This window comes from Marinobacter sp., from assembly GCF_039977835.1.
Lineage (GTDB): Bacteria > Pseudomonadota > Gammaproteobacteria > Pseudomonadales > Oleiphilaceae > Marinobacter.
The window spans coordinates 57672-113908 of the sequence record NZ_JBDWCL010000060.1; the positions used below are offsets into that span (position 1 = coordinate 57672).

Annotated in this window: 57 protein-coding genes and 1 pseudogene (2 of these 58 cut by a window edge); 21 read left to right on the plus strand and 37 right to left on the minus strand. The window is 57.8% G+C overall.

Going from position 1 to position 56237, the window contains the following annotated elements; translation table 11 throughout:
• Positions 1-370, plus strand: partial view of a sodium:proton antiporter gene (locus tag ABJM11_RS16950; protein WP_348293732.1) — the end only. Its footprint begins 1478 nt before the window's first position; the window shows 370 of its 1848 coding nt (coding positions 1479-1848); its start codon lies off the left edge, out of view; it ends in the stop codon at positions 368-370.
• A gap of 5 nt (positions 371-375) precedes the next feature.
• Here the strand turns inward: ABJM11_RS16950 and ABJM11_RS16955 are convergent, their stop codons facing one another.
• The 4 genes from ABJM11_RS16955 to ABJM11_RS16970 form a co-directional block, all read right to left on the minus strand.
• Positions 376-1365 carry an NADP-dependent oxidoreductase gene (locus ABJM11_RS16955; protein ID WP_348293734.1) on the minus strand — a complete coding sequence of 330 codons (990 nt, stop codon included), beginning with the start codon at positions 1363-1365 and terminating at the stop codon, positions 376-378.
• A gap of 60 nt (positions 1366-1425) precedes the next feature.
• Positions 1426-1914, minus strand: coding sequence for a thioesterase family protein (locus tag ABJM11_RS16960; protein ID WP_348293735.1), 489 nt, complete (start codon positions 1912-1914; stop codon positions 1426-1428).
• The gene (locus ABJM11_RS16965) at positions 1907-2998 is read right to left on the minus strand and encodes an SMP-30/gluconolactonase/LRE family protein (protein WP_348293737.1); all 1092 of its coding nucleotides are present in this window, start codon (positions 2996-2998) and stop codon (positions 1907-1909) included. Before ABJM11_RS16965 ends, ABJM11_RS16960 begins: the two co-directional genes overlap by 8 nt.
• 105 nt (positions 2999-3103) lie before the next feature.
• Entirely contained in the window at positions 3104-3898 is a 795-nt protein-coding gene (locus ABJM11_RS16970; RefSeq protein ID WP_348293738.1) for an alpha/beta fold hydrolase, read from the minus strand.
• Between the two features lie 416 nt (positions 3899-4314).
• Between ABJM11_RS16970 and ABJM11_RS16975 the strand changes: the two genes are divergently transcribed.
• The 3 genes from ABJM11_RS16975 to ABJM11_RS16985 all read left to right on the plus strand — a co-directional run bounded on the left by ABJM11_RS16975 (position 4315) and on the right by ABJM11_RS16985 (position 7595).
• Positions 4315-5379 (plus strand): AraC family transcriptional regulator, encoded by a 1065-nt coding sequence (locus tag ABJM11_RS16975; RefSeq protein WP_407070010.1) that lies wholly within the window; start codon positions 4315-4317, stop codon positions 5377-5379.
• Positions 5376-6812, plus strand: a complete 1437-nt coding sequence (cls, locus tag ABJM11_RS16980; RefSeq protein ID WP_348293741.1) for a cardiolipin synthase — start codon at positions 5376-5378, stop codon at positions 6810-6812. The genes ABJM11_RS16975 and cls overlap by 4 nt, the downstream gene beginning before the upstream one ends.
• A 108-nt stretch (positions 6813-6920) precedes the next feature.
• Positions 6921-7595, plus strand: coding sequence for a GntR family transcriptional regulator (locus ABJM11_RS16985; protein ID WP_348293743.1), 675 nt, complete (start codon positions 6921-6923; stop codon positions 7593-7595).
• Between the two features lie 12 nt (positions 7596-7607).
• On the opposite strand, the gene ABJM11_RS16990 is transcribed toward ABJM11_RS16985, so the two are convergent.
• A complete protein-coding gene (locus ABJM11_RS16990) occupies positions 7608-9761 on the minus strand; it encodes a patatin-like phospholipase family protein (RefSeq protein WP_407070011.1) in 2154 nt (717 codons plus the stop codon).
• Positions 9762-9824: 63 nt separating this feature from the next.
• On the minus strand, positions 9825-10442 hold the full coding sequence (locus tag ABJM11_RS16995; protein ID WP_348293746.1) for a hypothetical protein: 618 nt from the start codon (positions 10440-10442) through the stop codon (positions 9825-9827).
• Positions 10443-10660: 218 nt separating this feature from the next.
• Between ABJM11_RS16995 and ABJM11_RS17000 the strand changes: the two genes are divergently transcribed.
• Positions 10661-11023, plus strand: a complete 363-nt coding sequence (locus ABJM11_RS17000; RefSeq protein ID WP_348293747.1) for a hypothetical protein — start codon at positions 10661-10663, stop codon at positions 11021-11023.
• Between the two features lie 7 nt (positions 11024-11030).
• Here the strand turns inward: ABJM11_RS17000 and ABJM11_RS17005 are convergent, their stop codons facing one another.
• Positions 11031-13775, minus strand: a complete 2745-nt coding sequence (locus ABJM11_RS17005; RefSeq protein ID WP_348293810.1) for an ATP-binding protein — start codon at positions 13773-13775, stop codon at positions 11031-11033.
• Between the two features lie 195 nt (positions 13776-13970).
• On the opposite strand from ABJM11_RS17005, the gene ABJM11_RS17010 reads away from it, so the two are divergent.
• Positions 13971-14204, plus strand: a complete 234-nt coding sequence (locus tag ABJM11_RS17010; protein ID WP_348293748.1) for a DUF2789 domain-containing protein — start codon at positions 13971-13973, stop codon at positions 14202-14204.
• Here the strand turns inward: ABJM11_RS17010 and ABJM11_RS17015 are convergent.
• From ABJM11_RS17015 to ABJM11_RS17045, 7 genes are all read right to left on the minus strand, one after another.
• Positions 14170-15861 carry a diguanylate cyclase gene (locus ABJM11_RS17015; protein ID WP_348293750.1) on the minus strand — a complete coding sequence of 564 codons (1692 nt, stop codon included), beginning with the start codon at positions 15859-15861 and terminating at the stop codon, positions 14170-14172. The genes ABJM11_RS17010 and ABJM11_RS17015 overlap by 35 nt on opposite strands.
• Positions 15862-16806: a tyrosine recombinase XerC gene (xerC, locus tag ABJM11_RS17020; RefSeq protein ID WP_348293752.1), complete on the minus strand. Its 945-nt coding sequence runs from the start codon at positions 16804-16806 to the stop codon at positions 15862-15864. It lies immediately after the preceding gene.
• A 2-nt stretch (positions 16807-16808) separates the two neighbouring features.
• Positions 16809-17555, minus strand: coding sequence for a DUF484 family protein (locus tag ABJM11_RS17025; RefSeq protein ID WP_348293753.1), 747 nt, complete (start codon positions 17553-17555; stop codon positions 16809-16811).
• A gap of 16 nt (positions 17556-17571) precedes the next feature.
• The gene (dapF, locus tag ABJM11_RS17030) at positions 17572-18537 is read right to left on the minus strand and encodes a diaminopimelate epimerase (RefSeq protein ID WP_348293755.1); all 966 of its coding nucleotides are present in this window, start codon (positions 18535-18537) and stop codon (positions 17572-17574) included.
• Positions 18538-18551: 14 nt separating this feature from the next.
• Positions 18552-19802: a diaminopimelate decarboxylase gene (gene lysA / locus ABJM11_RS17035; protein WP_348293756.1), complete on the minus strand. Its 1251-nt coding sequence runs from the start codon at positions 19800-19802 to the stop codon at positions 18552-18554.
• 38 nt (positions 19803-19840) lie between these two features.
• Entirely contained in the window at positions 19841-20008 is a 168-nt protein-coding gene (locus ABJM11_RS17040) for an LPS translocon maturation chaperone LptM (RefSeq protein ID WP_348293757.1), read from the minus strand.
• Between the two features lie 85 nt (positions 20009-20093).
• A complete protein-coding gene (locus ABJM11_RS17045; RefSeq protein WP_348293758.1) occupies positions 20094-22946 on the minus strand; it encodes a class I adenylate cyclase in 2853 nt (950 codons plus the stop codon).
• A 146-nt stretch (positions 22947-23092) separates the two neighbouring features.
• Here ABJM11_RS17045 and ABJM11_RS17050 point away from each other — a divergent pair, with 146 nt between their 5' ends.
• Positions 23093-25537 carry an EAL domain-containing protein gene (locus ABJM11_RS17050; protein WP_348293759.1) on the plus strand — a complete coding sequence of 815 codons (2445 nt, stop codon included), beginning with the start codon at positions 23093-23095 and terminating at the stop codon, positions 25535-25537.
• A gap of 8 nt (positions 25538-25545) precedes the next feature.
• On the opposite strand, the gene argH is transcribed toward ABJM11_RS17050, so the two are convergent.
• Positions 25546-26937 (minus strand): argininosuccinate lyase, encoded by a 1392-nt coding sequence (argH, locus tag ABJM11_RS17055; RefSeq protein ID WP_348293760.1) that lies wholly within the window; start codon positions 26935-26937, stop codon positions 25546-25548.
• A 217-nt stretch (positions 26938-27154) separates the two neighbouring features.
• Between argH and ABJM11_RS17060 the strand changes: the two are divergent.
• Positions 27155-27867 (plus strand): annotated as a pseudogene (locus ABJM11_RS17060) (IS3 family transposase); the annotation flags it as partial.
• 461 nt (positions 27868-28328) lie between these two features.
• Here the strand turns inward: ABJM11_RS17060 and ABJM11_RS17065 are convergent.
• The 9 genes from ABJM11_RS17065 to ABJM11_RS17105 all read right to left on the minus strand — a co-directional run bounded on the left by ABJM11_RS17065 (position 28329) and on the right by ABJM11_RS17105 (position 35824).
• Positions 28329-28790: a MerR family transcriptional regulator gene (locus ABJM11_RS17065; RefSeq protein WP_348293762.1), complete on the minus strand. Its 462-nt coding sequence runs from the start codon at positions 28788-28790 to the stop codon at positions 28329-28331.
• A 50-nt stretch (positions 28791-28840) separates the two neighbouring features.
• Positions 28841-29644 (minus strand): prolipoprotein diacylglyceryl transferase, encoded by an 804-nt coding sequence (gene lgt / locus ABJM11_RS17070; protein WP_348293763.1) that lies wholly within the window; start codon positions 29642-29644, stop codon positions 28841-28843.
• Positions 29645-29683: 39 nt separating this feature from the next.
• Positions 29684-30574, minus strand: a complete 891-nt coding sequence (gene ccmI / locus ABJM11_RS17075; protein WP_011784904.1) for a c-type cytochrome biogenesis protein CcmI — start codon at positions 30572-30574, stop codon at positions 29684-29686.
• On the minus strand, positions 30571-31059 hold the full coding sequence (locus ABJM11_RS17080) for a cytochrome c-type biogenesis protein (protein WP_011784903.1): 489 nt from the start codon (positions 31057-31059) through the stop codon (positions 30571-30573). Before ABJM11_RS17080 ends, ccmI begins: the two co-directional genes overlap by 4 nt.
• Positions 31050-31571, minus strand: coding sequence for a DsbE family thiol:disulfide interchange protein (locus tag ABJM11_RS17085; RefSeq protein ID WP_407070012.1), 522 nt, complete (start codon positions 31569-31571; stop codon positions 31050-31052). Before ABJM11_RS17085 ends, ABJM11_RS17080 begins: the two co-directional genes overlap by 10 nt.
• A complete protein-coding gene (locus ABJM11_RS17090) occupies positions 31571-33565 on the minus strand; it encodes a heme lyase CcmF/NrfE family subunit (RefSeq protein ID WP_348293766.1) in 1995 nt (664 codons plus the stop codon). The genes ABJM11_RS17085 and ABJM11_RS17090 overlap by 1 nt, the downstream gene beginning before the upstream one ends.
• 108 nt (positions 33566-33673) lie before the next feature.
• Positions 33674-34312, minus strand: a complete 639-nt coding sequence (locus ABJM11_RS17095; RefSeq protein WP_348293768.1) for a peroxiredoxin — start codon at positions 34310-34312, stop codon at positions 33674-33676.
• Positions 34313-34411: 99 nt separating this feature from the next.
• Positions 34412-34924 (minus strand): signal peptidase II, encoded by a 513-nt coding sequence (gene lspA, locus ABJM11_RS17100; protein WP_348293769.1) that lies wholly within the window; start codon positions 34922-34924, stop codon positions 34412-34414.
• Between the two features lie 3 nt (positions 34925-34927).
• A complete protein-coding gene (locus ABJM11_RS17105; protein ID WP_348293770.1) occupies positions 34928-35824 on the minus strand; it encodes a cation transporter in 897 nt (298 codons plus the stop codon).
• 97 nt (positions 35825-35921) lie between these two features.
• Between ABJM11_RS17105 and cadR the strand changes: the two genes are divergently transcribed.
• Entirely contained in the window at positions 35922-36323 is a 402-nt protein-coding gene (gene cadR, locus ABJM11_RS17110) for a Cd(II)/Pb(II)-responsive transcriptional regulator (protein WP_008173755.1), read from the plus strand.
• Positions 36324-36369: 46 nt separating this feature from the next.
• Here cadR and ABJM11_RS17115 read toward each other — a convergent pair whose 3' ends face one another.
• From ABJM11_RS17115 to merR, 6 genes are all read right to left on the minus strand, one after another.
• Positions 36370-36945, minus strand: a complete 576-nt coding sequence (locus ABJM11_RS17115) for a TlpA disulfide reductase family protein (protein WP_348293771.1) — start codon at positions 36943-36945, stop codon at positions 36370-36372.
• Between the two features lie 56 nt (positions 36946-37001).
• Positions 37002-37706, minus strand: a complete 705-nt coding sequence (locus ABJM11_RS17120; protein ID WP_348293772.1) for an SCO family protein — start codon at positions 37704-37706, stop codon at positions 37002-37004.
• A 42-nt stretch (positions 37707-37748) separates the two neighbouring features.
• Positions 37749-38339: a protein-disulfide reductase DsbD domain-containing protein gene (locus tag ABJM11_RS17125; RefSeq protein ID WP_348293773.1), complete on the minus strand. Its 591-nt coding sequence runs from the start codon at positions 38337-38339 to the stop codon at positions 37749-37751.
• A 16-nt stretch (positions 38340-38355) separates the two neighbouring features.
• Entirely contained in the window at positions 38356-39546 is a 1191-nt protein-coding gene (locus ABJM11_RS17130) for a protein-disulfide reductase DsbD (RefSeq protein WP_011784889.1), read from the minus strand.
• Positions 39546-40364 carry a thiol:disulfide interchange protein DsbG gene (gene dsbG, locus ABJM11_RS17135; RefSeq protein WP_348293774.1) on the minus strand — a complete coding sequence of 273 codons (819 nt, stop codon included), beginning with the start codon at positions 40362-40364 and terminating at the stop codon, positions 39546-39548. The genes ABJM11_RS17130 and dsbG overlap by 1 nt, the downstream gene beginning before the upstream one ends.
• A 693-nt stretch (positions 40365-41057) precedes the next feature.
• On the minus strand, positions 41058-41498 hold the full coding sequence (gene merR, locus ABJM11_RS17140) for an Hg(II)-responsive transcriptional regulator (RefSeq protein WP_348293775.1): 441 nt from the start codon (positions 41496-41498) through the stop codon (positions 41058-41060).
• Between the two features lie 73 nt (positions 41499-41571).
• Between merR and merT the strand changes: the two genes are divergently transcribed.
• The 3 genes from merT to merA all read left to right on the plus strand — a co-directional run bounded on the left by merT (position 41572) and on the right by merA (position 43726).
• Positions 41572-41922: a mercuric ion transporter MerT gene (gene merT, locus ABJM11_RS17145; RefSeq protein WP_348293777.1), complete on the plus strand. Its 351-nt coding sequence runs from the start codon at positions 41572-41574 to the stop codon at positions 41920-41922.
• 14 nt (positions 41923-41936) lie between these two features.
• Positions 41937-42233, plus strand: coding sequence for a mercury resistance system periplasmic binding protein MerP (gene merP, locus ABJM11_RS17150; RefSeq protein ID WP_348293779.1), 297 nt, complete (start codon positions 41937-41939; stop codon positions 42231-42233).
• Between the two features lie 86 nt (positions 42234-42319).
• Complete coding sequence (gene merA / locus ABJM11_RS17155; protein WP_348293781.1) at positions 42320-43726, plus strand: mercury(II) reductase; 1407 nt, start codon at positions 42320-42322, stop codon at positions 43724-43726.
• Positions 43727-43777: 51 nt separating this feature from the next.
• Here the strand turns inward: merA and ABJM11_RS17160 are convergent, their stop codons facing one another.
• The 4 genes from ABJM11_RS17160 to ABJM11_RS17175 form a co-directional block, all read right to left on the minus strand.
• The gene (locus ABJM11_RS17160; RefSeq protein ID WP_348293782.1) at positions 43778-44521 is read right to left on the minus strand and encodes a TVP38/TMEM64 family protein; all 744 of its coding nucleotides are present in this window, start codon (positions 44519-44521) and stop codon (positions 43778-43780) included.
• Complete coding sequence (locus tag ABJM11_RS17165) at positions 44502-44684, minus strand: hypothetical protein (protein ID WP_348293784.1); 183 nt, start codon at positions 44682-44684, stop codon at positions 44502-44504. The genes ABJM11_RS17160 and ABJM11_RS17165 overlap by 20 nt, the downstream gene beginning before the upstream one ends.
• Before the next feature lie 31 nt (positions 44685-44715).
• Positions 44716-47202: a heavy metal translocating P-type ATPase gene (locus ABJM11_RS17170; RefSeq protein ID WP_348293785.1), complete on the minus strand. Its 2487-nt coding sequence runs from the start codon at positions 47200-47202 to the stop codon at positions 44716-44718.
• Between the two features lie 70 nt (positions 47203-47272).
• The gene (locus ABJM11_RS17175) at positions 47273-47674 is read right to left on the minus strand and encodes a MerR family transcriptional regulator (protein ID WP_348293787.1); all 402 of its coding nucleotides are present in this window, start codon (positions 47672-47674) and stop codon (positions 47273-47275) included.
• A gap of 165 nt (positions 47675-47839) precedes the next feature.
• Between ABJM11_RS17175 and ABJM11_RS17180 the strand changes: the two genes are divergently transcribed.
• Both ABJM11_RS17180 and ABJM11_RS17185 read left to right on the plus strand, forming a co-directional pair.
• Entirely contained in the window at positions 47840-48061 is a 222-nt protein-coding gene (locus tag ABJM11_RS17180; protein WP_348293788.1) for a hypothetical protein, read from the plus strand.
• Complete coding sequence (locus ABJM11_RS17185; RefSeq protein ID WP_348293789.1) at positions 48061-49620, plus strand: multicopper oxidase domain-containing protein; 1560 nt, start codon at positions 48061-48063, stop codon at positions 49618-49620. The genes ABJM11_RS17180 and ABJM11_RS17185 overlap by 1 nt, the downstream gene beginning before the upstream one ends.
• On the opposite strand, the gene ABJM11_RS17190 is transcribed toward ABJM11_RS17185, so the two are convergent.
• Positions 49617-49847: a hypothetical protein gene (locus ABJM11_RS17190; RefSeq protein ID WP_339806384.1), complete on the minus strand. Its 231-nt coding sequence runs from the start codon at positions 49845-49847 to the stop codon at positions 49617-49619. The genes ABJM11_RS17185 and ABJM11_RS17190 overlap by 4 nt on opposite strands.
• Positions 49848-50191: 344 nt before the next feature.
• On the opposite strand from ABJM11_RS17190, the gene ABJM11_RS17195 reads away from it, so the two are divergent.
• The 7 genes from ABJM11_RS17195 to ABJM11_RS17225 all read left to right on the plus strand — a co-directional run bounded on the left by ABJM11_RS17195 (position 50192) and on the right by ABJM11_RS17225 (position 53811).
• Entirely contained in the window at positions 50192-50575 is a 384-nt protein-coding gene (locus ABJM11_RS17195) for a hypothetical protein (protein WP_199453991.1), read from the plus strand.
• Between the two features lie 111 nt (positions 50576-50686).
• Positions 50687-50980, plus strand: coding sequence for a hypothetical protein (locus ABJM11_RS17200; protein WP_094625679.1), 294 nt, complete (start codon positions 50687-50689; stop codon positions 50978-50980).
• Positions 50981-51079: 99 nt separating this feature from the next.
• A complete protein-coding gene (locus ABJM11_RS17205) occupies positions 51080-51589 on the plus strand; it encodes a DUF411 domain-containing protein (protein WP_094625678.1) in 510 nt (169 codons plus the stop codon).
• A gap of 10 nt (positions 51590-51599) precedes the next feature.
• On the plus strand, positions 51600-52454 hold the full coding sequence (locus ABJM11_RS17210) for a hypothetical protein (protein ID WP_348293790.1): 855 nt from the start codon (positions 51600-51602) through the stop codon (positions 52452-52454).
• Positions 52447-52902, plus strand: a complete 456-nt coding sequence (locus ABJM11_RS17215) for a cytochrome c (protein WP_011784882.1) — start codon at positions 52447-52449, stop codon at positions 52900-52902. Before ABJM11_RS17210 ends, ABJM11_RS17215 begins: the two co-directional genes overlap by 8 nt.
• 49 nt (positions 52903-52951) lie before the next feature.
• Positions 52952-53428 (plus strand): hypothetical protein, encoded by a 477-nt coding sequence (locus ABJM11_RS17220; RefSeq protein ID WP_011784881.1) that lies wholly within the window; start codon positions 52952-52954, stop codon positions 53426-53428.
• A 26-nt stretch (positions 53429-53454) separates the two neighbouring features.
• Positions 53455-53811, plus strand: coding sequence for a cytochrome c biogenesis protein CcdA (locus ABJM11_RS17225; protein WP_348293811.1), 357 nt, complete (start codon positions 53455-53457; stop codon positions 53809-53811).
• 243 nt (positions 53812-54054) lie between these two features.
• Here the strand turns inward: ABJM11_RS17225 and ABJM11_RS17230 are convergent, their stop codons facing one another.
• Positions 54055-54465, minus strand: a complete 411-nt coding sequence (locus ABJM11_RS17230; protein ID WP_290653234.1) for a DUF6262 family protein — start codon at positions 54463-54465, stop codon at positions 54055-54057.
• Positions 54449-56237 carry the 3' portion of a hypothetical protein gene (locus ABJM11_RS17235; protein WP_348293792.1) on the minus strand. It continues 65 nt past the right edge of the window, so the window shows 1789 of its 1854 coding nt (coding positions 66-1854); its start codon lies off the right edge, out of view — the gene reads right to left on this strand; it ends in the stop codon at positions 54449-54451. Before ABJM11_RS17235 ends, ABJM11_RS17230 begins: the two co-directional genes overlap by 17 nt.

The window sequence follows — 56237 nt, forward strand, 5'->3', positions numbered from 1 at the left end:
ACTGACCCTGGCGGAAGGAGATCAGGACCAGAAAGCCAGACACCAGACTGCCGAGAAAATTCAGATGACCCGGGGGCTGTTTGGCGGGGTGAGCTATGCCAAGCTTGCCAGCCTGGCCAGCCAGGGGTACGCCGTGAAAACCACCCAGCTCAGTGATGAATTTACGTTTGGCGACTTTCTGGAAAAGTACGACCGCCAGGCGATGGTGCTGTTTGTACTGGACACCCGCGAGCACATCACGCCGGTCAGAAGTATGGATGACATCAAGCCCGAAAAAGACTGGACCCTTGTCAGTCTGGTGCCGCCCCAGGCCAGGAAGGAACGCAAGGAGCGGGATACCGGCGAAGCGCCTGAACCCACCCCTGCCTGATCACATCAACGGGTACGGCAGTCAAGCACCAGTTTGCCTCTGACGTGCCCGCCTTCGAGCAGCCGGTGAGCCTCTGCCACCTGATCCAGCGTAAACGTCTCGTCAATGTGGACCCGCACATCGCCGTCCTCGATCAGTTCGGCAATCTCGTCAAGATGGAACACGTCGGGGCGTACGGTCATGCCGTGGGCCCTCAGCCCCAGCGCTTCCGCTGCAGTAATGATTTCGTCTGCGGTAACCGTGGGAATCGTCACCAGCACACCATGCTCACTGAGGGTGTGCAGGGAACGCTTGCCGGCCTCGCCACCCACCAGGTCCAGAACCACGTCCAGGCCGTAGCATTCGTCCACCACATCGGTCGTGTGATAATCAATGACTTCGTGAACGCCGAAAGCCGCCAGAAAATCACGGTTGCTTGCCGAGGCCGTGGCGATGACATGGGCGCCTCGCTCCAGAGCGAACTGCACCGCAAAATGGCCTACACCACCGGCGCCGGCATGAATCAGCACCTTCTGGCCCGCTTCCAGTTCCGCCACCTCGAACAGTGCCTGCCACGCCGTCAGTGCTGCCAGGGGCAACGCACCGGCCGTTACCAGGTCCAGCTCCTCTGGCACAATGGCCAGCTCGTCGGCACGGGCAACGGCATATTCTGAATAACCTCCACCCGTGGCAGGAAAACCTACCATGCCCATTACCCGGTCACCAGGCACCAGGGTGGTTACGTCACTCCCGACGGTAAGCACTTCGCCGGCGGCATCAAAGCCCGGAGTCCATGGCAGACGACCCTCAATCTGCCGCGCAACGAAGCCCAGCCCCTTCCGGGTTTTCCAGTCAATGGGATTCAGCCCGGCGCCGGCCACCCTGAACAGCACCTCCTCGGCACCGGGCTGCGGTATTGCGGAAGATTCAATCCGAAGCACGTCAGCATCGCCAAATCGGTCATAGACCACGCGGCGCATGGCATTGCCTGCATTGGACTCAGTGGTGTTTTCCATGATGTTCTCCAGACAGCTTCAGGGACAGGACAGAATCATTTGTTCAGACTAGCAGAAACTTCACAGTGTGGTATCAACGGCTGCCTCAAAGCCGCAACCGCCCTCCACCATCGCACCACCGAGGATTTCAGCGTACTCAGGAGGCATCCGCGAGGGCCGCTGGCTTTTCAGGCTGACACACGCATGGGTGGACACCGCCCTTACCAGTGTCTTGCCGTCGGATTCCCGCACCAGCTGAAACTGGCGTGCCGAACGGAAACGGCCGTCAAACCCGGTCAGCCAGGTGCCCAGCAGAAGCCGGTCGCCGGCATTGGCAGCGGCCAGGTAGTCGATTTCCGTACGGGTAATGGCCATGGCCTTACCGGTTTTTTCATGCAGTTCCCAGGTCATCCCCAGGCTGTCGATATGCTGCCAGCTGATTTCCTCGAGCCAGCGCACATACACCACGTTATTGGCGTGGCCGAGCCTGTCGGTATCCTCGTCACGCACCTCAATGGCCATGGTGAATGGCCGGGGAAGGTCCCAGCCCACAGGATTGCCGTTACTCATTATCGTCTTCTCCCAGACCCGGAATGGCCGATAACGCTAACCGGCCGATACGGTCGTTGTGAAGTGAACCAAAGTAGAGATAACCTTCATGGGGGTTAACCGACGTAATCTCCTGCAAATGGCTACCACGGGTATCGTGCAGGCTGGTAATGACCTCGCCATTCTCGTCCATTGCCACCACCAGCCCGTACTCCTGAGGCTCTGGCAGGAAGTAGTCCGGCAGTTTGGCCAGCAGATCCTTTAGCCAGGGCTGTCGGTGCAGGGCATCAACCTGGGGATTTCTCAGAGTGGGAAAAGCCACCCAGTAACGGCCTTCATTGTCGACCGCCAGGTTATCGGGAAACCCCGGCAGATTGTCAGCAAAGACCTCCGCCTGGCCGGGATTACGGCCGCCGATCCAGTACCTGAGGATCCGGTACTTCCAGGTCTCGTTGACCAGCACATACTCACCATCCGGCGAGACCGCTACCCCATTGGCAAAATGCAGGTTGCTCAGCAGAACCTCGGTTCGTTTCGTAGCCGGGTCGTAGCTCAACAGGCGGCCGTGGGGGCGCATTTCCAGTAAATCCAGCTGGTAGTCCGGCAGACGAAAGCGGGAGCTGGCGTCGGTAAAATAAATAACGCCGTCCGGGGCAATGTCCACATCGTCGGCAAACCGGAAGGGCAGCCCCTCCGCCTCGCGGGTCAGCAGGGTTATGGTTTTATCGGGTGCAATGGACAACAACCCCTTGATGGCATCCGCGACGATCAGGTTGCCCTGGTGGTCAAACACCATGCCCAGAGGCCGACCCCCGGTCTTCAGCCACTTCTCGACCCGCCCGTCGGGCCAGACCCGGACAATCCAGCCGTCCTGAGTACCGGCATAGAGCACGCCGTCGTCATCCACCGTGGTGTCTTCGGGACCGTAAACCTCTCCCCTGGCCAGAAGATCGGCCAGCCGCAAGCGCTCGTTAGGAGCCAGCTTGCCGGTCAGTGGCTGAGGTGACGGAGCTTTCCAGGACTGGCTGTTGATAGGCGAAGGCGACAACAGAAAACTGCCCAACACCAGAAAAACGATCAGCAAAGCTCCGAGAAGCCACTTCATAGATGATGCCTGTTCCTGTCAGATACAATGTGGTCACCTTATCAGACCCCCGCCCCGGGCTGAACTGGCGAGTGTTACCGCCCCCAAAGGTGCCCGCGGAAGGCCTTACTGATCCGCCAGGAAACGGCGACACAGCGCAGCGAAGCTGTCCGGCTTTTCCGCATGCAGCCAGTGCCCCGTGCCGGCAATGATACGCAGATCGGCGTTGGGAAAACGTCGACGGATATCCTCGCGATGCTTCTCCTGAATGTAGGCGGAATCGGCACCCTTGATAAATAACACCGGCCCCTCAAACGGGACATCGCCCTCGGGCGCCTGGGCAAGTTTCGGATAACACTGTTCAATCACTGGCAGATTCAGCCGCCAGCGATAGGGCCCAGGATGTTCGTTACGCTCGTCGTTCGTCACCCGCACCAGGTTTTTCAGCAGAAACTGCCGGACACCGGGCTCTTCAACATAGTCAGCCAGCACCCTGTCAGCATCCTGACGCGACCGTATCGAGCCCAGGTCCACGGAGTTAAGGCCCTCCAGAACAACATCGTGGCGGGGGTGATAGGTTACCGGCGCGATATCCGCGACAATAATACGATCAACTCGCTCCGGAGCCTGGAGCGCCACCTGCATTGCGGTCTTGCCCCCCATGGAATGGCCCAGGATCGAAGCCTTGTCCAGACCCCGGGCATCCATGTAGGCCAGCACATCGCCCGCCATGGCGGGGTAATCCATGGTATCCGTATGCGGCGAACTGCCATGGTTGCGTTGGTCCAGAGCATGGACCTGCCACTGGTCCTGCACCCGGCGGCTGATACCACCCAGGTTATCGAGTGAGCCGAACAGGCCATGCAGAAGGATCAGCGGGGGGCCATCGCCGGTAATACGGTAGTTGAGCTCAACACTCATGAACAGGATCTCCTGTGACACCGGTAAACCGTCTACATTACCATCGGTGGATACAGGCACAAGAGGAAAGAGGGCCGGGGAACAACAGGAACGGTTGTTGGGACAAAAAAGCCGGAGTTTCCTCCGGCATCAGGTCATAAAACTTGATGGGTTCCGACCACAACAGCCGGAAGCATCAGCAGTAGTACATGCTGTTCAGATATTCAGCCAGTGCAGCGATGTTGGAACGTTCCAGCTCGTTATGGGGTACAAAGATTTCCAGATCCATGAAAACACCTCCTGTCGCAATCTGTTTGGTGAGAATCCTCAGTAACTTAATGCTATCGTTGTTACAGTGATTACCCATTGACAGGCTGTTCCACAGGCTTGACATTTTGTATCAGCATGGATGAATTCCCGTTAACCATTAACCAAAGGTGACCGTGAACGCTCCCCACACAGAAGCCACCACATCGCCACTGGTTGCAGCTTCAAGTACGCTGGCACTGGTTCACTACCTGGACCGGCAAGGAGTATTGGATATTCCTACTGTGGAGCGAATTACCGGCTTCCATAGCAATGAACTGACCGATCCGGATCTCCGGATTCCCGCTGAATACCATTACCGTCTTTGGGAATATGCCGAACAGGCCACCGGTGACCCGGCGGTCGGGCTCCATGCCGGCCAGGTAATCGACCCTGATCGTATGGGGCTGGTGGGCCACGTGTTCTTCAATTGCGATACCCTTGGCGAGGCCGTTACCCAGTATGTTCGCCTGCACCGGCTGATCAATGAATCCGTCACACTGAGTTTCGAGCAGTCCGGTGACCTGGCCATTCTCACCTGGCAAGCAGATTCCCCCGCACACTATTGTCGCCAGGATATGGACCGGACACTGGCAGCCGCGCTGTGCCGCACCCGGCACTTCATTCATCCGTCCATTGTCGCCGAATGGGCCCACATCGCGCACCCGGAACCATCCTACGGGAAGGAATACCAGCGCCTTCTGGGAGGGAGAACCTATTTTGGCTCCGGCACCACCCGCCTTGCTTTCAACAGCCGGCACCTGAGCCATCCGATTCCACACCGCAATCCCTATGTGTATTCAGCGGAGCTCAAACAGGTCAACACGCTGCTGGCCCGTCTACAGAGCAGACGTACGTTTGGCCGCAAGATCCGGCGACTGATTTCCCGCCAGATGGCCACCGAACGTATTGATGCCGACACCCTCGCCAGACAGTGCCACATGAGCCGCCAGACGCTTTACCGGCGGCTGAAAAAGGAAGGACTGGGGTTTCACGAACTGGTAGAGGAGGTTCGCAAGGATAAGGCCATGCGCTATGTGGCAGCGGACCATTACGCGCTAGGCGAGATCGCTTTCCTGCTGGGTTTTTCCGAGCTCAGCGCCTTCAGCCGGGCTTTCAAACGCTGGACAGGGATGGCACCGGCCCAGTATCGGGCCCGCCACCAATCCGGCGAAGCCAGGGAAGCACCAGAATGACACTCCCCGAGATCTCCTGGCTCGCCGCCATCATCGGGTTGCTCTATCTGGCTGCAGCCACCTGCATTTACCGGATACTGATGACATACCGGACGGCCCAGGGCGCGCTGGCCTGGGTTCTGGCGCTTATCGGCCTGCCCTACATTGCCGTGCCCATGTTTCTGCTGTTCGGGCGCAACCGGTTCGGAGGTTATCTGAGTGCCCGGCGAATCGGCGACGCCCCACTGACCGAGCTGCTGAATCACTTTGAGCAACAGGCCGCGTCCATCAATCAGCAGGGTCACGAGCATTTTCACGATGAACTCCGGGTGCTCTGCAAGCTGGGGAGGCAGCCCTTCACCAAAGGCAACCAGTGTGACCTGCTGAAGGACGGCGAAGCCACCTTCGATGCATTGTTCGATGCCATGGAAAGCGCTCGCCGTTATATTCTTCTGGAGTTCTATATCATCCGCTCCGACAAGATCGGCCAGCGCATCAAGTCGATTCTGAAACGCAAACTCGCCCAGGGCGTGGAAGTGTGGTTTCTATACGACGACATTGGCAGTGTCTGGCTACCACGAAAATATCTCCGGGAACTGGCCGCTGCCGGGGCGAATGTTGCGTCCTTCGGCGACGGCAATCTTCGCCGCATGCGGCTGCAGGTGAATTTCCGCAATCACCGCAAACTGCTGGTTTGCGACGGAGAAGTGGGGTTTGTCGGGGGCATTAACCTTGGCGATGAGTATCTGGGCACAGCCATGGATGAGGAGCCCTGGCGCGACAGCCACTGCCGTATTACAGGGCCGGCAGTAACCGGTCTGCAACTGGCATGGCTGGAAGACTGGAACTGGGCCAGCGAGGAGTTCCCGACCCTCAACTGGTCGTCCTCCATGCCCCCGCGCGGTGATCAGGAAGTGCTTATTCTGCCCACCGGGCCGGCAGACACCTATGAAACCTGCACGCTGTTCTTCCTGAACTGCATCAATAATGCCCGCGAACGGATCTGGATTGCTTCGCCCTATTTCGTGCCGGACTTCCAGATCATGAATGCCCTGCAGCTGGCGGCGCTCCGGGGTGTGGATGTGCGCATCATCATCCCGGAAAAGTCCGACAGCCAGTTGATCAGACTTGCTGCCTACTCATACCTGGTACAGGCATCCCAGGCCGGCATCGCCATCTATCAGTATCAACCCGGGTTCATGCACCAGAAGATGGTACTGGTGGACAACCGCTACGCTGCGCTCGGTACAGCCAACCTGGACAACCGGTCCATGCGGCTGAATTTCGAGATCACCGCTATCAGCACCGCCAGCGACTTTGTTGACGGTGTCGAACGCATGCTGGAGGAAGACCTTGCCAGCTGCCGTTTGATGACCGAGCGCGACTACCGGGACCGTTCCATCCTTTTCCGCCTGGCCTGCAGAACCGTTCGGCTGGCAGCCCCACTGCTGTGAAACAGGCCCATGCCACGACATCGGTTTCGAAGTGACCATTTTCCGGACGTGAAGAATGTGAGAGTATTCCAGAACCACTGAGCCAGCACGCTGTAACGAAGCAGGACCATGACCACATTCAAGCCCCGCGAAACCCTGACCGAGCAGGTCGCACGCCACATTGAAAATCTCATCGCATTTGGCCAGCTTCGCTCCGGCGAGCGCATTTACGAAAGCGCCATGGCAAAACAGATGGACGTCAGCCACGGCTCGATCCGGGAAGGCCTGTTGTTACTGGAAAAACGCCACCTGGTGCAGAACGTGCCTCGCAAAGGAGCATTTGTCACGCCGCTGGATGAGTTTTTTGTGCGCAGTCTATATGAGGTTCTGCAGCTGTATCTGACCCATACCGGTCGCAAGCTGGTACGGCAGCGGCAACCCGCTGACATGGACAAGCTCGAATCCCTGTATCAGCGAATGAAAGCCTGCCACGACAATAATAATCTGCTCGCATTTCTGGAACTCGGCATTGAGTACACTCAGGCGTCCCTGGCCTACGCTGACAACTACTTCATTGTTTCGGCGATTGAAGACCTCTGGCCCTCCGCTAAGCGTTGTGCCTTTGTCGCATTTCAGCGTGGGGGAAATCGCGTGCTGGAGGACAACCTGGAGCACGTGCGTGAATCCATCGACGCCATACGAGCACACGATGAGGAACGTCTGGCAGGGATTCTGGCGAAATACGCCGAACAGCAATGCCAGCAGGTTCTGGAAGCCATTGGCAACAAAACAGCCAGTGCCTGACGCCCTGACTGATCAGTCAAACAGACGGGTAAAGGAAAACCCGAGGCTCAGGTAAGCGCTCCAGTCGTCTTCATTGTTATAGGCCGTGGCAATCTGAAGCGGCCCCAGAAATGATTCAACGCCGGCAAACACACTGGCTGAGTGCAGCAGATTGTTCCAGCGGGCATCTCCCAGCGACGACCAGGCGTTACCGGATTCAAAACCCACTCCGGCAAACCAGGGCACAAAGGGTCCACCGAATTCCTGCCTGGCAAAGACACTGGCAAGGGCCGCATCTTCACCGGCCACCTCGCCCTGACTATAGGCTGACAACCGGCGAAAGCCTCCCAGCAACACCGAATTCTCGATACCTGCAACACCGCGGGTCACGGTATTTGCAAATAGAAGACCGGTAATGCTTGTTTTGTCCCAGCTTGCTGTACCCAAAAGCATGACCCGGACCGAATCAAAGTGGCGGTCAGACCCAAGACCCGGGCGTTCGATTCGGCCCCGGATACCCGCATAGCCGCCAGATTCAGGAAGGAAGGTGTCGTCCAGGGAATCATGGACCAGCCGCAGGCTGACACTGCCACTCTGGATTGAGCCAGAGGGGGCCACCGGTTCGCCCACCTGCTCGTCGACGGTGGCATACCCGCGCTCATAGACAAGACGGATCTCGCCATTGACCCCAAGCTCGGTTCCCACGGAGAGGTCTACCTGGCGGTTGGTGATATCCACCTCGGTGATACGCTCGCCGTCACCATCGAACGCACTCAGATTCTCGCGGGTATACTCTCCTCCTACCGTCAGGAAACGTTTGAAGCCGTAGTCCAGGGGTTGGAACCACTCGGTCCGGACCCATGGCTGGGTTCCCAGCTGGAGCCCGGTTGCCCACTCACCACCAAGGGCATTGAGGCCGGTCATACGCAATGACGTTGCCAGATTGAAGCGGGTTTCATTCTCGAAATTGTCTTCGTAGTTCAGGCCGAAAGAGAGGTAGTTCGGCCCCCAGCTCTTCTCCTGAACCCGGATAACAAGATCGGTACCGCCGGACTCCGATGGCACCAGGGAATAGGAAACGGTTTCGTAGTAACCGAGGCCATATATGCGTTTGAGATCTTCCTCAAGTGCAGTCATATCCAACGGTTCGCCGACTTTCTGGCGTATGCGCTCACGGAGAAAGTCACCGGCCAGACGGGAGTCATCATCAATGCGGACCGCGGTAATTCGCCCAGGACTGAATGAGTGTGCCTGCACCTGGCTGCGGAAGCGCTGCCACTGATCGTCACTCACGCTCAGGTGGCGAAGCTCGCCCGCATGCTTGCGGGCGCCGCTGGCACCGAGCTCAAACAGCGCAGGCGCCTCGTAGAAATCCGCCGAGGACAGTCCTTCCAGGTCCGGCCGGATGAGTATGTCCTGATCCGACAGAAGCTCCAGCTGCTGTTCGGTATTCTGCCGTGTCATCATGGTGGTGAGCTGACCGACCACCGAAAAGGCCTCCCGGATTTCCTCCCCTTCCAGCAGTGGGTCAGTGATGTCCACCGCGATGATGATCTCGGCACCGCGATCCCGGGCCACACTGACCGGCAGGTTATTGGCCACGCCGCCATCGACCAGCAACCGACCGTCCAGGCTGACCGGGGCATAGACACCGGGGATACTCATGCTGGCTCGAATCGCCTCGGAAAGATTGCCTTTGCCGATGACGACCTGCTCCCCGGTTTCCAGATCCGTGGCGACCGCACGAAAGGGAATCGCCAGCTGGTCAAAATCCTCTACCAGTGAGGCACTGCGGGTAAGTTCGTTGAGAATAAAACCGAGGTTCTGGCCGGCAATAATGCCTCCCCCCAGATGAAGCCCATCCAGGCGTACCCCAAGACCTGGCGCCACCGGAAATCGCCAGTCCTGGCGCTTTCGCCTGACGGGCTTGTAGGCGCGGCCGGGATCGTCACGAAAACTCGAGACCCAGTCCATCTCGATAAAACGTTCTTCGATTTCGTGAACGTCCATGCCCGAGGCATAGAGGGCGCCGACGGCCGAGCCGGCACTGGTGCCCACCACGATATCCACCGGTACCTTCAGCTCTTCCAGCACCCGCAGTACACCGACATGGGCCATACCCTTGGCGCCACCACCGCTGAGCACCAACCCTACCTTTGGCCGCCCTGCATCGGCCAGCGCCGGCATTCCCGCCAGCACTACAACTACCAGAACCAGTAATCTCAATACTGACATCATCCCGCCTGTGATTTATTGATCGTCCTTGCGGTCGTGCTCTGCCAGCGACAGGTGGGATACATCGGGGACGACCGGTGGCGGCAAGTCTCGCTTGACGCCCAGTTCAGTGCCCGGTGGCGCCAGTGTCCAGTCGTCCAGATGCTGAAACATCGGCGCAGGCGCCTCCCTGTGCTCCTCAAGGGTTACGCCAACCGGGTCCAGCGTCAGAGCGGAACCGGACAGAATCGTGTCAACCTTCTCACCAGCTACCGGCAAGCGATCGCCCGGCTCCACCGCCACTGACGACGCTGGTTTGTCGGCGGCAGTAGCCTCTGCGGCTGCGGGTTGACGGGGCGCCTGCTCAGGTTGCGATTGAGCCCGGGGCTCTGCGCCTGGCGCCGGCTGGGGCGGTCGAGGGGGAGCTGTGCCTTCCATCGCCTGCACGTAGGCCACCATACCGTGTTTTTGCAACACAGCCCGGTATTTCTCCGCCTGTACCTCTTCCAGCTTGTTGCGGATAACCACTGGCTGACCGCTGAACATGCGATCGACCTGCTCTACCGTTGCCTTGAACAGGTTTTTTGCATTAGTACGGGCTGTCGTCGGGTCTGTCCCCGGTGTGCACTCCCCTTTGAAAACAAGCTGGAACATGATCCTGCCTCTACCTGACTCTGTTTTTAACCATCATAGTGTATCCTGACGAGCTCCGGAACCTTGCGGTGGGCCACGCCGTGTTACTGAAAACTGCAAACAATTGAAAAATACGTGCACAAATCACGCAAAATTGCCGGGACTCTGCGATAATGATCAGTAACCAAAAATTACATATATTTACATAATTCCCGGACTCACATCACAGGAGTGACTCCATGCCCATCAGAAGCACCGCCGGCGCTATTGCCCTGTTGTTGGCTGCGGCCTCCCAGCCCGTAGCGGCCAACAACCTGGACCTTCTGCTGAGCGGAATCTTTCCGGACCAGCAAGCCACCTACATCGGCTATGAAAGCGTGGAGAGAGAGGATATACCCGCCACCTCCCATATTGAACGTAAGTACCTGGTAGTAGACTTCCGCTTCAAGTCCGACCCGGCCAGCGACCAGTTACAGGCCAGCGTTCACAAGGTCTGCATGACGCTTCTGAAAGACAGGGAACTGATTCAGTCCCTGTCCGATTCCGGTTACGATATGGTCGCTGTCGCCTTTGACCGACAGTCACAGTACGACTGCCTCTGAAGCAGCCCTAATGGTCCCGGCCCAGGAGTCGCGGAAACGCCTCCAGCGCACTGTTCACCGAATCCAGATTGAAAGCCTCAATATCCGACAACAACTTCTCGCCATAGCGGGTGACCGAGGGTGACCGGAACCGCTTGCCCCACTCCAGCAAGCGCGTCGCGAAATCCTTCATCTGTTCCGGGTCGCCGCTTTCGCGGACAATTTCCCATTCATTCCCGAAGTCCCTGGCCAGCTGCTCCCGCAGCCAGCCACGCTCCTGCATGCTCAGGGTCTGGGCCAGCAAGCGCTCTGACTCTTCCGGTGTACCCTCCTCCTCGGCCTGCTCCTCGGTCACCTCCACCCGGGGCAGGCTGACGGTAAAGGTGGAACCTGCCCCGGGCTCACTTTCAACCTTCAGCTCGCCCCCCATCATTCTTACCAGCTTGCGACTGATGGCAAGGCCCAGGCCGGTACCTCCGTAACGCCGGCTGTTCTGTCCTTCCTGTTGTTCAAAAGCATCGAAAATCTGCTCCTGCTGATCGGGAGGGATACCAATACCAGTATCCGCTACCGTGACCACCAGGCGGTACCACCGCCGCCTGTCGCTCTCACTATCGCCGGAGGGCTCTCCACCTACAGACTTACGCGGCGTAGCGGTGGCACGAACGGTCACGCCGCCGTCATGGGTGAATTTGATGGCGTTACCCACAAGATTGAACAGCACCTGGCGCAGCCGGGTTTCGTCCAGCATCATCGCCACCGGCATTTTGGAATCAACGCTGACCTCAAGCGAAATAGCCTGTTCGGTCGCTCTCAGATCAAATATATGCCGCACATCGCTAAGCAGGCGGCGCACGGAAACGGCCGAATAGTCCAGCCGCATTTTCCCCGCCTCAATGCGTGACAGATCAAGGATATCGTTGATCAGCATCAACAGGCTGCGACTCCCCGCGCGAATGGCATCAAGATAGTTCCGTTGCTGGGGGTCCGTCACCGTGTTGCTGAGGAGGTCACTGTAACCTATGACCGCATTCATGGGGGTGCGGATCTCGTGGGACATATTGGCAAGGAACTCACTCTTGGTCAGGCTTGCCGCCTCAGCCTCCCGAGCCAGGCGTTCCGCTTCCAGTTTCGCTGCCCTGAGCTCGTCTTCACTTCGGCGCAGGGCGTTTTCCGAGCGGATTCTTTCGTCCACCTCCCGCGACAGCTTGCGGTTCCAGTACAGGAAGATCAACACCACGACGATGGCGATCAGCACAATTCTGCGCACCACGGTGTAATCCGTTTCCTGTTCGATATCCAGATGAATCCAGCGGTTGTAGATCGACTCGGTTTCAGATGCATCGAGACTGCCCAGGGCTTTGTTCAGAATCCGGTGCAATTCCGGCCGCTCCTTGTCGACGGCAAACCGCAGCTCATATTGATAGGGGGTGATGCTGGTAATCCGCAGGTTGGAAAGCCCCAGGCGTGCGACCGTGTAACTCACGGCAGGAATATGCGTCACCATCACATCCAGATCACCATTGGACAGCGCCAGCAATCCTTCCTCGATGGACGTCACCGGGTAGAGGTCGAGGTTGGGATGATTGATCAACAGGTAATCATGCCCGGCCTGACGATTCACCACGCCCACCTTCTCGTCCCTGAGCTGCTGCAGCTCTCCGATAAAACGGCCGTCATCCCGGATCGCCAGGGCGATGGGGACCGTCAGGTAGGCACGGCTGAACAGGAATTCGTCCTCCACACGGGGAGTTCGCGACAGCGCCGGCAGGATGTCTACTTCCCCGTCGCGCAGAGCTGCTTCTGCATTGGCGCTGTCGGACATAACCTCCCGACTGAAACGAACATTGAGCTGTTGTTCCAGGCGTGTAACCAGATCCGGAACCAGGCCGGTGGCCTGACCATCCTGGGTAAACTCGAACGGGGGCCAGTCTGGCCGGAAGGCCACTGTGAGATCAGAGTTGCGCTTGAGGAATTCACTTTCCGCCACAGACAGGGAAATGGCGGACGGGTCCTGCTCTGGCAGCTCTGTCTGTAACCAGGACTGTCGTATGGTGCGATGTTCGTTATGCCCGATCGCCAGCACTGCCTGATTGAGAACCCGGTACGCCCGGTCTTCACCCGCACGGACTTCAAGTACGACGTCCACAGATTGATGATTCAGCAGCGTGGCCATCCCTACCCCGTTCACCATGGCGGACTGAAGGTAGTCGGAAACCACCGGCACCGGTCCCAGGAAAGCATCAGCCTGGCCGGAGAGAAGCATGCTGACCGCGGCACTGACGCTGCTTACGGGGACCGGAGAGAGTCGGTCGACCGGATCCAGCAGAGCAAACTGATTGGGATCGTTTGTAATCAGGGCGATACGGGCCCCTTCAAGATCTGACAACTTGCGGATGCCGGCATCCCCGGAGTGGACAAAGATGCCGTAGGTCAGGCTCATCAATGGCGACGTCTCTGCGACCCCGGAGGGTACTGGTTGGCGGGCCAGACGCGTGTTCAGCCTGGCGTCCAGCGTACCATCGCTGAACCACTCCTCCATCTGCGCCTCGTTGCCTGAAACCGCCTCCACCGGCACATCCAGCTTGTCCGACACCCGCTCGAGATAGTCGATGAACAAACCGGCCAGTTGTCCTTCGCCGGTGTCGAACGCCAGCGGGACCTGGTCGACACGGACACCGATGCGGAAGACCTCACGGTCCTGGAGCCACTGCAGGTCTGCGCTGCCCAGAACCGGTGCCGGCGAAGGCTGAGGCGGCTCTGCGGCCGACATACCGGAAATCAGAAGGCAGTTGACCAGCAACAGAAAATAAAAGCCGACCCTCACTGGATATCCTCACCGGTTTAGCTAAAGTTCAGAGAACCATACCCGTAAATTCTTCTGATTGCATTCAGCGGGTTACCCGCATTATCGTGACGACACCCGCAGTCATCGAAAAACGGGATCACCCCGGGGAGAGCTACTACGATGGACACCAGCAACCATACCTTCAGCACCCTGTTTGAGCAGCTGGGCATGCCCTCTGACAAGCAGAGCATTGAGGATTTCATTGCCAGGCACTCACCCCTTCCTTCAGAGGTCGCCCTCCAGGATGCTCCATTCTGGTCCGAAAGCCAGTCCCACTTTCTGGAAGAGGGCCTGGAAGACGATTCCGACTGGGCAGAAATTATCGATGAGCTGGATGCCCTGATGCGCCACTGATCAGCACCCTGTCGCGACCTGAGTCCTTGGCCAGGTACAGCGCCTTGTCAGCACGGTCAAAAACGTCATCTTCGTCGTCGCCTTCGGTAAATTCCGCAAGGCCGGCGGAAAAGGTCACGGAGACAGGGTCGCCCCGGAAATGGAACGGCAATGCCGCGATATGCTTTCGCATGCCGTCAAGAACCGATCTGGCGACATCCGGTGGCGTCTCCGGCATCAAAATAACGAATTCCTCACCACCAAAACGGGCAATGAAATCCGTTGTTCTCAGCCTGTCGCTCAGGGCTTTGGCCACCAGTTGCAGCACCCGGTCCCCGGCCTTGTGGCCATAGGAATCATTCACCCGCTTGAAATAATCAATGTCGAGCACGCCAACCGTCAGGGGGTGCCGGTAGCGTTGCCAGCGCTGATACTCGAAAGCCAGGCGTTCCTGCCACGCTTCCCGGTTAGGCAACTGGGTTAACACATCCCTCAGTGCCTTCCGGCGCTCTTCAGCCAGCTCTTCCCGCACCTGCTCCGAATGCGTTTCAACCATCGCCAGCTTTTCGTGCATCAATTCCAGCTGTTGTGACAGGTTCCTCTCGCGCTCGGTCTCCTGGGCGCGGAAGCGTTCCACCGCACCACTGATCGATTCCAGATGCTGCCCTACTGACGCTTTCAGCTGGTCGAAATCCGCAATGGATTCCACCTTCTGGCCGAATACCTGCAGCTCATCACGGATTTCGCGATCCAGTGCCTCGGATGCATTCAGGCGACCGGCCTGCGCCGTGGTCTGTTCGGAAAAACACTGTCGCAATGCCTCCAGCCGCTCGTCCAGGCGCCGGAGAAAGGCTTCAAACTCCCTCTGGCTTCGGGTAACGGCCGCAATAACCAGGTCCGCGACACCGCTCAGACCCTCGCGCAATTCATCCCAGTCATCACTGCTTAACAGCGACTCCTGAAGCCGCCTGGCTCTGGCCTCGGAAGCTGGCTCCAGCGAGACCTGCCCCAACATGTGCCCCAGCAACTCGCCAACCCGCCTGGCGATCCTATGGCGCTGGCTCAGTTCTTCGACATCATCCCGGCCCAGATCCACTTCGTCCCTGCCGGGTTCGGCGGACTCGACCTCGGCACCGGCTTCGGACGTCCCGGGCTGGGTGCCCCTGGAACCAAACAGCCTGCCAAGCACACCAGGCCTGCCTCCCGGCTGCCCCGCTCCCGCCAGGCCGGTTTCGAGAACTCCGGCAAACTCCGCGAGCCAGCCGGTAAAGTGTAATTGCAGCGTATCCGGTTTACGGAGTCGTTTTTCCAGGTCCCGCAGGCGATCCTTGCTGCTGGCAAACAGGGCGTGGTCGCGAAGTGCGGATAACAGATGTTCAAGGGTTGCCCTGGTCCGGCCTGCCGATTCGGCTTTCTGTTCGTCAAGTGCGGACACCTGGCGGTCGATCCGGTCCTGTAGTTCGTACCAGGTTCCGGAATCCAGGGATTCCTTACGCAATTCGCTACGCAGGCTGGCCAGCAAACGGTCCAGTTCCTGGTTCTGTCCTTCCGAGGCCAGGCTGGTCCGAACAAGCATGCGCTGGAACTGATTACGTTCAGTGGTCCACTGCGACTCGCGCTCTTCTGACAATTCAATTGCCGTCAGGTATTTCTCCTTCCAGGGCGAATCCGATGACATTTAGCTCTCCCGGCCTTGCTTCCGGCCGCGGCGGGCGCGGGGATGGCTCTGGTCGTATACCTTCGCCAGATGCTGAAAATCGAGATGAGTGTAGACCTGTGTTGTGGCTATGTCGGCATGGCCCAGTAATTCCTGGACAGCACGCAAGTCGCCGCTGGATTCCAGCATATGGCTGGCAAAGGAGTGCCTTAGAAGATGAGGATGCAACCGTTGGTCAGCCCCTTTCGCGAGGCCCCAACGGCTGAGCCGAGACTGTATGCTGCGGGGGCTTAACCGGTCACCCCGACGGCTTACATAAAGGGCGCTTTCGCCCTCAGGCGCTATTGTCTGACGCACCCCCACCCAATTGGCAAGCGCATCAAGCGCCTTGCGGCCCACGGGGAGAACACGCTCCTTGCTGCCTTTACCCATTACCCGGACTTCACCGCCACGAGTGTCCACCGAATGAAGGTCCAGGCCCGCTAGCTCTGACAACCGCAGCCCGGACGAATACATCAGCTCGAACATGCTCAGGTCGCGAATTTCCAGGGGATCGTCAGGGGTCGCGTCGAGAAGATGGTTAAGCTGGTCGACGTCCGCCACCCTGGGCAGACGCCTGCCCGCTTTCGGTGCGCGGATATCCAGGGCCGGGTTATCCGTAGCAAGACGTTCACGCAGAAGGTATTCGTAAAAACGACGTATTGCAGAGAGATGGCGGGCGATGCTGCGCCCGCCAAGCCCCTCGCGGCTCAACTGGGCCACGTAGCGCCGCAGATCATGGCTGGTCACAGACCGCCAGGCGGCGGATGGCTGGTATTCAACCCAGACAAGGAAACGTTTGAGGTCCTCACGATAACTGCTGCAGGTGCGCGGCGAGTGTCTTTTTTCCGATGCCAGATACCGCAGAAATTTTTCCAGTGGTTCTGCGAGCGCGGCAGAGGTACCCCTCCCGGCAGCCGGTGTCATGTTCAGCGAGACTCCGCCACCACGTCAGTCAACGTCACAGCCGCTGCGTGTCGCTGAAGTATGGGGGGTAGCAGCCGGCTAAGAGTATCGCTGATATAGGTGAGGAACAGTGAACCCATACTCTGGTCAAAATACCCGGGTTCACAACTGCCAACCGCAAACACGCCAACCAGTTCATCGTGTCGCAATGGCACCAGGGCCACCGAGGCAATGGGCTCTTCCCGGTCAGGAAACAGGAAACTCCGTTCGCTCTCACGGAACTGACCACACACCGCACGGTCACCCTCCAGAAGGCCACCCAGGCGCGCTTTTGCAACCTCCGGCGCAACCACATGCAGGGCACCCTGTGCCGCCGTTGGAAGCTCGGAATCGGCGAACAGAAGGATCGACGCCGCATCCAGGCCAAAGTCGCCACGGATACTGTCATCAATGGCCGCCGCCATGTCGTTCAGATTGCGCGCCTCGACTACCTGCATCAACAGGCGCTTGCTTTTCTCGAACAGGCGATCGTTATGACGGGCGATGGAGACCAGCTCTACCAGTTCCCGTCGGAGGGTATCGCGCTGCTCGCGGAACAGATGCACCTGACGTTCCACCAGCGAAATTGCGCGGCCGCTGTCATGGGGCAGTGTCAGGCTGCGCAGCAGTTCGTCCTGTTCCACAAAGAAGTCGGGATTGTTCCGCAGATAGTCTGCAACGGCTTCCGGGCTGAGCTCTCCGGCCTTCTTGTGGGCCGTTTGGTCTGTCATGCTGCTCTCCTGATAGTCAGGGCTTTGATGTAACTGGCTGGCGATGGCGATTCTGCTGCCGCTGATGTCCCGGTCTTGTATCACCCTGCCGCGTGTTTTTGCGACGCCGCGGGGGCTGCTCCCCCGGCAAGCGAAGCTGGCCTTCAAAGACGCTGGCTGTAGGGCCTTCCATCATAACAGGGGTCCCTTCACCCTGCCATTCAATGACCAGGTGGCCGCCCTTAAGCTCCACATCCACACGGTTGTCCAGCAGGCCACGCAAGCATCCGGCGACAACGGCCGCACAGGCTCCACTGCCACAGGCCATGGTTTCACCGGACCCGCGTTCGAATACCCGCAGCCGGGCGTGGGTGCGGTCGAGGATCTGCAAGAATCCGATATTGGCCCGCGCCGGAAACCGGGGATGATTCTCCAGCCGAGGCCCAAGCTCTCCCACTGGCGCGATATCCACGTCGTCCACCACCAGCACACCGTGCGGGTTGCCCATGGATACGGCGCTGAGTTCAACGGTATCACCGCCAACGTCCACGGAATAGATATCCTTGCGGCGGTCAGCCGCGAAAGGAATAGCCGGAGGGTTCAGCTCTGGCACCCCCATGTCCACGGCAACCATACCGCCGCGGCCAACTCTGAGTTCAATGACCCCCTTGGCGGTCTGCACACGGATTACCTTCTTGTTGGTCAGGCGCTGGTCGCGGACAAAGCGCGCGAAACAGCGGGCGCCATTGCCACACTGTTCCACTTCCGAGCCGTCGCTGTTGAAAATCCGGTACCGAAAATCCACATCGGGCAGACCAGGAGGCTCCACCACCAACAATTGATCGAAGCCGATACCAAAGTGCCGGTCGGCAAGCTCACGAATCATCTCCGGGCGCATGCGGAACGGCTGGCTGATAGCATCCACCACCATGAAGTCGTTCCCCAGACCGTGCATCTTGGTGAAACTGAGCATGGGCCCCTGTCCGCGTCGAGGCTGATTCATAGCATCATCCCCAATCATTCCGGCAAACAGCTTTCAGGGCCGAGCTGCTCTTCCAGGGTTTCCCGGCGCCGCACCACGTGCACCTGGTCTCCATCCACCATCAGTTCCGGTGGACGGTTACGGGTGTTGTAGTTGGAACTCATGACAAAACCATAGGCGCCGGCCGAACGAACCGCCAGCAAATCCCCTGCCTGAAGTCGCAATTTGCGATCCTTGCCCAGAAAATCGCCGGTCTCGCAGACCGGACCTACCAGGTCCCAGGCCATTTCCTCACCATCCGTGCGGGGTTTCACCGGGATGATAGCCTGCCATGCGCTGTAGAGCGCGGGCCGGATCAGGTCATTCATCGCCGCGTCGATGATGGCAAAATTACGGTGTTCCGTACACTTGAGAAATTCGACCCGTGTCAACAGGATACCGGCGTTGGCCGCAATGGAACGGCCGGGTTCCATGATCAGTTCCAGCTTACGGTCGCCCAGGCGCTCTGCCAGTGCTGTGACATAATCTGACGGCTGTGGTGGTTGCTCGCTGTCATAGGTGACGCCCAGGCCACCCCCCATATCCAGGTGGCGGATGACGATGCCTTTTTCCGCCAGGGCATCGATCAACACCAGCACCCGGTCCAGAGCATCCAGGAACGGCGTTACCGATGTCAGCTGGGAACCGATATGACAGTCCACGCCCTGTATATCCAGGTTGGGCATGGCGGCGGCGCGTTCATAGACCGCCGGAGCCTCTGCGATGTCGATGCCGAACTTGTTTTCTTTCAGGCCAGTGGAAATATAGGGGTGGGTGCCCGCATCCACGTCGGGGTTCACCCGCAGGGAAACCGGCGCTTTGACACCAAGCTCACCCGCCACTTCATTGAGCCTGTCCAGCTCGGTGTCCGATTCCACGTTGAAACAGCGCACCCCGGCTTCCAGTGCCCGGCGCATTTCCCAGCGCTGCTTGCCGACACCGGAAAACACGGTTTTTGCAGGATCGCCACCGGCGCGAACCACTCGTTCCAGTTCGCCCGCCGACACGATATCGAAGCCGGCACCCAGCCGCGCCAGCACATTGAGCACGGCAATATTGCTATTGGCCTTCACGGCATAGCAGACCAGGTGGGGGCGGCCGGCCAGGGCATCATCGTAGGCACGGTAATGACGCTCCAGGGTGGCGCGCGAATACACATAGGCGGGTGTACCGAAACGCTCGGCAACCGTCGTAACCGGTACGTCTTCGGCGTACAACTCGCCGTTACGGTAGTTAAAGTGGTCCATGTAGATCCTGAGTCTGTTGGCGGGGCGGCTGGCCGGGACTATCGGTCGCCGGCGTCATCGTCGCGGCCCTGCTCGCTGTCACTGGCCTGTTCAGCAACCGCGTCGTTGCCGGAAGGTACTTCCCGGTACAACGGCCCTTTCTGACCACAGCCACCGATAAACCCGGCCATCAGCAACAGAAATACGATTGTCGGTCCTGGCTTCATGGTAACTGCCCCTGTTTCTGTATGGGCGAAGTATACCTGAGAGGGACCACGCCCGGCGAGATGCCACAGGTACTGATTGGGGGCGCTAAAGGTGCTGATTCAGGGCTTTTTCCAGTTCTGAGCGGTAATACAGATACTGAATGGTCTGGATATCCTGCTGATAGATCTGGGGGTCGAGGTCGTGAGGCAGATGAATGTCGGTCAGGTACACAGGATACCGTTCCGGACTGTCACGCAGAGACTGTATGTAATGGGCCACTGCAGGAATCAACCGATTGCCATATTCCTGCACGGTGAATTCCTGGTCACCACAGAAAATATCAAAGCGAACCCGGGAATCGCCCTCCTGAATACCGATAGCCTGCACCTCAAGCCCCGGCAGAGGTACGTTACTGTCGGCGTCAGGGCGCCGCTCTGCATGCCAGTGACCGTCCCGCAGCAGCACTTCATAGCACTGGGCGCCGCCGATATCCGCCACGCTACCGAGCTGCCTTAACTGCCGTCGCTCGGTCAGGTTCTCCAGAAATCGCAGCAACGGCACCAGCAGATAGCGACGATTGACATACCCCTGCCCCCAAGAGAACACCGACCCCAGTTCATCCACGACCCATACACGGGCCTTGTCCCCACTGGCCTGGTAAAACACCTGGATATTCCCTGGCTCACTGGTATGGCAGACCGTTCGAAACGGCAGATCGTCCAGCAGGGCATGACGGTCAAAAACAACCGGCACGTATGATTCCTGGGGCTTGGCCAGATAGGTCATCAGGGCCTCGGCACTGTCCAGCGCAACAAATCCCGGCTCAGTCCCATTGAACCGCAGCACAAAAAACCGCCGGTCCATCTCGATCACATAGCGTAGCGGATGGGGGCCCATGCCACCCGCAAAAAAATGGCGCATAACATCGGTAAAAAGCTCTTTCACTCGGCGGGCGATGGTAGCACCGTGGCCTTTGTTGTGGCTGTGAACCATAATTTCCGGCAGGCGGTCCGGCGCTCCCGTCACTGATGCCAGTACATTTTTCAGGCACTGGATCAGCGTGTCGCCGGCCGCATAATGTTGCAGACTGACCTCATGCCAACTATTGAAGGTAACCTGGTCAATGGTATTGACCAGATTTTCCCGGCCGCCACTGAACCCCAAAGAGTCGTGCCGGGCGCTGAGTTTGTGCAGCCCCCGTTCGGTCAGGTGCGCCTGCGGGTCCAGGCCCACATTGACGAAAAGCAGGTTCCGCAGCGGATGCACACCTCTGGACAGCGCCTCCCGACCGGCCGGGTCTACAGGAAACGGCAGGAACGAACTCAGAGCATCCAGCATTTCCCGTAACTCCGCCACCGAGGCCGTACTGGTGCCGGCACGCACGTTCAATCGGGTTGATCGGCTTAACAGACCATTGCAGTAGCACCACACCATCAGTTCGGTCAGATTTCCGGAACGTCTGATCACCGGCTGCCAGAACGCGTCGGAAGGGTCTTCGAGATCACGGTACAGGAGCCAGCCGTCGTGACCTGCAGCCCCGCCCTGTTCCGACTGGTGATGGAAGGCCAGATTCTCTTCCGCCAGCGAGGGAGCCAGCCCGGGATTGATCTGTTCGATCTTGCCGGCCTTGCGCTGAAAGGCCGCATAGAGCTTTCGCCCCAACAGGTTCATATCGTTACTGCTGATGGCCGCGCGAGTGCCATGATCCCGTGCCAGCCGGGACAACAGACGATAGCTGTGGGTAAGCTCCGCTACCACAGCCCTTCGCAAGACCACCACGTCCTCGGCTCGCCAACGTATACGGTTATCCAGATTCCCGATCTCCGCAGCGGTCCAGCCCCAGTCATCAACCAGCGCCTGGAGCAGGCTGGTTCGCCAACCGGCGACCAGCTGGGCAGAACGGGTCAGCGGCAGGCCAGCTTTCAGATAGAGGCTCTGGCGCACCAGCGCCAGGCGATCAGGGGCTTCTTCCTCCCGCAGCCAATGCTCCAGGCGCTCATATAGCAACACGTAGGGATCGAGCCGATCAGGGTCGGTTTCACCGGCATAGACCGCTGCCTTGAATACCCGTGACAGCAGCGGCTCTCCCTTTCCCCGGGCATAACATTCGATCAGCAGCAGTTTGAGAATGGACTTCCAGGGCGCATCGATGCCCTTGTACAACTGCCAGACCCCGGCACCAAGGAACTCTTCCTGCGGTATCGATACCGCCGGGCCGAAATCAATGTACTCATCGCCACGAATAAATCGGCAGTCAACCAGCTGCCGGGCGCACTCGTCATAACGGTCCTCATCTCCCACCGGCACCAGCCACCACAGCGGGTAGCAGCCACCCAGATGTATACTGGTGCGGTAAAACTCATCCAGTAGAAGAAAATGCTGTGAGCTGCCGCAGTTTTCTCCGGTGACCTCGGCGCGCTGGCGCCCGGCTCGCCAGTCCGCGGCTGAAAAAACGAACACATGAAGCTCCACGCCCAGGGATAATGTCCAGGCAGCGAGACTCTCCGCTTTGCGTTCGAGACAATGCACCCCGCGCTCGGACAGATCCGGCCGATGGCATAACCAGACATCCAGGTCACTAGCTACCGAGTGACCCAGCGTACCGGGGCTGCCCATCAGAAACAGCGCTTCGAGATCCGGTTTTCGCCGACCTTCGTCCTTGAGGGAAAAAGTCCGCGCCAGCCGCCTGGCCGCATTCAGCGTCGGCTCCGCGGGCCTGTAGTGACTCAGTCCGTAGGGGCAGTCACTGTCCAGGTAGCCGGGAAGCGCAGGATGGTTGAGGTGAAACACCAGCGGCAGCACTTCCAGAACTGCCTGCTGGCGATAGGTCAGTGCTGAACGGGCGCGCTCCCAACGGTGCTGATTGACGGCCATGAACCGATCCCGCAGCCGACGCAGCGTTTTTCTGTCTATACCCTCGTCGAAATCCAGGGCGATAGGAGCGGTATGGATGGTCACGGCGACTCCGCGGGAGAGGTTCTTTCCGATAGCATTATCAGTATGATGAACGCATCGTGGCAAAACCGGCAAAAAAATAAAAGCGGGACTGCTTTATAACATCCGTTATAACACCCTGCGGCAAAACTGGCTGAGGTTATTGTGTCGTGAAAGAATTTTTTATTCGTCGGGACCGTTCCGACGCGCCCCCGGGCATAGAACGCCGAACCCTGATCCGCATTGACGACGAGGGTGTGATTGTCTTTGCAGACCACCATGCCGAATCGGTGCTGGGTTACGAGGCCAGTGAGCTGGAAGGGCGCAAGGTGCAGTGCATTCTCGCTGCCCGCCAGGATGACCCGTTTGCGCCGGCTCACCGCCACCGCATTGAAAACGGCGAATCGATACTGATTACCTTCCGCCACAGGGAGGGGTTTTTCTTCACCGCCGGCCTCAGCCTGCGCATGGATATCCGTGATGCGGACCAGGCCGCCAGTGCCTGCATCAGCCAGCGTGACCACTCACCGGTTGACCACCGCCTGATACGACTGATGGAAACCTCAGCCCACCTTGGCCTATGGGAGCTGGACATCAACAGCAATGAAATGACCTGGACAGACGGCATGTACCAGCTGCTGGAACTACGGCCCGGTAGTGAGATTACGCCTGAGCAGGCGCTGTTCTATTGCCAGTCCAGCCAGGGCCGGATTCGCGCCCGAATCCGGCGATGCATCCGCAGCGGACAGCCGTTTTCCGTGACTCTGGATCTGCTCACCGCCAGACAGAAAATCCGCCAGGTAACATTGACCGGTCGTGCACTGAAAACCGGCGAGCGGATTCAGCGCCTGGGTGGAACTCTTATTGACCAGACCCGGGAACAACGCGAGCACCTGGCACGCAGGCAGGCCGAGCAACTACTTGGCGCTACCATCAATGCCACCAGCGATCTGATAGTGGCAGTGGACCGGGCCCTGAACCTGTTGCACTTCAATCAGGCTTTCGCCCGCCAGTTCGAACTGACCTTCGGGCAGGCCCCCAAACCGGGCGATAACATCAACACATTGTTGCGGGACTACCCCAATGAACGGCGACTGATCGAACGCCTATGGAGCAGGGCTTTCGAGCGTGACAGTTTTGTGGTTGAAATGCCCATGGCCCAGCAACATCGGGAACTGCCACTCTATGAGATTCATTACCAGCGCCTGACCAACGATCTGGGCGACGTAATGGGTGCCGTGCACGTCGCCCGAGACATCAGCGACCGGCTGCAGAGTTCCTCCAGCAGCGAATACCGGATCCAGCACGACCCCGTAACAGGCCTGATGAACCGCAAGGCATTTCTCGCCCGCCTGCAACACACCCTGGAACAGAAAAGCCGGCGCGATGGCCGCAATAGTCTGCTATATCTGGACCTGGACGGCTTTGATCACTTCAACGAGATTGCAGGCAGCGGCACCTGCGACCGCTATCTGCGGGAACTGGCAGGCAACCTCGGCGTCAAGGTCAGGCAGCGGGATGCACTGGCAAGACTGGCAGGCGACACCTTCGCACTGCTGATCGAGAACTGCCCCGAGGCCCGCGCCCGCAAGATTGCCGACAGCATCCTTGAACTGATCGGGGGCTTTGTCTTCGACTGGCAGGGCAAACAGCTGCAAACCACAGCCAGTGGTGGCCTGCTGTTCCTTGATGATGATTCTCCCAGCAATCCGGAACAACTGCTGACCCAGGCCGCTGACCTGTGTCACACCGCAAAAACCTCTGGACGCAACCGTATCCACGCCGCCCAGGCGATGTCACAGGCTATGGACGAAGGTACCACCAATGTCGTGCTCGAACAGCTCCGACAGGCACTCGATAACGAGCAGGTCCGGCTTGAGTTCCAGGCACTTCGCCCGGTAGCCAGTGTCACCTGGGGCGACCACATTGAAATCCTCACCCGGATACCAGGAGAGAGGCCGGATAGTCCACCGCTGACACCAGAGGCCTTCCTCCCGGTCGCCGAGCGGTTCGACCTCGCCAAACGCCTCGACCGCCAGGTGATCCGCCAGACCCTGGCCTGGCTGGAGCAACACCGCCTGCTGGAACCACGCCTGAAGTACTGTGGCTTCAACCTCTCCCTGGCCAGTGTGCTGGATGACACATTCGCTGATTTCATGGAAGCGGCGCTGAAAGACTCACCCTATGCGCCGGAATGTTTCTGTCTGGAAATCCGCGAAGCCCACGCCACCCAGTATCCGGATGATGTGGCTGTACTGTGCGATACCTTGCACCGCATCGGTTGCCGCGTGGCGCTGGATGGCGCAGGGGCCTCGGTAGAAAGCTACAGCCTGGCGGCAAAGCTGCCGGTAGACATCATCAAACTGGACCACAAGATCATGCAGCACTTGCACGATGACCCGGTACAGCAGGTGATGGTGGAAGCCCTGCACAAGATCGCCGCCGCCTCGGGCAAAATGACGGTGGCCACTTTTATCGAGAACGATGACACCTTGCGCAAGGTACGCACCCTGGGGATCCATTATGGCCAAGGCTTCCGCCTCTACCGGCCCCGTCCTCTGGAGGAACTGACGCCGGCAGAAGTTACTCTGACCACGGGGAAGATCGGCGGCTGACGCGGCGGTCAGAGCGCTTTGCGGGCCCGAGCAACAGCAGCGCGGACCTGGTTCGGCGCGGTGCCACCCAGATGGTCCCGGGCCTGCACGGAACCTTCCAGCGTCAGCACATCGAATACGTCCTCGGCGATCACATCGGAAAAACGTTTCAGCTCCGCTATGGTCATGTCAGACAGGTCACGGCCCTCGGCCACACCAAAGCCTACCGCCTTGCCCACGATCTCGTGCGCATCGCGGAAGGCCACGCCCTTCTTGACCAGATAGTCCGCCAGATCGGTCGCGGTCGAGAAGCCTCGCTTGGCGGCTACCCGCATGTTGTCGGCCCGGGCTTCGATCGCTGGAATCATATCCGCATAGGCCTTGAGGCAGCCTTTGACGGTATCCACGGTATCGAACAAGGGCTCCTTGTCTTCCTGGTTGTCCTTGTTGTAGGCCAGCGGTTGGCTCTTCATCAGCGTCAGCAGGCTGATGAGGTGGCCATTTACCCGTCCGGTCTTGCCGCGCACCAGTTCCGGCACGTCCGGATTCTTCTTCTGGGGCATGATGGACGAGCCTGTGCAGAAGCGGTCCGGCAGGTCGATAAAATCAAACTGGGCGGAGGTCCACAGCACCAGCTCCTCGCTGAACCGCGACAGGTGGGTCATCAACAACGCAGCAAAACTGCAGAATTCGATGGCGAAGTCACGATCACTGACCGAATCCAGGGAATTTTCGCTGGGCCGGTCAAAGCCCAGCAGTTTTGCGGTAATGTTGCGATCAATGGGGTAGGTGGTCCCGGCCAGTGCTGCAGCACCGAGGGGCATCACATTCACCCGTTTGCGGCAGTCCTGCAGGCGCTCAGCGTCCCGCACCAGCATTTCGTACCAGGCCAGCAGGTGGTGGCCAAAGGTGACCGGCTGCGCCGTCTGAAGATGGGTAAACCCCGGCATGATGGTTTCCGCCTCACGCTCGGCCAGGTCCAGCAAGCCGGCCTGCAGGCGCCTGAGCTCTTCTGCTATGACATCGATTTCGTCGCGCAGGTACAGGCGGATATCCGTCGCCACCTGATCGTTGCGGCTGCGGCCGGTATGCAGTTTCTTGCCAGTGATACCGATGCGGTCAGTCAGCCGTGCCTCAATGTTCATGTGCACGTCTTCCAGGCTGACAGACCACTCGAACGTGCCGGCCTCAATGTCTGCCTTGACGGCTTTCAGGCCTTCAATGATGGTGTCACGCTCTTCCATGGTCAGCACGCCTACTTCCGCAAGCATGGTGGCATGGGCAATGGACCCGGTAATATCGTGGTGGTACAGGCGCTGATCAAAGCCCACGGAGGCGGTAAAACGCTCAACGAAAGCATCGGTAGGTTCGGTAAAACGACCGCCCCAGGGTTTCTCGGCGCTCTTGTTCTGATCCGTCATCACTTTAGTCCTATAGTAACATGTAACTTTTACTTAAGTGTCTGTTTATACGTGGAATTGTAAAAGTGACACTTTTTGCTATTTTTCGGGCAATTTTGTCCTCATTGTAACGCTTCAAGATTCAGGAATCGCGCTAAATGTCGTAGGACTGACCTGCTCCCCTCTAGCTTAACCGTTTCCAGCTTAGTAATGTTCATCACAGCAGAGGACGATGAACATGAAAAAGCGATTTTCAGACGAGCAGATCATCAGCATTTTGAAGGAAGCCGAAGCAGGCCTGGCGGTGAAGGAGTTGTGTCGCAAGTACAACATTTCTGACGCCACCTTCTATACCTGGCGCAAGAAGTTTGGCGGCCTGGAGGTTTCAGAAGCCCGCCGGTTGAAGACGGTCGAAGATGAGAACGCCAGGCTCAAGAAACTGCTGGCTGAGTCTCTTCTGGACAACGAAGCCCTGAAGGCGGCCCTCAACCGAAAGTACTGACCGTCGAGAACAAGCGCGAGGCCGTGCGGGCGATGCAGGAGCAAACGCCGATCTCACAACGCAGGGCCTGTTTTCTCGTCGGGTTATCCCGCGCTTCGTTTCACTACCGCTCCACCGTTGCGGCTGGTGACAGTGTGCTCAGCGAGCGTATTACGGAACTGGCCCATGAGCGCCGTCGATTTGGATATCGGCGGGTTCATCAACTGTTGCGACGGGAAGGCGTCGACGTGAATCATAAAAAGGTTTACCGGCTTTATCGGGAGGCTGGTCTGGCCGTGCCAAAGCGCAAGCGCCGCAAAGGTATCGCCATGGAGCGTCAGCCGCTGGTGTTGCCGGAAGCTCCGAACCAGACGTGGTCCATGGATTTTGTCATGGACTCATTGGCATGCGGCCGGCGAATTAAGTGCCTGACCATTGTTGATGACTTCACCAAGGAGTGCCTCGAGGTGTAAAGGTGTCGAGGATAACGCTGAGATAGCCGTCGAGGGGATGAAGCTGCGCCGGCGCAGTTGCCGTCGGTGCCGGGAGGTTTGTGCGTTCAGGAACTAGTACAGAAGGTACGGTACCGCAATTGCCCTGTTGAGCAGCAAGGAGACAGTCCGCCGACGCCATATTGTCACAAGACATCTCCTGCGCTAAATGTTCGGTAGTGCCGGCTAACATTGTGTCTACGCAAGCCATCGGCCCCATTTGACTGGACCGGGCGGAAGGCTCACTTGATTCTGAGGTAAATTGCCCGAGCGCCAGCACCGGCTGCATTGCCATGATCAGCAACAGCAGGTTTATGATGGCTTTATGGATCATCGGGTTTGGCAAGTGGAGTGACTCAGGTTATTGAATTTAAAAAATTTGTCGAGATGTTAAGATGCGCGCTTCACAAAGGTCAAGCGATTAATGGCCAGGACTGGAATTAGCTCCACCTCTCAATCAATTCCTGGACAGAATGGCCATTGGGGGCTCCATCAGGCATCTGTCTCCAAACCTGGACTGTAGTTTTCATGTCGTCACGAAGTCTCTTGAGCTCCTTTAACTCCTGATCCAGTCTGCAAAGGCGGTCTGTGAATAGCTCCTTCAGGTCGCTGCCAGCCAAGCCACCCTCCGTCCCATGACTTAGAATGACTTTGACTTCACGCAGGTTGAATCCCAGCTTGTTTGCCACGCGAACAAACCGTAAGCGCCACAGGTCTTCCGAATTATACAAGTTGTAGCCATTTCGGGGATCTTTTCGTGGCCGAAGTAACCCTTCACGGTTATAGAAACGAACGGTGTCCGGAGAGACATCCGCCAAGTTTGCAATTTCATTGACTTTCATCGTGCCCACATCGCTCGCATGAAACAGATCCCGATATATCAGAGGAGAAAACGCCAGCATGACCACTCTGAAACTCTCTCAATTTGTTATTGCATAAATGAAGTCGACCTTTATCCGCCCGTCGCCACCTTTACGTTATTGATCGGTTGGCTTTTCGACCAAGCGACTAACCCAAGGCCTCCAAGGATCATCGGCAAGGTCAACAACTGCCCCATGGTCACCCAGTCAAGGGCAATGAACCCCAGTTGCGGGTCGGGGAGGCGAACAAACTCGACCGCAAAACGGAAAATTCCGTAGAGCAACAGGAACAGGCCGGACGTTGCGCCCATCCGACGAGGGTGGCGTGAGAACCACCACAGCACCACAAACAGCACAACACCTTCCAGGCCAAACTCGTACAATGACGACGGGTGACGTGGCGCCGACCCCATATTCGGGAACACCATGGCCCAGGGCACGTCGCTGACCCGCCCCGGGAGCTCGTGGTTGATAAAGTTGCCAAGGCGCCCCGCCCCCAGGCCAATTGGCACCAGTGGCGCTATAAAATCCGTGAGTTGGAAAAACCGCAGGTTCTGCTTGCGGGCGAAGACCAAGGCTGCAATCAGGACGCCGGTCAAGCCGCCGTGAAAACTCATGCCCCCTTCCCAGATCTTGAGCAGCCAGAGCGGGTTGTCTGCCAGCTTGTCAAAACCGTAGAAGAGCGCGTAACCGACGCGGCCACCCAGAATGACGCCCATCGCACAGTAGAAAATCAATGTTTCAACAGCGTCTGCGTTCAACCCGAGTCGATGAGCCCGACGACGCCCCAGCCACCAGGCCGCGAGAAAACCGACAAGGTACATCAGGCCGTACCAATGGATTTTCAGTGGGCCCAGTGCAATGGCTACCGGGTCTATTTGAGGATACTGAAGCATAAGCTTCCCTGATTTCGTGTGTGAACGTGCGTTAGGGTTTCAATCAGTAACACGTTCCGCTCCATTGGCTGTCTCCTCCAATCGTTGCCTGGCAACAGCGATACCGCTGCGCATGGCCTGTGCGGACTCGTTATCGCCGAAGCCAGCCAATGCCCGGCGCCAGTAATTGATCGCCTGTTCATAGCGGCCGTCGTCAAAGGCCTCGACCCCCAGTATGCCCAGCGCCGTTGGCTCACGTGGATCCTTGTCGAGTATTTCGTCGATCAGCGCATGCACTTCATCGGTCAGGCTGCGCCCGGCCACAAAGAATTTTATCTGAGCCAGTTGGGCCAGAAGATCTACTCTGCGGCCTTCCAGTTCGATCAGTCGTTCCAGGGCGTCAATCGCCTGACCCGGTTGACCGATCTTCTGGTAAAGCGGAAACAGCAAGGACCAGACCTTGGGATTATCCGGCTGAGTCCCGGCTTCCTCTTCGAGCCGACCAACCAGGGTTTTCATTGAGGCACCGGGCGTGTTGAGCACGTCCTGCTGGGCGGCATGCAGCGCCAGATCGCCATCGGCACCCAGCCATCGATAGCCGATCATGCTGGCAGCCATGACTGCCGTTATCACCAGTGGAATCATCAAACGTCCTGACAGGGGGCGCCTGAGAGGCATTCGGCGATGGGCCTCGGTGTCCTCCAGCAGATTGCGGTCCAGCTCGTGGCGGCCTTCTTCAAAACGGGCGACGTCAATCTCGCCGCGATCGCGGGCGCTTTTCAGGGCTGAAAGCCGGCGTTCATAGACGGCCAGGTTTTGCGCCTCAGCGTGATCATCGGCCTCAAACCGCTGCTGCCAGTCATGGATCGCCCTTGCTCTTCGCAACGGTAGACTCAGGAACCACAGCGCTATAAGCAACAGTGTGCCGATACTTAACCAGAGCATAGTCATTCCGACCTCTCACGATGACGATGAATCAAAGAGGACAGGCGGGTACGCTCCTCCTCGGAGAGCGGCCGCACTCGCCGGTGCCTGCGTGCCCGGACAAAGGCAATCACAACCAGGGCGCCTCCTGCTACCAGCGCTGCCGGCAATGCCCAAAGCAGCCACGTGCGCCCGTCAAGGCGCGGATTGTAAAGAACGAACTCGCCAAAACGATTAGCCATGAAATCAAGAATTTCCTTATCCGCACGCCCCTCATGAAGCATCAGCGCTACCCGCTCCCGCATGTCCGCCGCCACCGGCGAATCGGAGCTGTCGATGGCTTGAGCATCACATTTAGGGCACCGCAATGACGCCGTAAGGTCGCGATAACGCTCCGCCATCACCGGATCCTCGAAATGACGCGCATCAATTGCCGTATCCGCCATCGACTGGAACGAGGCCATCAAAAGCACGATGACCACACAGCAACGGATCTTCAGGGTTAGCGCCATTTCTCTACCTCCGCCATGACTTCATCCACCTGGGCGGGCGTTATGTAACCGACGTGCTTGTATCGAACGATACCGTTTGCATCGACCAGGAAGGTTTCGGGCACGCCATACACGCCAAGCTCGAAACCCAGGTCACCGGCAGGATCGAAGATGTTGACCTCGAAAGGTTTTCCAAACTCTTCAAGAAACTGTCGCCCCAGGTCACGGGTGTCTTTATAGTTGATGCCCACCATCTGAATGCCGCGTTCGGAGAGCGCCAGTAGCTGGGGCATTTCCTCCTTGCAGGTCGGGCACCATGACGCCCAGACATTGACCAGAGACATCTGCCCGCGGAGCAGGGATTCATCCACCTCGGTGTAAGGGTCTTCCAGCGTCGGGAGCGTGAACGCGGGAAACGCCTGACCTATCAGGGCCGACTCGCGAGCACTGGGGTCCAGCGAAAGCCCCCGGTACAAAAAGAAAGCCAGGCCAAGGAACACCAAAAAAGGAAGCAGCAGCAACAGGCGACGCATCATGCGCGAACCTCGCGCGTCGGCCTCATCGATTCCCTATCAGCTGCAGCGGCACGGCGACGATAGCGACGATCCGCCACAGCCAGCACGCCCCCGGAGGCCATCAGCAGCGCACCCAGCCAAAGCCAACGTACGAAGGGCTTGACCTGTATGCGCATTGCCCAGCTGCCGTCGTCCAGCTCCTCCCCCATGGCCACGTAAAGGTCCCGCAACAGGCCGGGGTCGAGTGCGACATCGGTCATCGGCTGCCCACGGGCAATGTACAGGCGCTTCTCCGGGTACAGGGTGGTGACAATCCGGCCTTCACGGGCAACCTCGATGGTCGCCGTGTCGGCCAGGAAGTTGGGCCCCCGACGCTCGCCCAGTTCGGTCAACGTGAAAGCGTACCCGCCCAGATCTACCTGCTCACCGATATCAAGCCGCACATTACGCTCCATGGCGTAGTTCGACACCATCACCACGCCCACGATGGTGACGGCCAGGCCCACGTGGCCGACCACCATGCCCCAGTATGAAGGGGTCAACTTACGCAACCCGGCCAGCGCAGAGGACGCATTTCGGACTTTATCAAACAGGTCGCGCACCAACCCCAGTACCACCCACAGGGCCGCCACCAGCCCCAGCGCCACGGCGACGTTCCACTGGCCGTCGTAAAGAAACGGTATCGATACCGCAATCGCCAGTGCGGCCAGGCCCGCCCCCAGAAGCCGCCGGAACAGCTCGCGACCGGGCATCTGCTTCCAGCGTGCGACCGGCCCCAGCCCCATAAAGGCACAAAGTATGACAGTTAGAGGCACGAACAAACTATTAAAGTAGGGCGCGCCGATACTGATTTTGCCCAGCCCGAGTGCATCCAGGATCAAGGGATACAGGGTGCCCATCAGGACCGTGATCGTCATGATAACCAGCAAAATATTGTTGATCAGTAACAGTGCATCCCGGGAAAGCCAGCTAAAGCCCGCATTGGCGCTCATTCGCGGCGCCCGTAGCGCAAAGATCAACAGCGAGACGCCGACCGTTATACCCAGCAACGCCAGAATGAAGAGCCCCCTTGACGGATCATTGGCAAAGGCATGAACCGAGGTCAGTACACCTGAGCGCACCAGGAAGGTACCCAGTAACGAGAGTGAAAAAGTGAAAATCGCCAGCAGCGCCGTCCAGCTCTTGAACGTGCCGCGCTTTTCCGTGACCGCCAGTGAATGTATCAGCGCGGTCCCGCTCAGCCAGGGCAGGAGCGATGCATTTTCCACCGGATCCCAGAACCACCAGCCGCCCCAACCCAGCTCATAGTAGGCCCACCAGCTACCCAGAGCGATGCCGAGGGTGAGAAACGCCCAGGCAATGTTGGTCCACGGCCGAACCCAGCGCGTCCAGGCCGCATCAAGACGCCCTTCGATCAGCGCAGCGATGGCAAAAGCAAAGACCACTGAAAAACCCACATACCCCATGTAAAGCATCGGCGGGTGGATGATCAGGCCAACATCCTGCAACAATGGATTCAGATCGGCACCGTCGGTTGGTATGCCGGGAAGCAGGCGATCGAAGGGGTTGGACGTAACGACGATAAAAAGCAGAAATCCTGCGCTGACGACACCCAGAACCCCCAGAACCCGTGCCAGCATATCCCGTGGCAACTGGCGGGAAAACAGACTGACGGCAAAGCCCCAGCCACTGAGAATCAGACTCCATAACAGCACCGAGCCTTCGTGAGATCCCCAGACGGCGGTGAACTTGTAGTACCAGGGCAGCATCGAGTTCGAATTACGGGCCACATAGTCCACGCTGAAATCATCCAGAAGAAAACTGGCGGTCAGGCTGGCATAAGAAACCAGTAGAAAGACAAATTGCCCCCACGCCATGGGCTCTGCAAACGCCATCCACAACGGGCGCCGGGTGGCAGCTCCCAGCAGGGGCACGGTCGCCTGAAGCAGCGACAGGCAAAGTGCAATCAGTAACGCGAAGAGACCAACTTCAGGGACTGTCAGGGTTAGCATTTCGGGGCCGTGTTCGTTTAAGGGTTCGGCGATGACCGAACCTATCGGTAAGGGGTTCTCAGGTATTGCTTCGTCAGCCAGCCGCACGGCCGGCTGACGAATTCCCTATTACTTCCGACCAGGTTGGCGGGTAACGCGCAGGTACGGGGTCTGCTCATTCCATCCCTCGGGGAAGCGCTCTTTGGCCTCTTCGTTGGAGAGCGACGGAACGATGATTACATCCTCGCCATTCTTCCAGTCCACCGGCGTGGCCACTTTGTGGTTGTCGGTCAGCTGGAGCGAATCAATGACGCGCAGGATCTCGTCCAGATTGCGCCCGGTGCTGGGCGGATACGTCAGCATCAGACGGATTTTCTTCGCGGAATCGATAATGAATACCGTTCGAACAGTCACCTTGGGATCGGCTTTTGGATGGATCATTCCGTACTGGTCAGCAACCACCTGATCTTTGTCTGCCAACAGGGGAAAATTGAGCCCCGTGCCCTGGGTTTTCTCGATATCCTTCGCCCAGTCTTTATGGGAGTCGAGCGGGTCGACGGAGACCCCGATCAGCTTCACACCGCGACTGGCGAACTCGTCCTTACGCTTGGCGAAGGCGCCGAGCTCTGTAGTACAGACGGGGGTGTAGTCGGCGGGGTGTGAAAACAGCACGGCCCAGTCGTCTCCCAGCCACTCATGAAACTGAATGTTTCCCTCGGTGGATGCGACGGTGAAATCGGGAGCGGTTTCTCCAAGTTGCAATGTCATCGTTTCATTCTCCTTTGCTTTGGCTGTCGTTCTCGGTTCGTCAGTACAGACGATATCTTTAAAGTCAACTTTAAGGTCAAGGCGTTTGTCAGATGTTTTTTAGCCTGATCCATCGAGCTCGACGTTCGTGCCCGATTTTTCGGGTATGAAACTGACATAGAGGAAAAGCACGGTGCCCAGCACAATGGCGATATCGGCAAGGTTAAAGGCTGGCCAGTGCCAGGATTGCCAATAGACATCAAAGGAATCCACAACATAGCCACGAAATATCCGGTCAATCAGGTTGCCCACGGCACCGCCAAGAATAAGGCTGTACGCGATGGCTTCTCCCCTGCGGCGGCACTGAAGAATCAGCGTGATCAGTACAAATGAGACAACTACCGCGACTGTGATAAGAAAGTATCGCTGCCAACCTCCGCCATCGGCAAACAGGCTGAATGCGGCGCCGGTGTTCCAGACATGAACCCAGTTAAAGAACGGGGTCACCGGAATCGATTCGCCATACGCCATTGACTGCTGGACCAGCCATTTTACAACCTGATCAGACGCCGCAATCAGGCCCGAAATAGCCAGCAGGCCATACGGCAAGTGTTTTTTGGCAACGATGGACATTGTTTAACCCTTAAGCGCGAGGATGCGCCTGGCCCCGTTGAGTACGATAACCCCCGCAATGCTGCCGATGATCAGGTCCGGGTAGTTGGAGCCAGTCCACGCGACCAGGGCGCCAGCGGTAATGACCCCCAGATTGATCACCACATCGTTGGCTGAGAATATCCAGCTCGCCTTCATGTGGGCACCGCCCTCCCGATGTTTGGATATCAGCAGCAGACAGGTGGTATTGGCGATCAATGCAATGAACGCAATCCCCATCATTACCAGCGACTCCGGCTCACTGCCGAAGACAAAGCGCCTCACCACCTCTGCAAGTACGCCTACAGCCAGTATCAGTTGGAGTACGCCCGCGAGATGCGCCGCACGCACCTGCATTTTCACGCTGTGCCCAACCGCATACAGGGCGAGCCCATACACGGCCGCGTCGGCAAAATTGTCCAGGGATTCTGCAATCAAACCGGTGGAGTGCGCGATCAGGCCGGCCGTCATTTCCACCACAAACAGGACAGCATTGATACCGAGCAACCAACGCAGGGTGCCCGACTCCTGCTCGGCCGAGATAGCCGTACCCCCGAGCGCCTTGATTGATTCAGGGTCGGCAGCGGCCGTTTCCTGAAGCGAAGCTCCCAGCCCGAGGGTCGCCAGCTTCGCGGTGATAGGCTCAGCCTCGCCATCGTGCACAACCTTCAACCGCCGATCAGACAGGTCGAAGGACAGCCCGCGAATGTCTTCAAAACCATTCAGGGCCAGTCGAATCATCCGTTCCTCCGAAGGACAATCCATCTTCGGTACGGTATACACACTGATCCAGTTGCCGGACGCTTCAGAGGCCTCCGACCCGGCGTTACCCTCGGCGGGTGTTGCGTCGCAGCCACAGGCGCCTTCACAGGATTTACTCATGATACGGCTCCACTTGAGTATTGTCGGATTATGATTTAAAACCATATAGCCACTATAAGGTCAATAGAGCAGATACCATTTGTTGAGGAGACACCCGATGCGCATTGGTCAGTTGGCGCGGTCCGTAGGGGTTGACACCCAGACCATCCGTTTCTATGAGCGAGAGGGCTTGTTACCACCGCCGGATCGTCAGGACAACGGCTACCGTATTTACACCGAACGGCATGTTGAGCGACTGGCTTTTATCCGGCGCTGCAGAATACTTGAGCTGTCACTCGCTGAAATTCACGAGTTACAGCGTTATCAGGGCGCGCCCCATCAGCCTTGCAGGGCCATCAACACCTTGCTTGATGATCACATCGCTCAAGTACGGTCTCAGATAACCGATCTGCAGGTACTGGAGAAACAACTTGTGTCGCTGCGAGCGAGTTGTAACGATGATCGGGAAATTGAGGCCTGCGGGGTTCTCGAAGGGCTCAGCGAAGGAAGCATGCAGTAGTAGCTTGAAGCATTACGCACCTGCCTTTTCAATTGCGTAAATCCAGTCAGTCCGGAACCCCTTCAATGGTGCGGGTCATCAAATCCACCATGGCCGGGCTGTCCCATTCCGCGGCACCGACCAGACGGCCAATTTCGCGACCGTCGTGATCAATCAGCAGCGTTGTAGGAACACCTGCTATGCCCAGTGTTGAGGTCGCCAGTGTCGACGGATCAATATACTGGCGAAGATGTTGGATGCCTGTTTTCCGGTAGAATTTCTCAACAACACTGATGCCTGCGTGGTCAACGGACAGCGCGACCACTTCAAATTGCTCGCCGCCCAGTTGAGCCTGAAGTGAGTCCAGCGTCGGCATTTCCTCACGGCAAGGCAGGCACCAGGTCGCCCAGATATTGAGCAATATCGCCTTACCCTTAAAGTCAGCCAGTGTCAGCGGCCTGCCGTCTTCGTCCTCAAAAGCCAGCTCGGGCAGAGTGCGAGGGGACTCCCAGATCAGGAACCCCTGGGGCCCCACGGACTTCGGAACCTTCCCTGCAGCCATAACTGGAGCGGCTATGGAAATAGCAAGCGCGAAAAAGACTACGGCGATTCCCCGGGCGGCGGATATGCGCTGGTGACTCATTAGACATTTCTCCTGATTACAGTGGTCGGTTTGCTGCCGGCATGGTGCCCCACGCGTTACTCGCTCTGTAGCAACGCTTCAATGCGCCCGTGCAGCCGGCCCCAGAACCCATCACCGGCTGCCGCGTTGGGGCCTTTGGCAATGGCCGTAAGGTAGGTCACCAGATGCTCAGGCTTGAATTTTAATCCATGGAACCGGGCCCGCATCTGACCTTCCGGGTCAATCACGTGGGTTACCACGCCATGGACCTGTACACCCTCACCCGTATCCCTGAACTGAACGCCGTAGGCCTTGGCGAGCTCCGACGTCAACCCGGGCGATTCGCCTTCGCCCCGGTACAGAAAGTGCCAATTATCGGGGTTCAGGTCGAAATTGTCGCCATACGCGCGCATGTTGTCCCGGGTACCGGCAATATCCTCGCGATCAGTGGCAATGGTGATGAACACCACCTCTTCACTCAGCCCTTCTTCTTCAACCCCGGTTTGCAACTGCCGTATCAGGTTCATATGAAAAGGGCAGGCCTCGGTACAGCGCGTGTAGAGAAAATTGAGCACAACGGTTTTGCCGTTTAAGTCGGCAAGGGAAAGGGTATTGCCATCAACGCCTGTAAGATCAAATGGAGGGGCCGGCTGATCCACGAACTGGGCATATCGCTCTTTCTCGTTCAATGAGGCCTCCACATCTTCCATGGAGTGAGCCATGGCATTGCTGCTGACCAGGGCAATCACGGCAATCAGGAATACTCTGAATAAGCTGTTCACAGTCATTCTCCATTTGAGTTGTTTTCCGAAGGGAGTCCCGGGTTATTGTGGCTTGGTATCGTCCAGATTCAGCGCAACGGGCAGGTCAGCTGGTGCCAGGCAAACGCCCTCGTCACTGCAGGCTTGCACCCGTACTGTCATGTCAAGCTTGCCTGCCTCTTTCAGCGCGGTGGTCTGTTTTTCATCTGGCAGCAGCCGGATGCTCGCACCGTCGTCGTACACCTCCAGGGCGGTGTCACCCAGCACAATGTCACTGACCCGGCCGCGCGGGTACTCCGTCGGAATATCGAGCGACTGGCCGCCAGCCGAAGACTTGGCGACGGTGGGGATCAGAAACTCCATGGAGGCTGGATTCGCATTCACGTGCCAGCCCGGTTCAATGTCCAGTGTCAGAACGATTTCACCGGTCTCCCCTATCAGGGCTTTGCCGCCTTCCGCAAGATTGAGGCGGACCTTATCGGAAGAATCTGCCAACCCCGTGCGGGCAACTGGCGCCTGGGGGTCGGAACTGGCTTGTTCAGGCTGGGCTGAGCCAGGGGCCTTTCCGGAATTGGTACCGATCAACATGAACGCCGCGATCGCGATCAGAAAAACCGCTATGCCGGTCAGCAATACTTTGGCTTGGGTTGTCATGGTTCATCTCCAGTATCTAGGGTTGTGAATTCTCGGTGCGGTTGATCGCCTCGACCAGGCTGTCGGTATCAAAGAGCCCAGTGAAACGGGCGACAACGGTGCCGTCAGCGTCAAAAATCGCCGCAAAAGGCAAAGCTTGCCCACCCGTCGCGGTTAACAATGCGTCTTTTTCGGGATCGCTTGCTGTCACATCCACCTGAATCGGCACCATGCCGGCCCGCGCTACGGCTTCAGCCACAGCGGGCTCTTTATACACGGTGCGCTCCAGGACCTTGCAGTTGATGCACCAATCGGCAGTGAACTCCAGCAAATACGGCGTGCCACGGGCTTTTGTGTCCGCCAGGAGTTCTGCGGAGTAGGGCTGCCAGACAAGTTCGTCTTCGCCGCTGCCCAACGGAGATGCGAATACCACTGTCACCGCAAGGGCAAGGCCTGTCGCCGTTGCAGTGATCACGCGAACGGCACCGCTCCCCTGAACGAAACGACGGAGACCCCAGACCAGCACCAGCGCCAGCCAGGCCCACCACAGCCAGGGGTATACCGCTTTGGGCACCAGGCTCGCGCTGAAAAAGACGGCGGCGGCCAGCAATATCAGCGCGAGCACTTCACGAATGGCCAGGGTCCAGGGGCCCGCCTTGGGCAACCGGCTCAGCCACTCGGGCCTGAGCATCAGTACCGCGTAGGGCAACGACAGCCCCAGCCCGATACTGCCGAATATCCCCATGATGACCGGTGTCGGCTGGGTAACGGCAAAGGCCAGAACGCCACCGAGGAATGGTCCTGCGCAGGGCGCGGCCAGAATCGCACTCAACAGCCCGGATACATAGGCTTCAAAGTAACGCCGGCCATGCGCCGAGGCGGCGAATGTCGGGACGGGGATGGGCAGATCGAGCCAGGTAATCACCGCAAACCCGACCATTAACGCAACCAGGACGGCCACGAATAGCGTTGACTGGAACAACGTGCCCCAGTTCCACTGCAGCAGTGCGGTCAGGCCGCCCAGCGTCAGGAAAAAGGTGAGTGTTCCGGCCGTGAATGCCAACGCGGCCAGCACCCGATGGGACCTCTGGCCGCCCGCCTCCCGCAGGATGGTCCGGACCTTGATGGGGATCGCGGGCAGCACGCAGGGCGTCAGGTTCAGCAGTAGACCTGCCATAACCGCCATCATGATCTGGCCGGCAATGAGTAATGAGGGCAGCTGATCCATTACTCAGTGACTCCCAGCATCCTGCCGAGCTCTTCCTGACTGGGCGCACCAGTCTGGCCTCGCCATTGTCCGCTCGTGTCCTTGTACAGCAGCCCTGGCGTTCCACTGAAACCCGCCTCGGCCATCCACTGACCGTGTTGTTCGAGGGCCTTTTGAAGGTCGGCCGGGATCGGAGTGAGTTCAGAAATTCCGCGGCCGTCACCGCTTTTTCCGAAGTTTTCCTCAAACACCTGGAGCGCCGCGGCTCGATCCTCTGCGTTCATGATTGCTGCAGAAAGCCCCGGGCTGGATGGTTTGAGAAACCCGACCATGACCCAGTGCAACCTGACTTTCCCCTCCGCAACCCAATCCCTCGTTTGTTGCCAGAATTTGTGGCAAAAAATGCAGTTGGGATCCGCGAAGATATAGACCTCAGGGGCATCTTCCTCGCCCTCGCTCACCAGATGGGGGTCCCAGGAGAGCTGTTTGGCAACCGACGCATACGTCGGCTTCGGTATATAACGAGCGGAATATTCGCGGGTCAGATCGTTGCCATCACTCTCCAGAAGTACGCCGGAAAAAGTGAGATCACCGAGACCATAGATGATCCCGGTTTTTCCGTCGCGAGTCTTTACAACATAGCCAGTCACGCCCTCGGCCGGCGTGGAGAAGCGTTCAGTCACCGTAAAACCGACTCTCTCCTGCAGCGCCTCGATTCCCGGGTCCATTGGTGGTGACGCCGAGGCCAAGGCAGCGAATAAACTCAAAAAAAGTGCCACCGAAAGCTTATGGCAGAGCACGGTCATGCCGCGCACCGGGTATTCCAGATAGAATGACATCACAGATACGTTCCCGTTTTCATGTATTCATCAGTCGATAAAATCACCAGCAAAGCTGCCTACGTGATGGTCTACCGCAAAAGGCCAAACGACAGGCACTCGAAGCGAAAGCCTCTGGTAATCAAAGGTTCAGAAGACTGTTGAATACTTGGGAGGAAAAGGGTCTGGGCCAGAAAGTACACGGCCGGAATGAGAAGAATAGCCTTTCGGGCAGGGGGAAGATAACAGCACTACCGAGTCTCTAATTGCAGATTTCCCGACATGGGACGTTGAACACGGGCTACTGCAGCTGCCCTCGGCATTGAGCCCGGCGCAGTCATGCATCACCTGGGTGTCTGGCAACATGACACAAGCCTCGACCATGGGTTCCACCTCAAAAGAGGTCGCGGCAACTCCCTGTGCAACGGGGAGAAGAGCCACGAGCAGTAGTACTGCCAGTCCCATAAGCCGTGTGGTCATCGCACTGATATCCTGATTACAGAACAGCTAAAACATCTTCCGCGTGGGAAGATAGTCGTCCACTTTAACCTACATTGGCGGAGGTGCAAACAGACACGCTCCATCACCGTATCCGCCAATGCGGCTACCAGAGTAAGATGTTGCCGGCGCACATAAGTTCCTCAGAAGCTTGGGCGTGGGGACTATTCGGGGATAAAACATCCGCTCTCCATCGAACCCTCAGTCGAGTGAAAATCATGTTCTTTCACGTTGATCGTTCCCCCCCACTGCCCCCTCATGCAATGATGCAATCAATGGGCAGGTAATATTGTACGGATGGGCATGGCACTGCTCGACCATCTCGCCCAGTACCTTCTCGATTCTCCCCAGTTGGTCGATTTTCTCACGCACGTCCCGCAACTTGTGCTCGGCCAGAGCGCTGGCCTCCTGACAGTGAGTGCCATCTTCAAGTTGTAGCAGGTCACTGATTTCGACAAGACTGAAGCCCAACTGCTGAGCGGTTTTCACGAACATTAACCGCTCGATATCAGCTGGACCATAGCGCCTAATACCACCTGGAGGACGTTCCGGCTCCGGTACTAGACGTCGCCGCTGGTAATAGCGGATTGTCTCGACATGGACATTGGCAGCCTTAGCCAGGCCACCGATGGTCAGTGAATTCGCTTTATCCGGCATACCCCTTGACTCCGTAGCTGACTACGGAAGTAACCTTATCTCATCGAATGAAACCATGAAAGGTGTCAGCGTCATGTCGAATTCCAAATCGGGGCGTGGCCCCCTGGCTACGGGAGGTATTGCGGGTCTTTTGGCTTCGGCCTGCTGTCTCGGACCGCTGGTACTTGTCGCGCTGGGTGTCTCCGGTGCCTGGATGGGCAACCTCACGGCTCTTGAACCTTACCGCCCGATTTTCATCGGCGTTGCATTGGTGGCCATGTTCTTCGCCTGGCGCCGAATCTTCCGGCCAGCGGAACAGTGCCAGCCTGGTGAAGTGTGTGCCGTACCGCAGGTACGAAAGACTTATAAGGTGATCTTTTGGGCAGTAGCGGTGCTGATACTGGCCGCCCTGTTGTTTCCCTATGCTTTGCCTCTGTTCTACTGAAAGGAGATTATTCCATGAAAATGCGTTTTGTTGTGACGTTGCTCTTCGCCCTGCTCAGCATGCCCTCCTGGGCCGCCATGCAGACAGTGACGCTTTCGGTTCCGGGGATGACATGTTCCGCATGCCCCATTACGATCAAGCTGGCCTTGAACAAGGTGGACGGTGTTTCGCAAGTCGACGTGAGCTACCCGGATCGAGAAGCCGTGATCACCTTTGACGACACACGAACATCCGTGGAAGCCTTGACCCAGGCAACGGGCGATGTCGGCTATCCTTCCACCCTGAAATCCCTGGAAACGGACAATAAGTGAGTTGTGATAAAGGACTCCAGGCACCCTCTGTTACACGCGACTCGGCGCCTGCCGTGACAATGCCCCAGTAATTCAAGGAACTCGGAATGAGTAGTGACAACAACCTGCATATCGCTGTTATTGGTAGTGGCGGCGCAGCCATGGCGGCTGCCCTGAAGGCCGCGGAGTGTGGCGCCCGCATCACCTTGATCGAGCGCGGCACCATTGGTGGTACCTGCGTGAATACTGGCTGCGTGCCGTCGAAAATCATGATTCGTGCCGCGCATATCGCGCATCTGCGTACGGAGAGCCCATTTGACGGAGGCGTCAGCGCCCAGGTGCCGAAAGTGGACCGGGCGAAACTGCTTCAGCAACAGCAGACGCGTGTCGAGGAACTGCGCGACGCCAAGTACGAAGGGATTCTGCGCGACCAGACGGCCATCACGGTCCTGAACGGTGAAGCCCGGTTTGTCGATGCCAATAACCTGGTGGTCCAGTTGAACGAGGGCGGCGAGCAGAACGTCCATTTCGATCGTGCCTTTATTGGCACTGGCGCCCGTCCCGCAGAGCCGTCGATACCGGGGCTGGCTGAGACGCCTTATCACACCTCCACCAGTGCGCTGGCATTAATTACTGTGCCTGAACGGCTGATCGTTATCGGCGCCGGTTTTGTTGCCCTGGAATTGGCCCAGGCGTTCGCCCGGCTGGATAGCAAGGTCACCGTGTTGGCCCGCAGCCGCCTGCTATCCGGTGAAGAACCCGCCATCGGTGAGGCCATAGAGGCGGCGTTCAGGCGCGAGGGCATCGAGGTGCTCAAGCAGACCCAGACCAGCCGTGTGGACTATACCGACAATGAATTCGTTATCGAGACCAATGCCGGTACCTTACGAGCTGATCAACTGCTGGTGGCGACCGGCCGGATACCCAATACTGAAAACCTGAACCTGGCGGGCATCGGTGTGGAAACCTCCCGTGGCGCGATTCAGGTGGATGGGCAACTGCAAACCACGGTCCCCGGTGTCTATGCCGCCGGTGACTGCACCGATCAGCCGCAGTTTGTCTACGTCGCCGCTGCCGGGGGCAGCCGGGCTGCGGTCAACATGACGGGAGGCGAGGCCACCCTGGATCTCAGCGCCATGCCGGGGGTGATGTTTACCGACCCTCAGGTCGCCACAGTTGGCCTGACAGAGGCCGAAGCGCTCAAGCAGGGCTACAGTGTGGACACCCGTTTGCTGGATCTGGAAAACGTGCCGCGAGCGCTGGTGAATTTCGACACCCATGGCTTTATCAAGATGGTGGCCGAGCGCGAATCGGGGCGCTTGCTGGGGGTGCAGGCGGTAGCCGGGGAAGCCGGTGAACTGATCCAGACGGCGGTGATGGCGCTGCGGTCACGGATGACCGTGCAGGAAATCGGTGATGAACTGTTTCCCTATCTGACCATGGTGGAAGGCCTCAAGCTCTGCGCACAAACCTTCACCAAGGACGTCAAGCAACTTTCCTGCTGTGCGGGATAAGTATTTGCCAGGGCGCATTTATCCACTGTCTGTTGGCCCCTATCGTGCAGGTCAGGTGGCTTTCTGGCACCGTCGGCGAGCCATAAGCAGCTTGGCGACAATCGGTAACAGGGTAATGCCACTGACCAGAACCAGAACCAGAAGCAGCGTCACCACCCCGGACTCAGAGGCCATGAGCAAGCCACCAAACGCTGTGATCAAATACGCTGTCGGAATAACACCGGCCAGCGTTGCGACCACGAAGCGCCAGAACGCGAGTGGTGTCAGGCCAGCTGCATAGCTGACCGCATCGAAGGAGATAAAAGGCACCAATCTTGATGTAAAAATGACAAGCATCAACGCGCCCTGGGAGCGGTCCTTGCCCAGCCACTCCAATACCGGACGCACCCGCCTCCAACGATGGATAACGTCGTATCCCAGGGACCGGGCAATGGCAAAGGCGATCAGAGCCCCCGCCTCAGCACCGATAACTACGACAACCGTCCCCCAGAAGGAGCCGTAAGCCGCCCCGGCGACCATGGCGATCGGAGCGCTGGGAATCGGGCTCAGGACGATGGCCAGGATCATCAGGCCAATGATGCCCACCGGCCCCCAATACCCCAACTGCTCGATCCATTCTCGCAACGCCGCCTTGTTGGTCACGGTGGCCAATGCTCCGGTCTCCAGCATGACCCAATAGATCGCCGCCAGTGCAACCAGCAGGAGCAGACCCCCGACTACTTTTGCTTTTGCGTTCAGTCTCACTCCCATGCTTGCCATGGGTGCCCGATGAATTTCATGTTCCAGGGTGGTCATAATCTCCCCTGGCGTTCTTACTCGCGCTTCCAGGATCGTCCCTGTTTCTCGAAAACAGGTACTTGGCAAGGGCAGCAACACCAAGTACCAAGGCGACGATGAGCAAAAGGGATATCAACCCCATTCCAGCCATTCCAAGCGTGCATGCGTCACTTGTCATCATGGTAATCTCCTGATTCTGTGAGCCAGGTCTCTCATGAGACGCTGGTCTGTGCGGTTTCGCTTGCGCTGGCACTGCTTGCCACGGCGTTTCCACTATCGGATTTGAACCGGCCCAACCGGAGGGAATTGGTCACCACAAATACACTGGAAAGACTCATCGCGCCGGCGGCCAGCATGGGGTTAAGCAGGTAGCCGGTAAACGGAAAAAGAACGCCCGCTGCCACCGGAATAAGTGCTAGGTTATAGCCGTAGGCCCAGGCGAAATTGCCGAGGATCGTTCTGCGGGTGCGCCGGGAAAGCGCGGCAGCATCCACGATTCCCCGGAGGTCACCGCGCATCAGAACCACATCGCCAGCCTCGATGGCAATGTCGGTACCTGTGCCGATGGCGATACCCACATCCGCTTGCGCCAGGGCCGGTGCGTCATTGATACCGTCGCCCACGAAAGCAACCCGTGAACCTTCTTCCTGAAGGCGTTTCACTTCAGCCGCTTTCTGGTCCGGTAATACCTCCGCAAGCACCCGTTCAATCCCCGCCTGCCGCGCAATGGCCTCGGCGGTAGCGCGATTGTCACCGGTGAGCATGGCCACACTCAGCCCTGATGCCTTGAGCGCGGCAACTGCCTCCATCGAGCCGTCCTTGAGCGGATCGGCCACTGCAACCAGGGCCGCGAGGCGACCGTCGACGGCAACATACAGCGGCGTTTTGGCTTTTTCAGCGAGTGACACCGCACTGTCGGCGACGCTGGCCAGGTCGATACCGAGGCGACGCATATAACGGTCCGCGCCCACGTTGATCCGGTGCCCGGCCACCTGGGCCTGGATTCCGTAGCCCGGCTCTGCTTGGAATTCACTGGTCGCGGGCAACGTGAGCCCGCGATCCCTTGCACCTTTGACGATGGCTTCTCCGATCGGATGTTCACTTTCGGTCTCCACAGCCGCAACCCAGGCCAGGACCTCATCCTCGCGGCCCTCCACCAGGATGAAATCTGTCAGCTCTGGCTGGCCCCGAGTCAGGGTGCCGGTTTTATCGAGGACGATGGTGTCCATCCGAGACAATGTCTCCAGAGCCGCCCCCTTGCGGAACAGCACCCCCATTTCGGCGCCCTTACCGGTTCCGACCATAATGGCTGTTGGCGTAGCCAGCCCCATCGCGCAGGGGCAGGCGATGAGCAGCACGCTGACCGTTGTCACGAAAGCAAAGGACAGTGCCGGGGCCGGCCCGAAGCTGAACCAGGTGATGAACGTCAGAATCGCAAGTACGATCACCACGGGAACGAAAACTCCCGCAATCCTATCGGCCAGCTCCTGAATCGGGGGTTTATCAGCCTGAGCAGATTCCACCATTCTGATGATCTGTGCCAGAACGGTGTCCGCTCCGACCCTCGTAGCCCGGAACGTCAGGGAACCGTTCTTGTTAATGGTTCCACCCACCAGCTCGGCTTCTTTCTGCTTGGCCACGGGAACGGGCTCGCCGCTGATCATGGACTCGTCCACGTAGGATTGGCCTTCTTCCACCACGCCATCAACAGGAACCCGCTCTCCCGGGCGCACCTGGACACGGTCGCCAGGCACCACGGCTTCGATGGGCACTTCGACAGCTTCCCCGTCCCGAATGACACGGGCGGTCTTGGCCTGCAATTGCAGAAGCTTTTTGATTGCCTCCGACGTCCGGCCTTTGGCGATATGCTCAAAGTAGCGTCCCAGCAGAATGAGCGTCACGATTACCGCCGCTGCCTCGAAATAACTCTCGGCGGTACCGGCGGGAAAGAATCCTGGAACCAGCAGTGCTGCTACCGAGTAGAAATAGGCAGCGCTGGTGCCAATCATGACCAAACTGTTCATGCCGGGGTTGGCATGGCGTAATTCGGTGTACCCGGACCGGAAAAACCTCAATCCGGCATAAAACAACACCGGCGTGGTCAGGAGCCACTCAATAGCCATCCACCCCCGATGGGGTAAGACACTGACATACAAAGCCTCAAGTGCAGGGATCATCTTACCCATGGCAATCAGGACTACCGGGATAGTCAGCGCTGCAGCGAAAATCACTTTCCGGCGGAGGTCGATGCCCTCCCTGTCCTGCTCTTCCGTTTCGCTCCTGGCGTCCGGCTCCTGAGGTTCATACCCCGCATCGCGGATCGCCTGATGAATTCGCGGCACTGACAGGGTGTCAGAAAGGAACTCCACAAACGCTTTCTGGGTAGTCAGATTGACACTGGCCTTGACCATGCCGGGTTGCTTGTTCAATGCCTGCTCAATTCGGGAGACGCATGAGCCGCAGGTCATTCCGATGACCGGAATTTCAGCCGACTGTAGCCGTGGCTGGTAACCCGCCTCCTTGATTGAGTCGATAAGCATCGCCGGCGTGGCGGGCTGATCAAACTCCACGGTGGCTTTTCCGGTCGCCAGATTCACTTGGGCTTCCGCGACGCCATGCTTACCCATAAGCGCCTTTTCGATCCGCCCAACGCACGAAGCGCAAGACATTCCATCAACACGGACCTCTATTCGTTGCATACCCGTTTGTCTCCTCGGCACGGCTAACTCCGTGCCTTTAAATCAATTCATACGCAGGCGACTGGCAGCGTTACCCTTTTTGGGCGATCGCTTCGACAATCGGGCAGCCGTCCATTGGTCCTTCACCGGAGCATTCCTCCAGGGTTTCTGACAGGACCGCCTCAATGCGGGAAAGGCTCTGGATCTGATGCCGGATCTTTTCCAGTTGCTTCTTTGCGATGCGCTTGGCCTCAGCACGATCGCCATTGGCGTCCTGAAGCATCAGGAGTTCACGAATCTCATCAAGGGTGAAACCCCATTGCTTGGCGTGAATGATGAACTGCAGCCTGGCGATCGCATCCTCGGGGTAACGACGATAATTCGAATGTGTTCGGGCCGGCTCGGGCATGAGATTTTCCCGCTCGTAAAAGCGAATCGCATGGCTGGCCACGCCGCTTTTTTCAGAGAGTTCGCCGATATTGAACGTTTTCATTCATACACCTCAAACCAAGTAGTCAATAACTGACCTTCACCATAACCTTAAAGTGAACTTTAAGGTCAAGGCTTTTCACTCATTGCCAGATATGGGCACGTGCAGCACACTCATCCAACATGCCCTGTCCTCAATTAAGTGGGGCAAAAATACGGAGACATTTCGATGAAGGTTTTTGAGAAGGTATTTATGTTGATGGTTTGGCTTTTCCTGCCCTTCTTTGCTCTTGCCGACGAGCCCGGTCGCATGGGAGAGGGCATGATGGGTGGCAACACGATGCAGGGCATGGGCGGTATGGGGATATTCATGATGATTGTCATGATTCTTCTGGTTGTGCTCTTGATTCTTGCGATTCTGGCACTGATCAAATATCTGAGGAACAAGTAATGAATCGGGATAAACGTGTCCACCGGCGCACAGTCCTTCAGGCTGTGGCGGGCACTGGCTTCTTTCTCGCGCTGTCGCCGGGATTTCTGCTCACTGGCTGTGACGGCGGTGTGAGAGCAACTGAATCCGTAACGCTCGGCCTTGATTCAGAGGAATACGATGTTGAACTGGCCCTTCGTGCCACGCCCGATTCGGTACCCATACTTCCAGGCACACCCAGTGAAGTCTGGCGTTACAAGGCGGAATTGCTGAAAGGGCCGGAAAACACCCTCACTGAAAACACAAACAGCTATCTGGGCCCAACAATCCGGCTGCGCCGTGGTCAGAGGGTAAAAATCCATATTCGCAACGAGCTTACGGAGGACACCACCGTACACTGGCACGGGCTTCATGTGCCGTCCGATGTCGATGGACAGCCAAGGCTACCCATTCAGCCCGGTGAAACCATGATGGTCGGCTTCGAGGTGTGGGACCGGGCCGGCCTGTTCTGGTACCACTCCCATGCCCATGGTGAGCAGGGTGGGCGCGTAGGATTTCAGAGTTACGCGGGGCTTGCCGGGCTCCTGATCGTTGAAGACGACGAAGAAGCGGGCCTCGGATTGCCGTCAGGCGACAACGAACTGTTGCTGGTGCTTCAGGACCGTACCTTTGCGGGTGCCAATGAACTGGTTTACCTCGATGGGGGCATGGGAGCCATGATGGATCGCATGCACGGTTTTCTGGGAGACAGGATGCTGGTTAACGGCGTTCCTCCGGCCACGCGCAAGGTCGCCACGCGCCCATACAGAATTCGGGTTCTCAACGGCTCCAATGCCCGCATCTACAAACTGGCCTGGAGTGACGGGCGACCTGTCACATTGATCGGTGCAGACGGCGGCCTTCTCCGGGAACCGGAAGACAGGTCTTACGCCGTCCTGGCCCCGGCTCAGCGGCTAGATATCTGGGTCGACCTTTCCCAGTCCCAGCCGGGTAGCACTCTGGAGCTCATCAGCGACAGTTTCCAGGCCGGTATGATGGGCGGAATGGGAATGATGGGTAGCAACGCTCTTCCCCTCGGCAGCCGATCCACCCTGGTCGGTCTGGATGTGGCCGAATCGTTAGAGGTCAACGAACAGTTGCCAGCGCAGTTAGGTCAGCAGCGGCAAAGGATACTGGTAGGAAGTAACACACGCATCCGGACGTTTGAGTTAAGACCGGTGATGATGCGGGGCTTTGCGATTAACGGTCGGCGTTTTGAAGGGCCCCACGTGGCGGATGACGAAAAAGTCCGCCTTGGCGATACGGAAATCTGGGAATTCCGGAACAACACACCCATGCCGCACCCCATGCACATTCACGGTTTGCAGTTCAACATTGTGGGGCGAAGAGGTGGCAACTCGGACAGTTTGCAGCAGGGCCTGGTGGACAGCGGCTGGCACGACACGGTTCTGGTCATGCCCCGGGAAACGGTCCAACTGGCGATGAAGTTCGAGCGCTTTGCCGGCCTTTTCATCTACCACTGTCACAACATGGAACATGAAGACGCAGGGATGATGCGCTATTTTCAGGTGCAAGGCTAAGCGCCGCCGGTCTCCTTCGTCTGCTCAACCGTTGTCACCGAGCCCGACTTGTCCTTGCACTTCATCATGCACAACCCAAGACCACACATGATCAGGCAGGGCAGGAGGCTGATCAGTATGGGAGCGAGTCCGAATAGCACCAGGTGTTCCCAGCCAAAGGTAAGTCCGGCGATGACCGCGATGGCGCCAAACAACCACCAACGCCGTGGCCCTGTCAGCAAACCCACTAGCCTTCCTCGGCCAGGATCTGAATTCAACGTGCCCTTGTCTGTGCCGTTCGTTTTGTTACAGCAACTCATTATCGTCCCTCATTTTTACCTTAGTTGTTGGTTGCTCATTTCCACCGCTTATGCGGTAAACAGCCTTGCAGTTGAGCATTTTTAAGAAAATAACGTTGAAGCAAGGTTTAAGGTCAAGGCTTTTATCAGAATGGCCAAAGTGAATTCACCTTGGGCCTTTGGGTATCGATGGCGTTGTATCATTGAAATAAAAACTGCTAGGATTTGGTGAACTGAAAGACGAGCTGTGTGTCACAGCGTTGAACCTTTACAGCTTGGTGCTTGGAATCAGGATGACCGCAACAACCCGCCAATTTATTTCCGCGCTGCTATCACTGCTTCTGGTGATAAGCGGGCCGGCATTGGCTATGTCCAAAATAGCGGACAGCGACGCGGACACTGCGATGCCGGATTGTGGTTCCATGATGATGGCTCAGGCTGAGAGCGCCGGCTCCTCAACAGATACTGAAACGGATTGTTCCTCAGCCCCTGACATGGCCTGCCCGAGCGCCAGTGGGCTGATCAAATGCGGGGTCAGCGTCAGCGTTGCCCTGTTACCGGGGGATTCCATCGGTTTTACCGATACGGGCTCCCACCCGGTATTGACCGCACGATCAACCTTCTACCAGGATCCGTTCCTGGCCTCTATTACGCCTCCTCCAGAACACCACTCCTGAGTTTTAACCCGGATTTTTGCCTCTAGGAGGCAAGCTCTTTAACGTTAATTCTTACAACAAAGTCTCGTACTTCCGTCCATCCGTAACGAGACTTTAACTGGAGTAAATCAAATGCGTAATTCAAAACTCAAGCTTACCGTAACCGCCGCCGTTCTGGCAGGCAGTGTTGCCCTCTTCTCTGCCGTTGCCCACGGCGAAGGCGCCGGCATGATGGCCGGACACTCCGAGCAGAATGGCATGATGTCCTCGCAAGGCACGGAGGGTATGGGCGGCATGATGGGGATGATGAACATGATGTCCGATATGTCCCCTGAAGACCGTAAAGCCATGACCGCAGCGTGCATGAAGATGATGCAGGCTCATGGTGGCGATGGCATGAAAGACAAAGACACCGGCACCAAATAACCATTTGGACACCCTCATGAACTGAAGCTATGGGCCGGGGATGCATGTGCATCCCCGAGCCCTGCACTGCATATAAGCGATTCCAACCGAGGATTTTCCATGAAGACCATGAAACTCGCCCTTTATACGGGTATAGCCGCTGTCGTTATCGGCGCTGGCGCCACCTTGGCCATCCAGGCCAACGAATCTGACCAGTCATCGGTTGCGCAAGCCGAGAGTGGAAAGACAGTTCAGGCCATCACCATTTACAAGAGCCCCAATTGCGGTTGCTGCCAGGACTGGGCCGAGCACCTCGCGGCCAATGGCTTTGAGACCCGCATCGTTGAAACCGACAACCTCAATGAAATCAAGCAAGAGTACGACGTACCCCGAGATATGGCGTCCTGCCACACTGCGCTGATCGGAGACCTGGTGATTGAGGGCCATGTGCCGGCCAATGACATCGTCGCCTACCTTGAGGACCCGCAGTTCAATACGATTGGGCTATCAGTGCCGGGCATGCCCCATGGCACCCCCGGCATGGAAACCGGCCGGAAGGACGATTACCAGGTCATCGCTTTTAATGCCAATGGCAAGCAAGGTGTTTTCCGTGAACACAAGGATTACTGAGGTCAGCCCCATGAAAACGATGGTTTACCGCCTGAATTCTGGCGTTTCCAGGCTTTTCCTGTTCGCGTTGGTTGCCGTCATGCCGGGCCTGGTTCAAGCCGAGTCTGCGAATGATGCCCAAGCAGTGAAAGCGCTGGCGACTGACTCCTCCGGCGCCCTGCTGGTGCTTCGGGATAGCGGCCTGCTTGTTCTTGATGATAAGACTGCCGCCGACATCCCGCTGCCACCGTCCGATTCCGGCGCTCAACCCCGTTCCATGGCAAAGGGCGCGGACGAACGCCTGTACCTGGCAGGGCCAGGCCTTGGCATCTGGCGCTATGAGTATGCTAGCGAGCGCTGGCATTCCCTCAATGACACCCTGCCGGATCTCGGAATCACCGCCATTGCCGCCCACGCCACCCAACCGGAAACGCTCTACGCCTATCTTGGTGAAGGTGGCATGTTCCGATCCAGGGACGGCGGTGGCGAATGGGTGAAGGTTGACGGTGGACCCCGGGAGCCGGTGCAGGCGTTCCTGCACTCGGATATGCCCGGCAGCATGGAAAGTGGCTGGCTGTTCGCGGGCACCACCCGTGGTGTGGCCCGTTCCATGGACTGTTTTTGCTTCTGGGGCGATGCCGGCGAATTGCGAGGGGCGGTGACGGCCATTGATTACGATCCTTCGGCCCCGGAGAACGTCTACGCCGTAATCGAGGGGCAACTTCACCACAGTTCTGACGGCGGCGAAACCTGGGTTGGCCTTGAAATACCCCAGGCAATCACCGCTCTGACATTCTCACCCAAGGAAGGACTCGTGGTGGGCACGGAAAACGGAGACCTGCTTTCGCGGAACGCCTCTGGCGAATGGGTGCCTGTTCATGAATAAGTGGTTTGTCCCGCTGGTCTTGCTCGTTGCCCCGGCCCTTCTGATGGCCGGTGGCGCGCCACCAAACAGCGACAGCTTGCCGACCGAAGTGGCCAAGGGTCGCCAGATCTACGAGCAATACTGCGCCGCCTGCCACGGATGGCAGGGTGAAGGTGCGGCCAACTGGAACAAACCGGATGAGAAAGGCGAAATGCCCCCGCCACCACACGATGAGACCGGCCACACCTGGCGCCACAGTGATGCCATGCTGTTCAGGATGATTGCCGAGGGATGGCGGCATCCCTTCAACAAAACAGATCGGCTGGCTATGCCAGCATTTGAGGACACCCTCACCGACGAGGAAATTCAGTGGGTGATCGAGTACCTGAGAACACTATGGACAGACGACCAGCGCCGCTATCAACAGAACGAAAGTCAGGACATTAACCAGGCCGAGAGCCCCTCCTGACTTCTCACGGATACCAGACAACACTCCTTTAAATCTCGGTAACTCGAAAATGTCGTTGAAGCAGCACTTCAATAAATGGTCATGGTTATTCGGTATAGCCGGTTTCAGTCTGGTGGTCGCTGCAATTTTCGTGTTGCCGCAGTACCTGAAGCCTGATCTGGATGCCGGTGTCACTTTTTACGCCACCGAGGGATGCGCACCTTTTGAAGGTCAGTGTATCGGGCGAAAGGGCGATCAAACCATCACAGTCGGCTTAGGTAATGAAGCCATCGAATCGATGACAGAGATTCCCATTCGTGTGCGTCTCGATAACATGACAGCAGACTCCCTGATCGTGGATTTCGAAGGGCTTGAAATGTACATGGGCGTGGTCCGCACCCAGCTGCTACCGAATGCCCAGGGTGTTTACCAGGGAACCATTACCCTGCCGGAGTGCGGTACCGGCAAGATGCTATGGCGGTCGAGGGTTATCATCGACAACGACCCTTCCAGTGAAGGTATCAAATTTGATTTCTGGGCAGTTTAACGGACTTACAAAACTTAGGGGACTAAATTCCTGATCTTGCAACCTGGGGAATTGGCGCCGCGTTTGCCATCGGCTGGACACCCTGTATAGGCCCCATACTCGGGGCCATATTGGCGCTCAGCTCCACCCATGCCAATGCTGAGGCGGGCATGCTGTATCTGGCGGCGTATTCGTTGGGGTTAGCTCTTCCTTTTCTCGGAAGTGCCCTGTTTATTGAACACTTTCGGCAACGAGTACGCTGGTTCAGTCGCTGGAGTCGACTACTGAGAGCGTTTGCTGGCTTGGTGCTCGTTGTCATGGGCTTAATGGTGCTCACCGGTCATATGACACTCTTTGCGTCGTGGATGTTGTCGACGTTTCCTGTTCTCGGAAGGTTTGGTTGAGCTTCCTACAGCCAAACTACAGGGAACTGTTCATGGCTTCATACTTAAATACTGCGTATAAACAGGTTTCATGAACAAATGGGGCTGCCTTTTCGTTAACTAATGGTTTTGCATTGCCGAACCATTGAAGCGGCTCATTGTTCTTCAAGACTGGATTAAATCCGGTTCGCAGTGGAGGGGTCGTGAATGTCAGCTTTTGTTTAGAAGCGGGAGAAAAAGGTTCTGGCCAAAATCTGCGTAGCGCTACTCGCCCGATTTCCCCCTAAAAACTGTAACGTTTTTACTTTCCAAGATTGCCGAGAGTCGACGATTTTCGAGTTCCAAAGTCGCGTTTTTGGAAGCGAGCTCATTGCGCTGCTCCGTCAGCTCCACAATCTTTTCCCGTAGCTGACGGTTCTTGGCTCGTTCCTCTTTCAGTTTCTCGTGCTTCTCATCCCGCTGTCTCTGGATCGCCTTGTTGGCATTGCCCCGGATGCGCTCCATCAAGTCGGGGTAGTCTTTGTGGATCAGGGCTCGACTGACTCCGGCTTCTTCGGCAACAGCGGCCACCGAGACTTTTCGCCCCTTCTCAACGACCTTGGGCTGGCCTTTTTCCAATCGAACAATGGCCAACCGGATACGCTTGTGAGTATCTGATTCAGATGGCTTCGACATCGGCCACTTGCTCCTTGAGGCGATTGATGTCAAAACCTAGATCGGTCAACACCTTCTCGCAGCGTTCCATGGTGCGCTCGACCGTCTTTGAGCCCGAGTCGTCCAGGTCATCGATCTGCCGAAGCTCAATCTGTTGTAAGTACAGCCCTTCCCAGAACGGCTTGTGGGTATCGTCAATACAGCCGTGCTCGCAATCTTCGCATTGGCCGCCCGCGCAATCCACGCCGGTATCGTTGGTGCACCAGGCAATGCCGGTGGAACGCAGGAACACCAGCTCGCTGATGGCCTGAATCATCTCTTTCCGATCTTTGTAGGTACGCACTTCTTCCGAGCGGCTTCGCATTTGGCGAATATGACCGGCCATGCCACCTGAAAGCAACGTATCAGGTTCCAACCAATGACCGACGATCGCCTGACGCTTGCCATCAAACGCAGCGTAAATTTCGTCGTAGAGTTCCAGATCCTGGGCCTCGTTCATCGCATACAGAACGGTCATATCCAGGCTCCAGTGCTTGAAGTGATCCCTCAAATACCGCAGATCGCCCAGCTTGTGATGAACAACGTAATTGGCAAAGGTGCGCCGAAATTGGTGAGACGCAAGCTTCCAGTCCGTCCCGAGGTTCTTTGCAAACATCCTGAGTCTTTTGTTCAACGTTGGGCCGCTAAGCACAGTGATACAATTTCTCTTGCCCCCACCTTTCGTTAGCCCGATGCAGCCAGAGCACTGCCGAAGTCGGGTCACCTCCTTCAAGTCTCCGGACGCTTCTGCGGCTCTCAGAGCCTGCTCAAGCTCCGTCTGCAAGGGCTCTGAAAGCCTCTCCAAGACCTTTACAGCCCGAATCGCAATCTCTGGACAAAGCCATGAGGTTTCGCCCGCGTAAGTTTTGTCCGAGCGTGAGCCGAGGAAGTAGAACCGTTCGCCATCTCGAACTTCACTGTGCCACTGATCCCGCCGGATGTTGCCGAGCTCATGGGCTCGAATGCCAGTCGCCGCCAGAATGATGACAAAGCATCCATCACGCAGGTCGAGGAATGTGCTGTTCAATGCGCCGAGCCCTGAATCCCAACCGCGGCTTTTCAGGTAGCGAGACATTTCACTGGCTTGTGTCGTTCGCTTTTCAGAACAAGGTTTGAAGTCAGCCAACGCATCCCGATGTGCCAGCAAGATGTCAGCTTGACCGAGCAGGGATTCGGCGTGCTGGAACAGGTGCCTAAGAATGTTATCTGGAATGATCTTAGTCTTGGCTTTGGTTGATTGTTTGTGCCCGGCCAGGGAGACGGCCGAGCTTTCTGGCCAGGGGTGACCAAACGCGCTTGGGGTATCCCGAAGGAGTTGCCAGCATCGCTCAACAGCAAAGAACTTATGCGCCTTCGTCTGACTGGCAAGTGGATTGAAGGGTCTTTTTGCAGAAGTAAGGCGGTGGACGAATTCCACATAGCGGGCGGCTACCAGAGGCGTCACCTTCTCCTGAGTGCTAATCCCCTGCTCGTGTAACCAGTTCAACCAACACACCAAATCTCCGAACAACGCTTTAATAGTGCCATTGCTCAGCTCGCGCTCTCGCCAGATTGACCGTGCCAGGATAATTTTGGCCTCGAATCGCAGCTGCTCCCCGGTGATCCGAGCAAAGTTCAATTTTCGATCAGCGTCATTCCGGTTTGCCGTGCTCTTCGATTTCGGCAACCACCACTCCGGATCTTCGTATCGTGAGAGTACGTACAGCAACCCGTCGGCCCGATCTGTGGTGATGATACCGTGCAGTCCCTCACCG

Bases quoted from the DNA above. Each gene is read 5' to 3' on its own strand.
- ABJM11_RS16955 (WP_348293734.1), bottom strand. From the start codon at position 1,365: ATGGAAAACACCACTGAGTCCAATGCAGGCAATGCCATGCGCCGCGTG.
- ABJM11_RS17095 (WP_348293768.1), bottom strand. From the start codon at position 34,312: ATGACATTGCAACTTGGAGAAACCGCTCCCGATTTCACCGTCGCATCC.
- ABJM11_RS16995 (WP_348293746.1), bottom strand. From the start codon at position 10,442: ATGTTCCAGCTTGTTTTCAAAGGGGAGTGCACACCGGGGACAGACCCG.
- dapF (WP_348293755.1), bottom strand. From the start codon at position 18,537: ATGAATCAGCCTCGACGCGGACAGGGGCCCATGCTCAGTTTCACCAAG.
- ABJM11_RS17005 (WP_348293810.1), bottom strand. From the start codon at position 13,775: ATGTCGGCCGCAGAGCCGCCTCAGCCTTCGCCGGCACCGGTTCTGGGC.
- ABJM11_RS17215 (WP_011784882.1), top strand. From the start codon at position 52,447: ATGAATAAGTGGTTTGTCCCGCTGGTCTTGCTCGTTGCCCCGGCCCTT.
- lspA (WP_348293769.1), bottom strand. From the start codon at position 34,924: ATGTCCATCGTTGCCAAAAAACACTTGCCGTATGGCCTGCTGGCTATT.
- ABJM11_RS17170 (WP_348293785.1), bottom strand. From the start codon at position 47,202: ATGCAACGAATAGAGGTCCGTGTTGATGGAATGTCTTGCGCTTCGTGC.
- merP (WP_348293779.1), top strand. From the start codon at position 41,937: ATGAAAATGCGTTTTGTTGTGACGTTGCTCTTCGCCCTGCTCAGCATG.
- cadR (WP_008173755.1), top strand. From the start codon at position 35,922: ATGCGCATTGGTCAGTTGGCGCGGTCCGTAGGGGTTGACACCCAGACC.
- xerC (WP_348293752.1), bottom strand. From the start codon at position 16,806: ATGACACCGGCTGCCGGGAGGGGTACCTCTGCCGCGCTCGCAGAACCA.
- ABJM11_RS17040 (WP_348293757.1), bottom strand. From the start codon at position 20,008: ATGAAGCCAGGACCGACAATCGTATTTCTGTTGCTGATGGCCGGGTTT.
- ABJM11_RS17085 (WP_407070012.1), bottom strand. From the start codon at position 31,571: ATGCGTCGCCTGTTGCTGCTGCTTCCTTTTTTGGTGTTCCTTGGCCTG.
- ABJM11_RS17185 (WP_348293789.1), top strand. From the start codon at position 48,061: ATGAATCGGGATAAACGTGTCCACCGGCGCACAGTCCTTCAGGCTGTG.
- ABJM11_RS17200 (WP_094625679.1), top strand. From the start codon at position 50,687: ATGCGTAATTCAAAACTCAAGCTTACCGTAACCGCCGCCGTTCTGGCA.
- ABJM11_RS17230 (WP_290653234.1), bottom strand. From the start codon at position 54,465: ATGTCGAAGCCATCTGAATCAGATACTCACAAGCGTATCCGGTTGGCC.
- dsbG (WP_348293774.1), bottom strand. From the start codon at position 40,364: ATGTCATTCTATCTGGAATACCCGGTGCGCGGCATGACCGTGCTCTGC.
- ABJM11_RS17105 (WP_348293770.1), bottom strand. From the start codon at position 35,824: ATGAGTAAATCCTGTGAAGGCGCCTGTGGCTGCGACGCAACACCCGCC.
- ABJM11_RS17210 (WP_348293790.1), top strand. From the start codon at position 51,600: ATGAAAACGATGGTTTACCGCCTGAATTCTGGCGTTTCCAGGCTTTTC.
- ABJM11_RS17115 (WP_348293771.1), bottom strand. From the start codon at position 36,945: ATGAGTCACCAGCGCATATCCGCCGCCCGGGGAATCGCCGTAGTCTTT.
- ABJM11_RS17065 (WP_348293762.1), bottom strand. From the start codon at position 28,790: ATGCTGGCGTTTTCTCCTCTGATATATCGGGATCTGTTTCATGCGAGC.
- ABJM11_RS16970 (WP_348293738.1), bottom strand. From the start codon at position 3,898: ATGAGTGTTGAGCTCAACTACCGTATTACCGGCGATGGCCCCCCGCTG.
- ABJM11_RS16960 (WP_348293735.1), bottom strand. From the start codon at position 1,914: ATGAGTAACGGCAATCCTGTGGGCTGGGACCTTCCCCGGCCATTCACC.
- ABJM11_RS17205 (WP_094625678.1), top strand. From the start codon at position 51,080: ATGAAGACCATGAAACTCGCCCTTTATACGGGTATAGCCGCTGTCGTT.
- ABJM11_RS17090 (WP_348293766.1), bottom strand. From the start codon at position 33,565: ATGCTAACCCTGACAGTCCCTGAAGTTGGTCTCTTCGCGTTACTGATT.
- argH (WP_348293760.1), bottom strand. From the start codon at position 26,937: ATGACGGATCAGAACAAGAGCGCCGAGAAACCCTGGGGCGGTCGTTTT.
- lgt (WP_348293763.1), bottom strand. From the start codon at position 29,644: ATGCTTCAGTATCCTCAAATAGACCCGGTAGCCATTGCACTGGGCCCA.
- ABJM11_RS17010 (WP_348293748.1), top strand. From the start codon at position 13,971: ATGGACACCAGCAACCATACCTTCAGCACCCTGTTTGAGCAGCTGGGC.
- ABJM11_RS17000 (WP_348293747.1), top strand. From the start codon at position 10,661: ATGCCCATCAGAAGCACCGCCGGCGCTATTGCCCTGTTGTTGGCTGCG.
- ABJM11_RS17080 (WP_011784903.1), bottom strand. From the start codon at position 31,059: ATGGCGCTAACCCTGAAGATCCGTTGCTGTGTGGTCATCGTGCTTTTG.
- ABJM11_RS17130 (WP_011784889.1), bottom strand. From the start codon at position 39,546: ATGGATCAGCTGCCCTCATTACTCATTGCCGGCCAGATCATGATGGCG.
- merA (WP_348293781.1), top strand. From the start codon at position 42,320: ATGAGTAGTGACAACAACCTGCATATCGCTGTTATTGGTAGTGGCGGC.
- cls (WP_348293741.1), top strand. From the start codon at position 5,376: ATGACACTCCCCGAGATCTCCTGGCTCGCCGCCATCATCGGGTTGCTC.
- ABJM11_RS17015 (WP_348293750.1), bottom strand. From the start codon at position 15,861: ATGTCATCGGATTCGCCCTGGAAGGAGAAATACCTGACGGCAATTGAA.
- ABJM11_RS17220 (WP_011784881.1), top strand. From the start codon at position 52,952: ATGTCGTTGAAGCAGCACTTCAATAAATGGTCATGGTTATTCGGTATA.
- ABJM11_RS16990 (WP_407070011.1), bottom strand. From the start codon at position 9,761: ATGCCGGCGCTGGCCGATGCAGGGCGGCCAAAGGTAGGGTTGGTGCTC.
- ABJM11_RS17125 (WP_348293773.1), bottom strand. From the start codon at position 38,339: ATGACAACCCAAGCCAAAGTATTGCTGACCGGCATAGCGGTTTTTCTG.
- merT (WP_348293777.1), top strand. From the start codon at position 41,572: ATGTCGAATTCCAAATCGGGGCGTGGCCCCCTGGCTACGGGAGGTATT.
- merR (WP_348293775.1), bottom strand. From the start codon at position 41,498: ATGCCGGATAAAGCGAATTCACTGACCATCGGTGGCCTGGCTAAGGCT.
- ABJM11_RS17175 (WP_348293787.1), bottom strand. From the start codon at position 47,674: ATGAAAACGTTCAATATCGGCGAACTCTCTGAAAAAAGCGGCGTGGCC.
- ccmI (WP_011784904.1), bottom strand. From the start codon at position 30,574: ATGACTATGCTCTGGTTAAGTATCGGCACACTGTTGCTTATAGCGCTG.
- ABJM11_RS17180 (WP_348293788.1), top strand. From the start codon at position 47,840: ATGAAGGTTTTTGAGAAGGTATTTATGTTGATGGTTTGGCTTTTCCTG.
- ABJM11_RS17025 (WP_348293753.1), bottom strand. From the start codon at position 17,555: ATGACAGACCAAACGGCCCACAAGAAGGCCGGAGAGCTCAGCCCGGAA.
- ABJM11_RS17160 (WP_348293782.1), bottom strand. From the start codon at position 44,521: ATGACCACCCTGGAACATGAAATTCATCGGGCACCCATGGCAAGCATG.
- lysA (WP_348293756.1), bottom strand. From the start codon at position 19,802: ATGGACCACTTTAACTACCGTAACGGCGAGTTGTACGCCGAAGACGTA.
- ABJM11_RS17195 (WP_199453991.1), top strand. From the start codon at position 50,192: ATGACCGCAACAACCCGCCAATTTATTTCCGCGCTGCTATCACTGCTT.
- ABJM11_RS16965 (WP_348293737.1), bottom strand. From the start codon at position 2,998: ATGAAGTGGCTTCTCGGAGCTTTGCTGATCGTTTTTCTGGTGTTGGGC.
- ABJM11_RS17165 (WP_348293784.1), bottom strand. From the start codon at position 44,684: ATGATGACAAGTGACGCATGCACGCTTGGAATGGCTGGAATGGGGTTG.
- ABJM11_RS16985 (WP_348293743.1), top strand. From the start codon at position 6,921: ATGACCACATTCAAGCCCCGCGAAACCCTGACCGAGCAGGTCGCACGC.